45 protein-coding genes and 1 pseudogene (1 of these 46 running past the window's edge) are annotated in these 57,671 nt (G+C 67.1%); 15 read left to right on the forward strand and 31 right to left on the reverse strand.

The genetic code is table 11. The features are described from left to right. Positions 1-94: 94 nt before the first annotated feature. The 7 genes and pseudogenes from AC0Z6F_RS00005 to AC0Z6F_RS00035 all read right to left on the reverse strand — a co-directional run. A pseudogene (locus tag AC0Z6F_RS00005) lies at positions 95-256 on the reverse strand (response regulator); the annotation flags it as partial. Between the two features lie 112 nt (positions 257-368). Next, a complete protein-coding gene (locus AC0Z6F_RS00010; RefSeq protein ID WP_012511230.1) occupies positions 369-1,823 on the reverse strand; it encodes a surface lipoprotein assembly modifier in 1,455 nt (484 codons plus the stop codon). Between the two features lie 91 nt (positions 1,824-1,914). After that, entirely contained in the window at positions 1,915-2,679 is a 765-nt protein-coding gene (locus tag AC0Z6F_RS00015) for a Slam-dependent surface lipoprotein (protein ID WP_012511231.1), read from the reverse strand. Between the two features lie 54 nt (positions 2,680-2,733). Then, positions 2,734-5,856, reverse strand: a complete 3,123-nt coding sequence (locus AC0Z6F_RS00020) for a TonB-dependent receptor (RefSeq protein ID WP_006370404.1) — start codon at positions 5,854-5,856, stop codon at positions 2,734-2,736. Positions 5,857-6,038: 182 nt separating this feature from the next. Beyond that, positions 6,039-6,995, reverse strand: a complete 957-nt coding sequence (locus tag AC0Z6F_RS00025) for a FecR family protein (protein ID WP_006370406.1) — start codon at positions 6,993-6,995, stop codon at positions 6,039-6,041. A gap of 82 nt (positions 6,996-7,077) precedes the next feature. Further along, the gene (locus AC0Z6F_RS00030) at positions 7,078-7,581 is read right to left on the reverse strand and encodes an RNA polymerase sigma factor (protein WP_012511233.1); all 504 of its coding nucleotides are present in this window, start codon (positions 7,579-7,581) and stop codon (positions 7,078-7,080) included. Between the two features lie 140 nt (positions 7,582-7,721). Next, positions 7,722-8,648 carry a LysR family transcriptional regulator gene (locus AC0Z6F_RS00035; RefSeq protein ID WP_012511234.1) on the reverse strand — a complete coding sequence of 309 codons (927 nt, stop codon included), beginning with the start codon at positions 8,646-8,648 and terminating at the stop codon, positions 7,722-7,724. Positions 8,649-8,799: 151 nt separating this feature from the next. Between AC0Z6F_RS00035 and AC0Z6F_RS00040 the strand changes: the two genes are divergently transcribed. The 5 genes from AC0Z6F_RS00040 (at position 8,800) to AC0Z6F_RS00060 (ending at position 13,110) form a co-directional block, all read left to right on the forward strand. Then, positions 8,800-9,666, forward strand: a complete 867-nt coding sequence (locus tag AC0Z6F_RS00040; RefSeq protein ID WP_012511235.1) for a pirin family protein — start codon at positions 8,800-8,802, stop codon at positions 9,664-9,666. Between the two features lie 71 nt (positions 9,667-9,737). Further along, the gene (locus AC0Z6F_RS00045; protein WP_012511236.1) at positions 9,738-10,418 is read left to right on the forward strand and encodes a hydrolase; all 681 of its coding nucleotides are present in this window, start codon (positions 9,738-9,740) and stop codon (positions 10,416-10,418) included. A gap of 54 nt (positions 10,419-10,472) precedes the next feature. Further along, positions 10,473-11,114, forward strand: coding sequence for a hydrolase (locus AC0Z6F_RS00050; protein ID WP_012511237.1), 642 nt, complete (start codon positions 10,473-10,475; stop codon positions 11,112-11,114). A gap of 85 nt (positions 11,115-11,199) precedes the next feature. After that, positions 11,200-11,589 (forward strand): OsmC family protein, encoded by a 390-nt coding sequence (locus AC0Z6F_RS00055; protein WP_012511238.1) that lies wholly within the window; start codon positions 11,200-11,202, stop codon positions 11,587-11,589. Between the two features lie 126 nt (positions 11,590-11,715). After that, on the forward strand, positions 11,716-13,110 hold the full coding sequence (locus AC0Z6F_RS00060; RefSeq protein ID WP_012511239.1) for an ABC-F family ATP-binding cassette domain-containing protein: 1,395 nt from the start codon (positions 11,716-11,718) through the stop codon (positions 13,108-13,110). Between the two features lie 131 nt (positions 13,111-13,241). Here the strand turns inward: AC0Z6F_RS00060 and AC0Z6F_RS00065 are convergent, their stop codons facing one another. From AC0Z6F_RS00065 to AC0Z6F_RS00090, 6 genes are all read right to left on the reverse strand, one after another. Further along, a complete protein-coding gene (locus AC0Z6F_RS00065) occupies positions 13,242-13,571 on the reverse strand; it encodes a hypothetical protein (protein WP_012511240.1) in 330 nt (109 codons plus the stop codon). A gap of 97 nt (positions 13,572-13,668) precedes the next feature. Then, positions 13,669-15,414, reverse strand: coding sequence for a putative porin (locus AC0Z6F_RS00070; RefSeq protein ID WP_012511241.1), 1,746 nt, complete (start codon positions 15,412-15,414; stop codon positions 13,669-13,671). Between the two features lie 42 nt (positions 15,415-15,456). Beyond that, on the reverse strand, positions 15,457-16,122 hold the full coding sequence (locus AC0Z6F_RS00075) for a TonB family protein (protein ID WP_041864528.1): 666 nt from the start codon (positions 16,120-16,122) through the stop codon (positions 15,457-15,459). 39 nt (positions 16,123-16,161) lie between these two features. Continuing rightward, positions 16,162-16,575, reverse strand: a complete 414-nt coding sequence (locus AC0Z6F_RS00080; protein ID WP_012511243.1) for an ExbD/TolR family protein — start codon at positions 16,573-16,575, stop codon at positions 16,162-16,164. Between the two features lie 10 nt (positions 16,576-16,585). Beyond that, positions 16,586-18,370, reverse strand: coding sequence for a DUF2341 domain-containing protein (locus AC0Z6F_RS00085; RefSeq protein ID WP_485616556.1), 1,785 nt, complete (start codon positions 18,368-18,370; stop codon positions 16,586-16,588). A gap of 38 nt (positions 18,371-18,408) precedes the next feature. Further along, positions 18,409-20,025, reverse strand: coding sequence for a ShlB/FhaC/HecB family hemolysin secretion/activation protein (locus tag AC0Z6F_RS00090; RefSeq protein ID WP_485616555.1), 1,617 nt, complete (start codon positions 20,023-20,025; stop codon positions 18,409-18,411). 201 nt (positions 20,026-20,226) lie between these two features. On the opposite strand from AC0Z6F_RS00090, the gene AC0Z6F_RS00095 reads away from it, so the two are divergent. Beyond that, positions 20,227-20,562: a hypothetical protein gene (locus AC0Z6F_RS00095; protein ID WP_006370651.1), complete on the forward strand. Its 336-nt coding sequence runs from the start codon at positions 20,227-20,229 to the stop codon at positions 20,560-20,562. 91 nt (positions 20,563-20,653) lie between these two features. Here AC0Z6F_RS00095 and AC0Z6F_RS00100 read toward each other — a convergent pair whose 3' ends face one another. Further along, a complete protein-coding gene (locus tag AC0Z6F_RS00100; RefSeq protein WP_485616554.1) occupies positions 20,654-21,106 on the reverse strand; it encodes a hypothetical protein in 453 nt (150 codons plus the stop codon). 115 nt (positions 21,107-21,221) lie between these two features. On the opposite strand from AC0Z6F_RS00100, the gene gspH reads away from it, so the two are divergent. The 3 genes from gspH to AC0Z6F_RS00115 are packed head-to-tail and all read left to right on the forward strand — an operon-like array spanning position 21,222 to position 22,638. Beyond that, positions 21,222-21,668, forward strand: a complete 447-nt coding sequence (gspH, locus tag AC0Z6F_RS00105; RefSeq protein WP_006370653.1) for a type II secretion system minor pseudopilin GspH — start codon at positions 21,222-21,224, stop codon at positions 21,666-21,668. A gap of 8 nt (positions 21,669-21,676) precedes the next feature. Further along, positions 21,677-22,027: a type II secretion system minor pseudopilin GspI gene (gene gspI, locus AC0Z6F_RS00110; RefSeq protein WP_012511249.1), complete on the forward strand. Its 351-nt coding sequence runs from the start codon at positions 21,677-21,679 to the stop codon at positions 22,025-22,027. Continuing rightward, the gene (locus tag AC0Z6F_RS00115) at positions 22,024-22,638 is read left to right on the forward strand and encodes a prepilin-type N-terminal cleavage/methylation domain-containing protein (protein ID WP_448123086.1); all 615 of its coding nucleotides are present in this window, start codon (positions 22,024-22,026) and stop codon (positions 22,636-22,638) included. The genes gspI and AC0Z6F_RS00115 overlap by 4 nt, the downstream gene beginning before the upstream one ends. Positions 22,639-23,018: 380 nt before the next feature. On the opposite strand, the gene AC0Z6F_RS00120 is transcribed toward AC0Z6F_RS00115, so the two are convergent. From AC0Z6F_RS00120 to AC0Z6F_RS00195, 16 genes are all read right to left on the reverse strand, one after another. Then, the gene (locus AC0Z6F_RS00120; RefSeq protein ID WP_485616553.1) at positions 23,019-35,417 is read right to left on the reverse strand and encodes a filamentous haemagglutinin family protein; all 12,399 of its coding nucleotides are present in this window, start codon (positions 35,415-35,417) and stop codon (positions 23,019-23,021) included. A gap of 206 nt (positions 35,418-35,623) precedes the next feature. Beyond that, positions 35,624-36,811 (reverse strand): substrate-binding domain-containing protein, encoded by a 1,188-nt coding sequence (locus tag AC0Z6F_RS00125; RefSeq protein ID WP_485616565.1) that lies wholly within the window; start codon positions 36,809-36,811, stop codon positions 35,624-35,626. A gap of 98 nt (positions 36,812-36,909) precedes the next feature. Further along, positions 36,910-38,103, reverse strand: a complete 1,194-nt coding sequence (locus AC0Z6F_RS00130) for a substrate-binding domain-containing protein (RefSeq protein WP_006370827.1) — start codon at positions 38,101-38,103, stop codon at positions 36,910-36,912. Between the two features lie 255 nt (positions 38,104-38,358). Then, positions 38,359-39,558 carry a type II secretion system inner membrane protein GspF gene (gene gspF / locus AC0Z6F_RS00135; RefSeq protein ID WP_485616552.1) on the reverse strand — a complete coding sequence of 400 codons (1,200 nt, stop codon included), beginning with the start codon at positions 39,556-39,558 and terminating at the stop codon, positions 38,359-38,361. 7 nt (positions 39,559-39,565) lie between these two features. Beyond that, entirely contained in the window at positions 39,566-40,999 is a 1,434-nt protein-coding gene (gene gspE, locus AC0Z6F_RS00140) for a type II secretion system ATPase GspE (RefSeq protein WP_485616551.1), read from the reverse strand. Beyond that, positions 40,996-43,377 (reverse strand): type II secretion system secretin GspD, encoded by a 2,382-nt coding sequence (gspD, locus tag AC0Z6F_RS00145; RefSeq protein ID WP_485616550.1) that lies wholly within the window; start codon positions 43,375-43,377, stop codon positions 40,996-40,998. Before gspD ends, gspE begins: the two co-directional genes overlap by 4 nt. Continuing rightward, positions 43,374-43,901 (reverse strand): type II secretion system protein GspM, encoded by a 528-nt coding sequence (gspM, locus tag AC0Z6F_RS00150; protein ID WP_485616549.1) that lies wholly within the window; start codon positions 43,899-43,901, stop codon positions 43,374-43,376. Before gspM ends, gspD begins: the two co-directional genes overlap by 4 nt. Next, positions 43,898-45,061, reverse strand: a complete 1,164-nt coding sequence (gspL, locus tag AC0Z6F_RS00155; RefSeq protein ID WP_485616548.1) for a type II secretion system protein GspL — start codon at positions 45,059-45,061, stop codon at positions 43,898-43,900. Before gspL ends, gspM begins: the two co-directional genes overlap by 4 nt. Then, positions 45,058-45,963, reverse strand: a complete 906-nt coding sequence (gspK, locus tag AC0Z6F_RS00160; RefSeq protein WP_485616547.1) for a type II secretion system minor pseudopilin GspK — start codon at positions 45,961-45,963, stop codon at positions 45,058-45,060. The genes gspL and gspK overlap by 4 nt, the downstream gene beginning before the upstream one ends. 9 nt (positions 45,964-45,972) lie before the next feature. After that, positions 45,973-46,410 carry a type II secretion system major pseudopilin GspG gene (gene gspG, locus AC0Z6F_RS00165; protein ID WP_430766054.1) on the reverse strand — a complete coding sequence of 146 codons (438 nt, stop codon included), beginning with the start codon at positions 46,408-46,410 and terminating at the stop codon, positions 45,973-45,975. Positions 46,411-46,467: 57 nt separating this feature from the next. Next, a complete protein-coding gene (locus AC0Z6F_RS00170; RefSeq protein ID WP_153675811.1) occupies positions 46,468-47,052 on the reverse strand; it encodes a hypothetical protein in 585 nt (194 codons plus the stop codon). A 120-nt stretch (positions 47,053-47,172) separates the two neighbouring features. Then, complete coding sequence (locus tag AC0Z6F_RS00175) at positions 47,173-47,724, reverse strand: hypothetical protein (protein WP_485616544.1); 552 nt, start codon at positions 47,722-47,724, stop codon at positions 47,173-47,175. Between the two features lie 58 nt (positions 47,725-47,782). Further along, positions 47,783-48,763 carry a FecR family protein gene (locus tag AC0Z6F_RS00180; protein WP_485616543.1) on the reverse strand — a complete coding sequence of 327 codons (981 nt, stop codon included), beginning with the start codon at positions 48,761-48,763 and terminating at the stop codon, positions 47,783-47,785. 69 nt (positions 48,764-48,832) lie between these two features. Beyond that, on the reverse strand, positions 48,833-49,363 hold the full coding sequence (locus AC0Z6F_RS00185) for an RNA polymerase sigma factor (RefSeq protein ID WP_006370838.1): 531 nt from the start codon (positions 49,361-49,363) through the stop codon (positions 48,833-48,835). Between the two features lie 16 nt (positions 49,364-49,379). Further along, positions 49,380-50,060, reverse strand: a complete 681-nt coding sequence (locus AC0Z6F_RS00190; RefSeq protein ID WP_485616542.1) for a TonB-dependent receptor — start codon at positions 50,058-50,060, stop codon at positions 49,380-49,382. A gap of 471 nt (positions 50,061-50,531) precedes the next feature. Beyond that, positions 50,532-50,996 carry an Lrp/AsnC family transcriptional regulator gene (locus tag AC0Z6F_RS00195; protein WP_005409896.1) on the reverse strand — a complete coding sequence of 155 codons (465 nt, stop codon included), beginning with the start codon at positions 50,994-50,996 and terminating at the stop codon, positions 50,532-50,534. Positions 50,997-51,123: 127 nt separating this feature from the next. Here AC0Z6F_RS00195 and AC0Z6F_RS00200 point away from each other — a divergent pair, with 127 nt between their 5' ends. The 4 genes from AC0Z6F_RS00200 (at position 51,124) to AC0Z6F_RS00215 (ending at position 54,328) form a co-directional block, all read left to right on the forward strand. Next, positions 51,124-51,855, forward strand: a complete 732-nt coding sequence (locus tag AC0Z6F_RS00200; protein WP_485616541.1) for an AzlC family ABC transporter permease — start codon at positions 51,124-51,126, stop codon at positions 51,853-51,855. After that, on the forward strand, positions 51,852-52,166 hold the full coding sequence (locus AC0Z6F_RS00205; RefSeq protein ID WP_065723444.1) for an AzlD family protein: 315 nt from the start codon (positions 51,852-51,854) through the stop codon (positions 52,164-52,166). The genes AC0Z6F_RS00200 and AC0Z6F_RS00205 overlap by 4 nt, the downstream gene beginning before the upstream one ends. A gap of 207 nt (positions 52,167-52,373) precedes the next feature. Continuing rightward, complete coding sequence (locus AC0Z6F_RS00210; protein WP_005409905.1) at positions 52,374-52,802, forward strand: PAS domain-containing protein; 429 nt, start codon at positions 52,374-52,376, stop codon at positions 52,800-52,802. Beyond that, positions 52,799-54,328 carry a diflavin oxidoreductase gene (locus AC0Z6F_RS00215; protein ID WP_485616538.1) on the forward strand — a complete coding sequence of 510 codons (1,530 nt, stop codon included), beginning with the start codon at positions 52,799-52,801 and terminating at the stop codon, positions 54,326-54,328. Before AC0Z6F_RS00210 ends, AC0Z6F_RS00215 begins: the two co-directional genes overlap by 4 nt. A 94-nt stretch (positions 54,329-54,422) precedes the next feature. Here the strand turns inward: AC0Z6F_RS00215 and AC0Z6F_RS00220 are convergent, their stop codons facing one another. After that, positions 54,423-55,229 (reverse strand): TOBE domain-containing protein, encoded by an 807-nt coding sequence (locus AC0Z6F_RS00220; protein ID WP_485616537.1) that lies wholly within the window; start codon positions 55,227-55,229, stop codon positions 54,423-54,425. Between the two features lie 183 nt (positions 55,230-55,412). Between AC0Z6F_RS00220 and AC0Z6F_RS00225 the strand changes: the two genes are divergently transcribed. Together AC0Z6F_RS00225 and AC0Z6F_RS00230 are read left to right on the forward strand one after the other, a co-directional pair. Then, complete coding sequence (locus AC0Z6F_RS00225) at positions 55,413-57,398, forward strand: TonB-dependent receptor plug domain-containing protein (protein ID WP_485616536.1); 1,986 nt, start codon at positions 55,413-55,415, stop codon at positions 57,396-57,398. A 2-nt stretch (positions 57,399-57,400) separates the two neighbouring features. Beyond that, on the forward strand, positions 57,401-57,671 hold the 5' end (the start) of the coding sequence (locus tag AC0Z6F_RS00230) for a DUF2478 domain-containing protein (protein WP_485616535.1). 272 nt of this gene lie beyond the right edge of the window; the window shows 271 of its 543 coding nt (coding positions 1-271); its start codon is at positions 57,401-57,403; the stop codon falls past the right edge of the window.

The following is a 57,671-nucleotide window of genomic DNA, read 5'->3' on the forward strand; positions in this document are numbered from 1 at the left end:
ATGATTGTTCATCCGGGCTCTTTGGGGACTGGAACGGTGTGGTAACCACCATTTTCCAAAGATGTCCCGGATGAACAACCTACAGAGAGATCACAACTAGCTGCCCCAACGCCTGCAGGTTTCCCGCCGGCCCCACCACCTGTGCGCCTTTCAGCTCCAGATAGTCGACCAGGAACATCGCGATGGCGAATTCATCTTCCGCCACCAGTACCCGCAGCCCCTTCAGGCCCTCCGGTTTGCTGCCCGCTTCCAGCACGTTCCTCGCTCCTCGATGCACGCGACCCGCCTGCGGTCGCAACGAGGGCAGGATGCGCGATCCGGCCTACAAGAGCGCGTGACGATCGATGAAGGCCGCGGGCACGGCGCGTTCAGAAGGCCCGCTCCCACTTCAGGCTGAGCAGATTGCGATCATGGCTGTACAGCCAGCCAACGTTGCTGTCGATGCGGGCATAACGCAGGCTCAGGCTGGGCACCAGCCCGGCCACGGCCAGGCGCTCGCTGCGGACGATGGCGATCAGGTTCTGTTCGCTGTCCTCACGCCGTGCTTCCAGCAACGGGCTCCATGCGTCGTAGTCACGCTCGCGCAGCGATACGAACACGGTGGCCGTGGTGCCGCTCCATTGCCGCGCCGCGCCCAGCCGCAGGCCGCGCTGGCGGAAGCCGTTGGCCGAGTCTGCTGCGCTGCTGTCGGTGACATCCAGCCCGGCGAAGACCGTCCAGCGCGGATTGAGCGCGCGGAACCAGGTGGCATACAACGATGCCAGCTCGCCGTCGTAGTTGCTGGCCAGGCCCTGCTGGCGATACCGCTGGCGCTTCCAGTCAGCCTCCAGCTTGAGCAGGCTGCGTGCATCCAGGGCGTACTGCCATTCCCCGTGCACGCCACTGCCGCCTTGCAGCGCATGGTTGCCCAGGCCCTGATAGTCATAGCTGGGGGCAAGCAGCACGGTCTGCCGTGCACTACGCCAGCTATAACCCGCCTGCACGTTGGCATTGAGCTCGTTGTACTCACTGTGCCCGCGCCATGTCTGACCGAAGGCCAGACCGCGCACGTACAGCCCATGATGCCCGCCGAGCACCCAGCGCCGCTCCAGGCTGGCGTCGAAGTCGAGGCCCGCCGCGCGCTGGGCGTCGGGCAGTTTCCGTTCGATGATGCACGCGTCGCCCACGCCGAACAGGCAGGTGCGGCTGGCGGAACTGCGGTTGATGTTGTCGCTCCATGCCGGGCCGGCGGACAGCGCGCCTTTCCAGCGCTGACGGGCCTGCAGGGCACTCAGGTAGCCGTCCACGCGCGCGCGGACGCCGGCCGTGGCCGGATCATCGGCATTGATGCCTGCAGCGATGGCCGTGAACAGCGCAACCGCATCGCGATCGCGCTGGTCTTCCGCATAGACACGCGCCAACTCAAGGCGGGCTGGCAAGAAATCCGGCTGCGCCGCCAACAGCGCTTCGTACTCCTTCACCGCGCGACGATGGTCGCCGGCCACCCGCGCCAGCGCCCCCTGCGCATAGTGGCGCAGCAGGGGATCATGCCCCGGCAGTTCGATGTACTCCTCGAGGAACGCAGCGGCGGCCTGCCATTGCTGATGCTGCAGCGACAGGTACAGCGCCTGGCCGAGATCATCGACGGTGCGCTCCACGCGCAGCGTCTGGCCGTCGATGGTGATGGTCGGCCGCTCCGACTCGGCCTGCTGCAGCCGCTGCTGGTCCTGCTGCTGGTGGCGCAGTTCGCTGCCCTGCTCGAGCACGCGGCGCAGATCGTCCTGCTGGGCGCGTACATCGGCGGCGATCAACAGCAGGAACACAAGAAGAATGGGGTGGCGCATGGGCGATCCGTGGTGATGCAATGCAGCGGGCCGAAGCAGGGACTGGCGGATCGCGGCTTGTCCCTGCCCTGCCCCGTCAGGGGCGTGGCAATCAGTTCTTGCTGCCGCCGAAGGCGGTGTCGTACTGGCTGTTGCCGCTGAAGGTGGCGATACCGGCCAGGGTGGCCGCGTTGGCGCCGAAGAACTGGCCCTGGGTGGTGCCGGCAACGGTGCCATTGGCGGTGGCCGAACCGGCGAACGACGCGTTGGCGCTGTTGATCGAGGCGCTGACGTTGACCGACAGGCCGCCGCCGGCCAGGCCGCCCTGCAGCGTGCCGCTGCCGAAGTTGGCGCGGAAGGTGCCCGACAACAGGTTGCTGCCATTGAACTTGTTCAGGCCCGCCACGCTGTAGGTGGCCACACCGGCCGGGAGGGTGGTGCCGGTACGATCACCGACGAAATACACCTGGCGGTTGTTGAAGCCACCGGCGGCGCCATCCTTGGACCATTCGCCGAACCACACGTCACCGCTGCCGACCTTGACGAAGTTGAAGTGGCCCATGCCGGCGTGGCTGCCCGGGGCGCCGGTGATCGGCATGGCCAGCGTGCGCACGTTGGTGCCATTGACGGTGGTGGTGCCCGAGTACAGGCTCAGGCCCTGGAAATCCACCGGCTTGGCATTGGAGACGGTACCGACACCGATGCCGGCCTTGCCCGCCGAGTGCGGACCACCATTGACCTGCGATTCGCCGACGGCGACGTACAGCTCGGCATCGGTTGCCGGGCTGGCCGCACCGACGATGTCGGCTGCATGGGCGGCACCGGCCAGGGCGAAGGTGGCGGCGACGGCGAGAACCGAACGGGAGATCATCTTCATGGTATTACTCCTTGGGTTATGGGAACTACAGGTACAACGCTTGAAAGCGGGAGGTCAGAAGCGTGCGGTGATGCCGAGCTTGAAGGTGCGGCCCGGTGCCGGCAGCGTTGAGCGCGTCGCCGGATCGACGTAGTAGCGGTTGCCCAGGTTGCTGCCCACCAGCTCGACGCTGGCGTGGTCGTTGACGCGCCAGCGCGCGTAGGCATCGACAGTGGTGATGTTTCCCCAGGTGAACGGCACGTTCTGCCAGAGCAGGCTGCTGCCACCGGCCAGCAGGCGGTCGCGGTAGGCCTGCAGATCGGGGTTGTCATGGCGCTGGTAGTGGACGATGCGGCTGCCCAGTTCCAGCCGCTCGTCGAACAGGCGCGTGCCCAGCGACCAGTTCACCGACAGCTTCGGGATCGCCTGGGTCAGCAGGTAGCCACTGACGAAGCCATCCTGCACGCAGTTGGGAACCAGGCCGCGATTGGCATCGAGCAGAACGGCGCTGCTTTCGTCGCAGACTTCGTTCTCCAGCGTGCGCGAGATGCCCAGGTCGGTGAAGAAGCGCCGGTTGTCGAAACGCGCCTGCAGCTCGATGCCACGGATGGTCTGCTTGTCGATGTTGTCGAACAGGAAGTAGGCATCGCGCTCGATCACGTTGCGGGTCTTGTGCACGTAGTAGGCCAGCTTGACGTCGGCATCGGCGGTGTTGCCGAATAGCCCCGACAGGTTGTGCACGTAGCCAAATTCGTAGTTGTAGGCATGCTCGGGCTTGAGCGTGTACAGCGGATTGAGGCTGCTGGAGAACGCAATGGTGCTTTCGAACATGCTCGGGAAGCGCACCGCTTCGCTGTAGCGCAGGTAGACGCGCGCGGCCTTGGACAGGTTCACCGTGGCCGAGAAGGTGGGCAGCCACGCGTGATCGCGCTGACGATCGTTGCGCCCGTCGACCGGCCTGGACTGCATGGTGTTGCCGATGTTGCAGACCCGGTCGCTGCCGGCATAGAGCGGCAGCACCCCGGGAATGGCCGCCACCTCGCCGTTGAGGCAGGGGTTGGTCGCGCGGGCATAGTTGCCGTTGGCATCGGGCAACCAGGGCACCCTGTGCTCCACCGCCTGCGGCGTTTCGTAATAGGCCAGCAGGCCGCGCAGTGCGTCATCGACGACCGAGCCCATGCCGATGCTCTCCCAGAATTCGCGGTCGGCCTCCAGCGCATCGATCTGCGCCTGCAGGCTGGCCGGACGCTCAGGCAGTTCATTGACCCGGTAGGTGGCCTCCTTGCTTCCCACGCCCTTGGTCAGCAGTTCCGGATGCGCCTGCAGGAAGTCGTCGAAGGCCCAGTAGCGGCTGTAACGCACGCCGGCATTGAGGGTAAGGAACTCGACCGGGCGCCATTCAAGGTTGAGATAGCCTTCGCCCTCCTGGCGGCGGCCGGTACGCGGGAACATGCGCCACCCATCGGTGGTACCAAAATACGGATCGCGCGAACCCAGCTTCTCGTACTGCCAGTTGCCGCCCACGGTCAGATCCAGGGTGGAATGCAGCGCGAAGCGGTTGCTCAGGGTCAGGCCGGTACGGTCGTTGCGTGCATTGGCCAGTGCGGTGTTGCGCAGGATCGGGCTGACCCCGGGGTTCCATGCCGGATTGCCCGGTGCAAAGTTGGGGAAGCCACCGGCGGTGTAGGTGTCACTTTCCGTTTCGGTGCGCCACAGATTGGCGTACACGTCCAGCCATCGGCTACCGGCCGGCTGGAAGCGGTACTCCAGGTTCCAGGCATCGGACGCAACCCGACTGAGCGGCCACTGGATGCGACCGTAGTCCGGCGCGGACAGGATGCGCGACGGCATGATCTCGCCGTAGTGCGACAGCGTGCGCCGCCAGGTGGCCTTCAGCTGCTGGTCGTCATTGATCTGCCAGGTTCCCTTGACCAGCCACGACTCCTGTTCGCTGGAGGTGTTGGGCACTTCATCGCCCGGCTTGAAGTAGCGCGCCAGCGTGGTGATGTAGTCGATGCCCTGGTACTCGTACTGCTCGCGCCGGTCCTGGTCGTAGTACGCGCTTCCCTTGCTGCCGGAGAAATAATTGCCACGCTTGCGCCAGGCGTAGGCGGCCATCAGGTCGACGTTGTCACCGCGCACACCCAGTGCCAATCGCCAGGCCTGGTCCTCACCATCGAAGGGATTGTTGCCACTACGCGACTTCACCGGCACCACCAGGGTGCGGTCGTCATAGGGTGAGTTCGGCGAGCCCTGCGGGAAGCCTGGCACGGTGCGGTAATCCTCGCCGGTGTGCAGCCTCGGCAGGCGCGGTGCCACTGCATTGCTGCTGCCTTCGATCTTCAGCTCCCCGCCGAAGCGCTCGCCGGCAGCAACAATGTCGTCAACGTCGATGGTCTTGATCACCAGCGCACCACCGATCCCGCTGTGCACATCGCGCACCAGCCCTGGCCCCTTGATGACCTGGATGCCACCAATCAGGTTGGGATCGATGTAGTTGCGGTTGCTGACGCCGTTGTAGCCGCGCCAGACCGTGAGCGCCTGTTCGCCACCGTCGATGCTGACCGGCACCCGCCCGGGCCCCTGGATGCCACGGATGTTGACGTCCAGCGCGCCGCTGTTGCGCGCATCGCCGCTGAACACTCCGACCAGATCCTTGACCACGTCGGCCGGATTGGAACCGCGATAGCGCTCCACCCGGTCGCGCCCCGAATACGCCGTGGTCAGATCCAGCGCGAACACATCATCGTAGCCGCGCCGATCGCGCGCCTCACCCCCTTCCGAGTGAAGGCGACCGGCCACGTCCAGTGTTTCGGTCACCCGCACCCCTTCCCCTTCACCCGCCTCCGCTGCGGCCCGCAGGCTCCAGGTGCCGTCCATGCCGCGCTGTGCGCGCACGCCGCTGCCGCGCAACAGCTGCTGCAGCGCCTGCATCTGGCTGTACTCGCCTTTGACTGCACTGGAGCGCCGGCCTTCCACCAGATCGCTGCGGAACACCACCTGCACATCGGCCTGGCGGCCAAAGGCGCGCACGGCGTCGGCCAAGGGTTGTTCCGGAATGGTGTACGGGCGCAGCGGCGCGACGACCGCCGGTTGCGCCTGCACGACCGGCACCCAGGCCAGCGGCAGCAATGCAGTAGAGATGGCCAGGGCCAGGACGGTGGCGCGGCGATGACAGGCAGATGCCGTGGACGGCATGGACAGGAACTCCTCAAGCGTGGCTGGACCACGGGCACATCCGGTGCCGGTGGTGTGTCTGGCTTGAGAAGAAACGGTGTTTCGCTCTGGCTATACCTCTATAGACAGCCGCGTGTGGCGACTGCCCACGGTTTTTTCATGTTTTTTTCATGCCGCGTATTCCGCCATGAACCGGCGGCACCTCACCACAGCACCAACGCGCCACCGGGCAAGCGCTGCACGCGCAGTCCTGCCTGTGCGGCCACCGCATCAATGGCGGTCTCCGGCTGCTGCAGGTGGAACAGGCCACTGACCCGCACGTTCGCGCCCTGCCCGCCCAGTACCCAGACCGGTGCACGCCGATAGCGCGCCAGATCGGCGATGGCCTGCGCGGCCGGCAGATTGTCGATCGCGACCTCACCACGCCGCCACGGCGCCATGGCCTCGGGATCTTCCAGCTGCACCGGCTGCAGCCAGCGACCGTCACGGAACGCCCGTGACTGCCCGGCATGCAGGCGCTGCACGCTGCCGTCGCCCGGACGCACGTCGACCACACCCTCGCTGACCTGGGTGGTGACCGTGGTGTCCTGTATCGACACGCTGAAGGCGGTGCCGATATCACGGACCCGGCCGCCCGCGGCCTCGACCTGGAACGGACGAGCCTCGTGCGCCACCTGGAACCAGGCCTGCCCGCGCAGCAGGTGCAGGCGACGCTGCTGGCCGTCGAACTCGAGCGCCAGCGCGGTGCCCGCATCGAGCACGGCGGTGCTGCCGTCTTCCAGCTGCACCACGCGTGGTGCATCGCTGCTGCGCAGGTCACTGCGTGCCAGCAGCAGCGCGTGCGGTGCCGCCGTCACCATCAGTACGACGGCGGCGGCACTGGCCAGCAGCCATGGCAGGCGGCGGCGCGGCGCGATCGGGCGCAGCCCCTCGCGATCGGTCGTGAGCTCGGGCAGCGCCGCCAGCACCTCGGGCCCGGCGGCATCCAGCCCCTGCCAGAAGGCCTGCTGCTGGCGCCAGGCCAGCGCATGACGTGGATCGGCCTGCAGCCAGCGCTGCAGGGTTCGTTGCTGGCGTTCCGGCAGCGGGCCTGCACTGCACCGGATCACCCAGCGCAACGCCTGCCTGGCCTGACGCGGCGAGGGTTCGGACGTGGTCATGGTTGTGGCCTGCCGCACCGCGAACGGGTGCGCTTTCCTGTTGTGACAATGGCGGGTGCGATCTGCCCACGGCAATCGCCGGTCATCGGCGCGCTCCCTGTTGATGCTGCTGGATCAGCAGCGCCGCGCGCAGCACATGCTTGCCGACCAGGCTCTTGGAAATGCCGAGCCGAGTGGCGATTTCACGCTCGCTCAGGCCCAGGTAGCGGTTCAGCACAAAGCACTCACGCACCTGCGCCGGCAGCGCGAGGATGGTCTGGGTGATCTCGCGCAGTTGTGCCTGGTCCAACGCCTGCGCCTCGCCATCGTGGCCGGCCTCGGCCATGTCGGCGGCGTACTCGGCCATCGCGCGCCGCTCGCGGGCGTCAGCCTGGCTGCGGTTGAGCGCGTGGTGGTAGGCCATCCGGTACAGATAACCACGCGGTTCCAGGATCGGCGGATCGCCGGGCACGCTGCTGGCCTTCAGGTACAGGTTCTGCAGGGTGTCCTCGGTACTGGCCGGGTCGAGATAGCGCGCGATGAAGCGCGACAACGCACGGCGCTCGCGGATCAGCAGCTCGACCAGCGCCAGGGCATTGGGAGACATAGGTGCCAAGGCCGGACCGGGGAATGATGGGCGTGATGGCGACGGTCCGGACGTGGATTGTGGGCTGCACGGCCGCAGGCGGCAAGCGAAGGCCCGTCGCGCGGCACCAGGATCATCCACGCATGGCGTGGATGCGGAGCCTACGGTTCATCCAACGCCTCGAAACGCTCGGCGAGGTAATCGATCAACGCGCGTACCGCCGGCAGCAGCCCACGCCGCGACGGGAACACCGCATGCACGATGCCGTGTTTCGGCACCCACTCGGGCAGCACCGGCAGCAGCGCCCCGCTCTCCAGCTCATCGGTGATCATCATCCGCGGCAGCATCAACAGCCCGACCCCGGCCACCGCCGCCGCACGCAGCGCGATCATGTCATCGCTGACCAGGCGCGGACGGTGATGCACACTGGCCTGTACGTCGTCCGGCCCGCTGTACTCCCAGACGTGCTGCTGGCTGGCCGAAGCGAGGTCCACCGTCGGCATCACCGCAAGATCGGCCGGCACCTGCGGCGTGCCCAGCCGCTGCAGCAGCGCCGGACTGGCACTGGTGCACCACACTCGGCGCGCCAGCACGCGTACCACAAGGTCACTGTCCTCCAGCGGCGGCGGCCGTACCCGGATCGCCACATCCACGCCCTCGCCCACCACGTCCACGCGGCGGTTGGTGGCGTCCAGCTGCACCGACACCTGCGGGTGCAGGGCCAGGAAGTCGGCCAGCATCGGACCGATGCGCGCGTGCAGGATCGCGATCGGGCACGCAAGGCGGATGGTGCCGCGCGGCTCGGCGCGTGACATCGCGATGGCTTCTTCTGCGGCCTCGGCCTCGACCAGCATCGCCTTGCAGTGGCGGTAGTAGTCCTGGCCGACCTCGGTGACCGAGAAACGCCGCGTCGAGCGCTGGATCAGGCGCACGCCCAACCGTTCCTCCAGCAGCGCGATGCGCCGGCTCAGTTTCGACTTCGGCATGGCCAGCGCCCGGCCTGCCTGCGAGAAGCCGCCGTGCTCGACCACCATGGCGAAATAGAACAGGTCGTTGAGGTCACAACGGCGGATATCTGCGATGAACACGGGGCGATCTCCTGCGGCCCACGGCCTGCGACCATTGTTCACCATATAGGACTATGACGGCAAATATTGGCGTCTACCGGCCCAATTGTCGCGGCGATATCGTCTCCTGCAACGAAGAACAGCGGCCGACAGCCCCGGCCAGGAGATCGCCATGAAGCGTGTCACCGGTACCTACAGCGCCCCCCGCCCGCACTGGGTGGGCGACGGATTCCCCGCCCGCTCGATGTTTTCCTACAACACCCACGGCCAGCACCTGAGCCCGTTCCTGCTGCTGGACTATGCCGGCCCCTACCGCTTCGCGCCCAGCGAAACGCCGCGTGGCGTCGGCCAGCATCCGCATCGCGGTTTCGAGACCGTCACCATCGTCTATGACGGCGAGGTCGCACATCGCGATTCGACCGGTGCCGGCGGCACCATCGGCCCGGGTGACGTGCAGTGGATGACTGCTGCCTCCGGCATTCTCCACGAGGAATTCCACACACCGGAATTCAGCAAGCGCGGCGGCACGCTGGACATGGTGCAGCTGTGGGTGAACCTGCCGGCCCGCGACAAGATGGGCGCACCGGGCTACCAGACCCTGCTCGATGCGCAGATCCCTTCGGTGGAGCTGCCCGATGGCGCCGGCCGCGTCCGTGTCATCGCCGGCCGCTTCGACGGCCACGCCGGTCCGGCACGTACCCACACGCCGATGGATGTCTGGGACATCCGCCTGCAGCAGGGCCACCACGCCGAACTGGCGGTGGCCGATGGCCGCACGCTGGCACTGGTGGTGCTGAAGGGCACGGTCCGCGTCAATGGCGGCCAGCCGGTCGGTGAGGCGCAGCTGGTCACCTTCGACCGAAGTGGTGAAGACGTGTTCGTCGACGCCGACAGTGACGCCACCCTGCTGCTGCTCAGCGGCGAGCCGATCGACGAGCCGGTGGTGGGCTACGGCCCGTTCGTGATGAACAGCCAGGCCGAGATCAGCCAGGCGGTCAACGATTTCAACAGCGGCCGCTTCGGCCAGATCGCGCACTGAGCGCTTCCGCGCGGCGGGTGATGACCCGTCGCGCCAACGGGCCATCGCCCACCTTCCCCAGGAGACTGACCATGAGTACCCCCGCCAACTTCAACGGTGCCCGCCCGGTGATCGATCCGGACAACGCCGCGATGCTGCTGATCGACCACCAGAGCGGCCTGTTCCAGACCATCGGTGACATGCCATTCACCAGCGTGCGCGCCCACGCCACTGCGCTGGCGAAGATGGCCACGCTGGCGAAGATGCCGGTGATCACCACCGCCTCCGTTCCTCAGGGCCCGAACGGCCCGCTGATCCCGGAGATCCACAACGCGGCCCCGCATGCCCAGTACGTGGCGCGCAAGGGCGAGATCAACGCTTGGGACAACCCGGAATTCGTTGCTGCGGTCAAGGCCACCGGCCGCAAGCAGCTGATCATCGCCGGCACCATCACCAGCGTGTGCATGGCCTTCCCGTCGATCTCCGCCGTGGCCGATGGCTACCAGGTGTTCGCGGTGATCGATGCCTCGGGCACCTATTCGAAGATGGCTGAAGAGATCACCCTGGCCCGCGTGGCGCAGGCCGGCGTGGTGCCGATGGACACCGCCGCGGTGGCCTCGGAGATCCAGCGCACCTGGAACCGCGACGACGCCCAGCAGTGGGCCGAGGTCTACACGAAGATCTTCCCGAACTACCAGCTGCTGATCGAAAGCTACCTGAAGGCTCAGGACGTGCAGAAGAATCACGAGCAGCTGGATTCGCAGCGCAGCTGAGCTGCCCCCGGGGTGCCCGCCAGCCGCCGGCCCCCTCCCAACCGGAGACCCACCATGTCCAGTGAACCGATCCGCGACCCGGCCAGCGACCACCTGCTGACCCCGCAGAATTCCGCCTTCATCATCATCGACTACCAGCCGGTGCAGGTGAACTCCATCGCCTCGATGGACCGCCAGCTGCTGGTCAACAACATCGTCGGCACCGCCAAGGCCGCAGTGGCCTACGGGCTGCCGATCGTGCATTCGACGGTCAACGTCAAGACCGGCCTGAACAAGCCGCCGATTCCGCAGCTGCGCAAGGTGCTGGCCGACCACCCCACCTACGACCGCACCACCATCAATTCCTGGGAGGACGTCGAGTTCCGCCAAGCGGTGGAAGCCACCGGCCGTCGCAAGCTGATCATGACCGCGCTGTGGACCGAAGCCTGCCTGACTTTCCCGGCCCTGGATGCGTTGAAGGAAGGCTATGAGGTGTATGTGGTGGTCGACGCCGTCGGTGGCACTTCGCTGGCGGCACACGAAGCCGCACTGCGCCGCATCGAACAGGCAGGTGGCCAGCTGATCAGCGTGCCGCAGCTGTTCTGCGAGCTGCAGCGCGACTGGGCCCGTTCGGAAACGGTGCCGGCGTTCATGAACCTCTTCATCGAAACCGGTGGTACGGCGGGTATCCAGTTCTCGTACGATCGTACCGAGTGATTTCGTGGCGGCGCTGGCCTTGGCTGGCGCCGCCTTTATGGAGCAGTCGAGCACGGCTCGACGCTATAGACAGATGGAGACTCCGATGGCCTACGCACGCATTGTTTCGACCGGCGACAACTACCTGCACCACATCAGCAATGGCAGCTTTGATGTGGACGCGGACGAGCCGGCATCGCTCGGCGGCCAGGGCAAGGGCTTCGCGCCGTTCGATCTGTACCTGGCCTCACTGGCGGCCTGCACCGCCATTACCCTGCGCATGTATGCGCAACGCAAGGGCTGGGAGCTGGGCGAGTTCCATGCCGAGCTGCGTTCGGAACGCGATGCGGATGGACGCCTCCATGTACATCGCGTGCTGCACGCCAGCGCTGAGCTGAGCGATGCACAGTGGCAGCGTCTGCTGGAAGTGGTGGAGAAGACCCCGGTGACCCTGGTGATGCGCGAGGGCGCACGGATCACCAGCGAACGCGGCTGAAGCAGGTCTGGCCCACCTGCGGCGGATCTTGGCCGGTTCCTCGCTTGTTCCGGCCTCGCCCCTGTTCCAAGCTGCGCGTCCGCGTTCGGATGCAGTGAGCGCGCAGCAACAGGAGGACCGCACGCGATGTTACGTGCCCATGCTTTGGATCTGGATTTCAACGGCCGCGCCCTGCTGGCCGACGTCAACCTGCACCTGCCCTCAGGCGCCCGCATCGCCCTGATCGGCGACAACGGCAGCGGCAAGAGCTGCCTGTTGCAGATGTTGGCCGGTACTCTGGTGCCCAGTGGCGGGACCATCATCCGGCGCGATGGCGCACGCATCGCCTACGTGCCGCAGCACGTGCTCGATGACTCCTCTCGTAGCGGCGGCGAGCAGATGCGCCATGCGCTCGCCCGCGCGCTTGATGCCGACCCCGACGTACTGCTACTGGATGAACCCAGCAATCACCTGGACCGCAGTGCACGCCGCTCGTTGATCGCGCGCCTGCGCCAGTTCCATGGCGCGCTGCTGGTGGCCACCCACGATGAAGCCCTGATCGATGCGCTCTGTAATGAGCTCTGGCACATACGTGGCGGGCGCGTGAGCCACTTCGGCGGCCGCTACCGCGACTATCAGGCGGACCTGCAGCAGCGACGCGAGGCCAGCGACCGGCAGCTGCGCCAGCTGGATCAGGAGCGCGGCCAGGCCCATGAGGCGTTGATGCGCGAACAGCAGCGCGCCGCCAGCTCGCGGGAACGCGGTGTGCGCAAGGTGGAACAGCGCAAGTGGGGCGGCGTGCGTTCAGCCACCAAGCTCGGCCGTGGCAATACCACCGCCGGCAGCAAGCAACTGCTGATCCGTGAGCAGCAGGAAGACATCGAGGCTCGTCGCAATGACCTGCAGCGGGAGACCATCATCGAGCCTACCTTCGCGTTGCCGGCCGGCTGGCGACGTGAGGGAGTGGTGGTGCAGCTGACCGACGCCAGCGTGGCGCATGCCACGGAAACGGTGCTGGGTGGACTGCATCTGCGCCTGGATGTCGGTGATCGCCTGGCGATCACCGGTGACAACGGCAGCGGCAAGTCCACGCTGGCACGCGCGCTGTGCGGCGACCCAAGCATCCACCGTGATGGTGACTGGTTGCTGCCGCCAGCTGATCAGATCGCCCTGCTCGACCAGCACTACCGGGACCTGCCGATGCAGGCCACGCCTCTCCAGGCGCTGTCTGCCCAGATGCCGGACTGGAGCCAGACCCAGTGCCGGCTGCACCTGGCCGACTTCCTGTTCCGCGGCGATGCCACGGCGCAGACGCCCGTGTCCGCATTGTCCGGTGGCGAACGGGCGCGGCTTTCATTGGCATTGATGGCGGCCAAGCCCCCAGCGCTGCTGGTTCTGGACGAACCAACCAACAACCTGGACATGACGCTGCGGATGCACCTGCTGCAGGTGCTGCGGGTGTTCCCGGGCACGTTGGTGGTGGTGTCGCATGACGACGCGTTTCTGCAGGCGCTGGAACCGGGACAGGTGCTGGCGTTGTAGCTGCGGCCGGGTGTGGCCTATCCACATACCGCGTGGATCTACGGTAGAGCCGAAGGCAACGGCAGGGGCTGTTGCCAACCTCGCGTGCAACTGCCCGAAAAGCCGAGCATGGGCTCGGCTCTACGGAAGGCTCAGCGCCGCGAATGCAACACGGTGCGCTGGCGCATGGCGTTGAACTCCTGTTCCACCTGCTGGATGTCCTCGGCCTGGAAACCGGCCGCATCCAGCAGCTGCTCGGCGGCAGCCGCCGCCAGCGGGTCATCGTCGCGCTGACGCCAGCAGCGCGCCGGCAGGAAGTAGCCCACTTCGCTGCGCCCGCGCATGATCACCACCGGCCGGCCTGCGTACAGCAGGAACTCGGCCAGGTGTTGGCGCAGGCCCTCCACTGAAACATAGGCCGGTCCAACACCCAGCATCTGGCTGGACGGTTCGGGACTTTCGAACAGCTTGCGACGGCTCATCCATTCCTCCTTTGTGCAACGCGTGGTCTCCTTTCCTTAGACGGGTGCATCGCTGCGCCCCCGCCACGCTTCGCGTGATGCCCATCACGCCATCCGCTTAGAAGCCGGTGTTGAACTCCAGCTGGAACACGTCGATCGACAGCGGCGCACCGGACACTTCCTTTGCCGCCATCCACTTGCCGCTGATCCAACTGCGCGCGTCGAGCGCGTAGGCACCGCCCACGTAGTAGCCGCGGGCATTGGTGCCGCCCAGGTGGAAGTTCGGATCGTTGTAGGCGTCGGGCAGCGCGTCGGCCTCAATGTGCTTGTAGCCCAGCAGCGCCTGCCACTGGCCCTTCTCCTTCAGCTCGGTGGCACCGAAGGTGGCCTGCACCATCCATGCGGTGTCGCCACTGCGGAAGGTATCGATGCCGACAGTATCGCCGGCGCCGTAGTTGTTGACGATGCCGTTCTGGGCGCGACTGAACATGGCCTGCTTGTCATAGGCCAGGTTGCGGATGTAATCGCCATCCAGGCGCAGACCGATGCCCTGCGCCAGCTGTGTATCCCAGCGCAGGTTCAGCGTGGCCAGACGGAACGCCGAGGCCAGGCCGACATACTGCGGGGTCGGCGTACCGGCCGGATCCACCGGATTGCGCGCGATGTTGCGGATCAGCATCAGGGTGTTGCCCTTCTGCATGAACGCCGGGCGCGACCAGTCGGTGTCGCAGCCTACCGCGCCCGAATACAGCGAGCACGTTGAGGACAGGCGACCGCTGATGTTCTTGAAGTCGTAGTAGCCCAGCGCAGCACGCAGCGCGTTGTCATCGTTGAAGCGCCAGTTCACGCCCACCTGGGCACCGGACAGCCACTTGTTCTCGTTCGGAGTCTTGACCTTGCTCTGGCTCGGCGAGCTGTCGGAGGTGTACTCCAGCGGTACCACCGCGAGGTTGCCGAACAGGTCGAGGTCGCCACCATCGAAGTCATACTTCAGGTTGGCGGCCAGGCCATCGAAGTTGAGATCGTTGGAGAACAGCGTGTCGCTGGTCCAGAACGGATTACCGAAGCGGCCGCCACGCACCGTCACCCAGTCCGCCGGGCTGTAGGCCAGCCAGGCCTGGTCCAGCCACACGTCCTTCTTGCTCAGGCCGCCACCCAGCTGCTCGGTGGTCGACACCGGGCCATTGCTGCTGCCGCTGGCCAGGCGCACGCCGGCCGTGGTGTGCTGGCCAATGGTTGCCTCGATGCCCAGGCGGGCACGGATGCGCCACAGGTTGCGGCGGTCCTGGCGGGTGTTCAGCAGCGGCGGCAGCTGCAGGTTGGTATTGGTATTGGTGTCGAAGCCGTTGCCGGAGTTGATCGACGACCAGTTGCTCACGATGTCGCTGTTGCGCTCGGAGTAGAAGCGCGACTCGCTGCGCACACGCATGTCACCGGTGACCTTGATGCGCTTGGTCCACTCGGCCACTTCGTTGGGTGCCGCCCAGCCTTCCGATTTCGCCTGCGCCATCACGTCCTGGCGCACTTCGTCACGGATACCGTCGCGCACGCTCTGAGGTACGTACGGCACGCGCACGTCACCGGCCTCCAGTGCCACGCCACCGCTCGCCGCGGTGCTGCCCGTGGCTGCAGTGCGCTGTGCGGCCGCCGCTTCGGCCTCGGCCTGCACCAGCAACGCCTGGCCGTCTTCGGGTTTCAGTGCACCGCTGGCGATCAGACCCTTGATCAGCTTGACCATGGTCGTTTCGGCAGCCATCGCACCGGCCGGGGCGGCCAGGCTGAGCAGCACGGCGCAGCACAGCAGCGCCCGTCGGGCCGGCCGCGGGCGGCGGGAGTCGGTTCGTGCGCGGACGTGGTCGTTCATCACGGTTCTCATCGAAAGAAGGGAAATCATGGAAGTCGGGAATCAGGCCCCGGGCCGGCGGCCCTGGATCAGGACGCGGGCGGGGAAATCGAGTGACGGCGGCGGTGCCTGGTCGACCTTGCCGATGCGTCGCAGCGCGTCGAGCACGGCCGCGTCGGCCTCCTCGTTGCCACTGCCACGCACCAGCTCGACTTTCTCCAGCCGACCATCCGTGGCCAGCCAGACGTTCACCTGCAGCTGGAACGCGAGGCGCTTGACCTTGTCGTCACGCGAGATCGCCTGCTGCATCAGGTAGCCGAGATAGCGACCGTAGGTGGCATTGCCGGCGCCGCCACGGCCGACGCCGGACGAACCGCCGCCACTGCCGGACTGGATGCCGAAGTTGTCACCGCCAGCCTGCGCATCGGCATTCATCGTCACCGGATCGGCATTGTCCGGGGTCGGCGTCGGCTCTTCAGCGGGCGTCGGCTGATCCAGCGGCTCCGGCTCGGGCATCGTCTCTTCCGGCGGCGTTTCCGGCTCTGGCGGCTTTTCCGGCGGCGGGGGTGGCGGCGGAGGCGGCGGTGGCAGTGCCAGCATCGGCGGCTGCACCACCGGCCGACGGGTGCTGGCGGTGTCCTTGAACAGCAGCCACCACACCGCGATGCCGAGTACCAGCACGGCGGCCAGCACCAGCACGACGGTCACCAGCAACTGGCGACCGCGCATGCCGGGCTCTGGCCGAGGGGGTTGATGGGCCGTCATGCCTCAGCCCTGCGCCTTGCCGGTGACCAGGCCGACCTGGGCCAGCTCCAGCCGCCGCAGCAGGTCCAGTACCTCGACCACGCGGGCGTACTGCACCTGCGCATCACCGCGCACGATCACCGGGAAGTCCGGTGTGGTCGCGCGCTCGGTACGCAGGCGGTCTTCCAGCTCAGCCATGGTCACCGGGTAGGCATCCAGGAACACCTGGCCGCTGGGGTCGATGGTGATCGCCTTGGTCTTCGGCTTCTCCAACGCCGTGCTGTTGCTGGCCTTCGGCAGGTTGACCTCGATGCCGGGAATGGAGGCGTTGCTGGTCAGGATGAAGATCACCAGCACCACCAGCAGCACGTCCACGAAGGGCGTCACGTTGATGCCCTTCTCGCGCTTCTTGATGCCGAACTTCGCCTTCTGGCCCATGGCGCGCCCCTCAGCCCTGGACCGCGGCCGGGCCGCGCCGGTCCTGCTCTTCGGCCAGGCGCGCGGCGAACTCGTCGATGAACACCGCCATGTCGGCGCCGATCGCCTCGGCGCGTGCGCCCAGGTAGTTGTAGCCGAACAGCGCCGGGATCGCGACGCCGAGGCCGGCTGCGGTACACAGCAGCGCTGCAGCCATGCCCGGCGCCACCGAGTTGATGTCCACCGCGCCGGCCATCGCCGCCACCACGAACACCAGCATGATGCCGATCACGGTGCCGAACAGGCCCACGTAGGGCGCACCTTCGATGGTGGTCGACAGCCAGTTCATGCGCCGTGCCATCGCTTCCTGCTCGCGCACCATCACCGCATCCATCGAGGCACGGATCGCGGCGATGGTGGCGCCGCTCAGGTAGCCACTGTTGCCATCGCGCTGGTGGCGCTGCTGCATTTCATCGATGGCCACCTGGTAGATGCGCCACAGCGAGCCGTCGTGCATCGCGGTCGGCGCCTTGCCCTGGCGGTCCATCTCGGACAGAGTGCGCAGCGGCACACCGGACAACTTGCCGAAGCTTTCGGTGAATACCGCGTTGGCCTTGCTGGTGCGGCCGAAGTGGCGGCTCTTGGCAATCATGATCGCCCATGACATCAGCATCATCAGGCCGAGGATGGCGACCACCACCCAGGCATCGAACGGCATCGCCTTGAGAATGAAGCCGAAGTGGCTCTGCCCGGCGGATTGCTCGTCGGCGCCGTAGCTGATCAGGCGCGAATCGGCGCCCTGCGCGGTGGCATCCGCCAGCAGCAGCGCGGCCGGACGTGCCACCCGCGAGACGCGCAACTCATCCAGCGCACCTTCGAAGTTGGCCAGCGGCTGCGCCGCGCCCGGCGCATCGGCGCCCACCACCGGCGCGGTGGCCAGCGCCGGCAGCTCGCCGCTCAGCTGGGCAACTACGCGACCATTGAGGTACAGCTGCAGCGCGCCCTTCTCCGCGGTCAGTGCCACGTGCACCCACTGCCCTTCCGGAATCGGCTGTGCCGGCGTGCTGCGCTGGCCATTGAGCTGCACGAACGGCACGCGGTTCTCGATACCGACCACCAGCTCGGAGGCGCCATCGCGACGGGCGTAGATCGCCTGCGCCGCATTGTTGCTGCCCGGCTTGATCCAGGCCGAGATGGTTAACGGCGTACCCGCTTCCTGTGCCAGCGAGGCGCTGGCCGGCAACGGCAGCGGGCCTGCGCCCAGCTGCACGCCACGGCCGATCACCGAACCTTCGGACGGCGGTACCACAGCACCGGCATTGTTGCCGTAGGCGGTGGTGTCGCGTGCCGGCGCATTGGCTTCGGCGAAGTGGTAGACCAGCGTGTAGTCAGGGTCGAATACCTGCTGGCCGTTGCCGCTGGCCGGGGCCTTCTCGTTGCCGTAGTACATCCAGATCGTCTGCGGCGCCGCGGCGCTGACCGCCGGCACGTCCACCCAGACCAGGGCCAGGCCCAGCTTGGGATCGAACTGCTCGATCTGGTGGGCCAGCACGGTGCGGCCATCACCCGAGACGAAGCGCAGGTCATTGCCCGCATCCTGGGTGCCGTCAAAACCGAAGTTGCCGGTATGCAGGCGCAGCAGCAGCGGCGTACGGCCCGGGTCACCGGCCAGGCCCGCACCCTGCGGGCCGGCATCGACGGTAATCGGCTTGCGGTACTTCCATTCGGCCTGCCACCAATTGGCATCGGCCGCAGCGGCGGGCAACGCAACCAGCGCGGCCAGCAGCAGCAACACTCGGGAAAGCAAACGGTCCATGCGAAGGGTCTCCGGAGAACGCATGTTCAAGGAAAGGATCAGTAACTGGTGCTGATGTTGAAATGCAGGCGCGGGTCGTCCTTGCGCGTGACCGGGCCATCGGCATAGGGCCAGGCGTAGTCAAGGCGCAGTTGCAGGTGTTCGCCCAGGCGCAGCTGCGCACCCAGGCCGACCGACGCCAGGTTGTACTTGTCACGCTGCTCGGGCAGCGGCTGGCGCAGGCGCAGGTAGGCGGCGTCGGCAAAGCTGTAGACGCGCAGATCGGTGCCGCTCCACAGCGACCATGCTGGGGTACGCCACTCCAGGCTGGCCAGGCCGCCGTAGTCGCCGATCGCCTCGGCCGAGAGATAGCCGCGCACGGTGTACATGCCACCGGCGGCGAACTGCTCGGCCGACACCAGCGGCGCATCGGTTACCTGCAGCGAGCCGCGCGCGTACCACTGCCAATCGCTGCCGAAGGCGTGGGTGTTGGCCACATCGGCCTTGAAGGCCACGAAACTTGGATCGGCCCAGTAGCGCTTCTGCCCGAAGCCGATGGCATCGCTGCCATAGCCGAACAGGCGACGGGTGCCGGCGACCAGCTGGGTATTGATGCTCAGCTGGTCCTGCTCACCCTGACGCACTCCGACGAATGCCAGGGTGATCGGCGCGTACTTCAGCGGCGTTTTCAGGCTCTCCTTGCCCATCTGCGTGTCTTCCTCGGTGTCCTTGAAGTCCACACCGAGGCTGAGCTGGCGCCACCACTGGCTGCTGCCGGTCAGTCGATAGTTGAGCTTGACGCCGATCGAATGGCCGTTGCCGATCACGTTTGTACCGGTGCCGGTACCGACCTGTCCGCCTGCGTTCAGTACGCGGCTGTCGGACTTGTAGCCGGATGCTTCCAGGCTCCACGGCGTGCCTTCGAACGGCATCATGTATGAGGCCGAAAACACCTTGGCCTGCTTGGCATCTTCCGGAGCCAGATACACGCCGATGTTGGCGCTGTGCCCGCGCTGCCACAGATTGTCGTAGGCCAGTGATGCACTCAGGCGCAGCTTCTCGGTGTCGGCGCTGTGGTCGTTGTTGAGCGCCACGCTGGCACGCCACGGCGACTTCTCCTCGACCTGCAGGTCCACATCCATCGTGCCCGGCACCTGGCCTTCGCGCACCAGTGGCATCACCTGGCGACGGCCACCTTCGTTGAGCGCGGTCAATTCCTTCTGTGCCTGGTCGAAATCAGGCACCTTGCCCTCGGCCAGTGCCGGCACGCGCTCACGGATGCGTTCGGGCGATTCGTTCTTCGTGCCTACGACCCGCAGCTGGCCGATCGGCGTCTGCTGCACTTTCAGCAGTACCACGCCGCCACTGACCTGCTGCTCGGGCAGCTCGACGTAGACCGACTGGTAGCCTGCCTGTTGGTACAGCGCATTGACGGCATCGCGCGCCTTCTCGACATCGGCCAGGGTCTTGCCCGGGCCGAGGAACGGCTCCACCGCACGTTCGATCTGGCGCGGATCGAGCACGGTGTTGCCACGCACGATGTACTCATTGATGTTCACGCTGGGCGCAGGCGCCGCCTCCTGCGCAAACAGCGGCAGCGGCAGGATTGCCAGGGCCAGCACCAGCGGATGCAGGCGCAGCGGAAGTCGGACGGCTCGGTACGGAACAGGAGTCATCGAAAGCATCGCGTCGTATCGAAGGAAGTGGCCATGGAGCGGCGCGTGGGTCTACCAACAGGACGTGTAGGTCGCGTCAAAGCCGCCAACAGTTTTGTGACAGCACTGTCATCTTTTGACGGTCCGCCAACGCGCGCAGGCGGACTCTGCACACGCCATACGTCTGCATTGCAGAGCCCTTGCTGCTGCGGGAGATCGGAAATGAGCGGACTGTTGATCACATGGCGTCGTCCGGCGCTCGCCTTCGTCGTGTTGCTGGTGTTGCCCTCGGTGCAGGCCGGCGAACAAAAAACACAGGAGGACGCTGCACCGTGTATTGAAGTACAGGTCAACGGCGAACGGATTCCCGCCTGGGAGTGCCTGCAGCGCAAGCTGGCGCCGCCGGCGAAATCTGCGAAGTCACCGGCATTGCCCGAAGCCGAACGGCTGATGCGGCAGCCCGGCAACCAGCTGATGCAGTACAACCGGGAAGGCACGCGACAGCGCATGGGCGATGCCCTTGGTCGTTCGGTGATACCGCAGCGTCCGGCGCGCTGATCCTGCGCATCTGTAGATGCCGAGCCCACGCTCGGCTGCTTCTGTGTGGCATCGCCGATGAATGCGAAGACAGCCGAGCGTGGGCTCGGCTCTACAGGGGGCTGGCGGGCACGATGCCATCGGTCGGCACCGGTGGCAGCTCCGGCACCGGCAGGCTGCGCGACTGGCCTGCCTGCTGCAGCTCCACCGCGCTGGCACTGATGCCGGCCAGTACCGTGGATGGACCCAGCCGCTGACCGGGGGCATAGGCTTCCGCCGGGCGGCCATCCACCGAGAGCAGGGCCAGTGGCGCGTGGTCACCGGCCATCACGCCCAGCACGACCACTTCTGTGTGCACCGCACCGGGTGAAAGCAGCCGCACCAGCGGCAGGCTCGCCGCTGCGTCGAACACGGGCCGCACAGGCACATTCGGCTGTGCCTCACTGGCGGCCACCGAGGTTATTGGGCCGACAAGGGTCACGCCCCAATAGGCCACCACCGCCAGCAGCAGCGTCGCCGCCAGCAGGGTCAACACCCGATTGCGATCCCAGCGCCTGCCATCCATGTTCCGCACCATTGCCACGTTCGTGTCCGACCACGCTAGCAGCCGTCGCTGACGCTTTTGTTTCATCATCCGCGCGTACGCTGGCAGGCATCGGCAAGGACAGGAGGCGATGTCGATGCAACGCATTCCGCACGGCTTCACCCTGATCGAACTGATGGTGGTGCTGGTGATCATCGGCATCTGCACGGCCGGGATCGGCCTGGGCCTGGGTAGCCTGCTCGACCCCGGCCGGCAGCTGCGGCAGGAAGCCGAGCGGCTGGCGCAGCGCCTGCAGGTGGCACGCGACGAGGCCCGCATCGACGGCCGCAGCATCCGCTGGCAGGCCGACGCCAGCGGCTATCGCTTCAGCCGCCGTGAGGGCAACCAATGGGTGACCGTGCAGCGCGACGACCTGTTGCGGCCGCAGCGGTGGCAGGCTGCCGGCATTGCGGTGCAGCCCACCAACGCCATCGAACTGAGCCCGGAGTGGATCGGTACCGCCTGGGAGCTGGGGCTGTCGCTGGAGGGCCGCACACTGCGCCTTCGTGATGATGGCAGCGGACAATTGCAGGTCGTGCAGTGAAGCGGAACATGCACGGATTCACCTTGATCGAAGTGCTGATCGCACTGGCGATCGTTTCGATTGCGCTGGCGGCGGTGATGCGCTCGGTGGCGGTGGCCACCGACGATCAGTCACGGCTACGTGATCGCCGCTTGGCACTGATGTGCGCGCAGGACCGCTGGCAGGAGCTTCGTTTGGCCGGGCAGGCACCCCAGGATGCGCGGCAACGCTGCGTGCAGGGACGCGGAACCTTCCTGGTGCTGCAGCACCTGGGCACGGGCAGCGACGGCCAGCCGCAGCTGGAACTGAGCGTGGTCGCCGAGGATGCACCGCGGCAGTCGCTGGCGCGGATGCAGCTGCCGTGGACGGCCGCGCCATGAAGCGCGCCGTGGGCGGTTTCACCCTGATCGAGGTGATGATCGCGATCACCATCATGGGCGTGCTGGCGCTGATCTGCTGGCGTGCGCTCGACAGCGTGGCCAGCAGCGACCAGCGCCTGCGCCAGGCCGATGCCGAGACCACCACCGCACTGCGCGTGCTGCAGCAGTTCCAGCGGGATATCGAGATGCGTGCGGATGATGCGCTGATGAATGGCGCGGTGCGTCCGGCTGATCGTCCGCAGCGATTGCTGCCTCCGTCGCTGGTGAGTGAACGGCACCCGGATGGAAGCTTCGCGCTGGAGATCACCCGCAGCGTGGGCAGCGATGGGCTGCACTGGCAGCGGGTGCGCTGGTGGCATCAGGGCAGCACACTGTGGCGGGCCAGTGGTGCGGCTACGGACCGGTATCCCCTGCCCGCACCGGATCCGTCGAAGGGCATTGCGGTGGCGCGCGATGTGCAGCGGTTCGAGGTGCGGGCGTGGCAGCCTGGAACGGGATGGGCCGTGTTGCCGAGCGAGGGCGAGGTATTGCCGGCCACCGGACTTGAACTGCGGTTGGGCCTGCGCGATGGGCGTGGGCCGTTGAGTTACCGGCGGGTGCTGGAGCTTTAGGACTCGTTCGTGGCACCGCATCCACGCATGGCGTGGATCTACGGCCGAGCGGCTCCTGCTGCCACGCCTGCTCTGGTGGGTGCCGACCGTTGGTCGGCACTGAGGCTGTCCGGGCATCCACGCATGGCGAGGATCTACTGCCGACCAAGGTCGGCATCTACCGTGACACATGCGCGCGTCCCTCCTGCCGCCGGGTGCTCTCCTGCACCCGGCGGCGCTGTGTCGGTGGTCCTCACCGCTGATGGCCGCTCCCTGCCCTCCGTGCCGTCCTGGCTGGGGCCGCCACCGTTCCCTGGCGGCTGGCCCGATGCTGCAGCCCGATGCGGTGCATCGGGCAATGCGTACCGACCAAGGTCGGCACCTACCGGGGCGTGCTATGCCTATCGGCGCTGCGTGCCTTCGTCGCGGCTTGCCTGCGGGAACTGGAAGGCGCTGTTGGCGTCGTAGCCGCTGTTGGCGGTCGTGCCGCGCGCCGGCGGCGCAATGCTGCTGGTGCCGCTGCCGAAGCCGAGAATCTGCACGCTGATCACTGACGGCTGGTTGCGCCGTGCGTCGTCCTGGCTCTTGCGCATCACGTCCTGTGCGGCCTGGCTGGCACTGTTCGCTGCCGCACTGGCCGACGCCAGCGCATTGACGTTCACCGTGGCCAACACCGGCAGGCCCTTGCTCTCGCCCTGCACCTGGATGTTGGCGGCGTTGAGCACCTGCAGCGCTGCCAGGTTGATGTTGCCCGAGACTCGTATGCCTGCTTCGCCCGCGTCGATGGTGCCCAGCGGCGCGATCAGGTCGACGTCGCCCGGCGGCACTTCGGCGATGGGGTTCAAGGTGGCGATGCCTGCGCCACTGGCGGGAGCCTGCGGCGACAGGATCACATTGCCCCAGCCGTCATAGACGCGACGCGGTGGCGTGTACAACAAGGTGGTCTGCGAACCGCGACCGGCATTGATGTCGCCCTGCTCCGACCAGGCGAGGATGTCACCGCCGAACGTCGTCATCACCCGCGACAGGCCCAGCAGCACGCTGTCCTGGCTGAACAGCCGGATGTCACCCTGCCCCTGGGTCACCAACCCGGCACTGGCCGGTGGCACCACGCCCTGCACGCCCACCACGATCTGTCCGCCCGGTGCCATCAGCTCGATATTGCCACCGGCTTCGGTACGTACGCCGGCGCCGCCATACATCAGGATATCGCCGGTGCGTTGGATCGTCGCACCTGCTGCATCCTTGTCCGGCATCAGCGTGGCGATGGCCTCACGGCCCCGCAGGTAAGAACCAACACGTGGTCCATTCCGATCGTTGTACTCGCGGCCACCTTCGCGCAGTTCGGCGTAGTAGACCTGGCGCAGGAATATCCGTTGCTGTTCGCTCGGCAACCGGTCGAACGCAGCCAGCGCCTCGGCGCCGTCGACGGCCAGGCCGAAGCGCTGCTGCAGCCACTGCTTCAACTCCTTGTCATAGATCTTCACCGCCTTGCCGGGCTGCGATGCCAGCGACTGCGCCGGATCGGCCAGGTTGGCCGGGTCCAGGTAGCGCGTGCGCAGTGCATCGAAGTCAATGCCCTGATTGCCGGCAGTCACTGCGATGCTGGCACCGGGACGGGCATCGCCCTGGACGACGCCACCCAGGCTCACGATGCTTCCGGCCTCTTCCTGGCGCAGCTGCCGGCCCGCACTCACTTCAACGTTGCCAGGGCCGGCCACCGTCAGGTTGCTGCGGATGATGTCCCGGCCCGCCCCGATCCCGCTGATATCGGTACCGCTGGTGTTGAGCGCTGTGACGTTCGCATTGATCACGTCGCGACCGGCGCGCAGCTGTACGGCCGAGCCCGCTTCGTACCAGTCGAACAGTGTCCGGCTCTCCTCGCCGATGTTCCGCCTCAATTGCCTGCGCCCGCCGCTGCCCAACCCGATGATGTCACCGGCAACGGCATAGAAGCGGCTGGGCGACGTGGGCCGGGACGTCAGCGCACCCGTGGTCGGAGTATTGGGGCCGAACGCGAACAAGGGCAGGTTCGCCGACGGATCCGCTCCCTGCACCCCATCGTCGGAGAGATTGTGGCCGACCCGGGTCAGGCTGGCGCCCCGCTGGGCCATGAATGCAGGATCAAACGGGCCAGGCAGGCGGGCGTCGCTACCGGAACGTGCAATGCCGGTGGCGTTGATCGCGGCATGGATCGAGCCTCCGGCCAGAACATCGAGCTGGCCGCTGGCCGAAGGCGCGAGCAGGATCACATCGCCCGTAGTCGCCCCTGGTCCGAGACCTCGAAGCGGGGCGCTGATGATGTCACCACTCGCTGCCACCGCGCTGAACCTGGACGGATACAGCCAGTAATTGATGCTGGCGGGAACGGATTGCTCGCGCAGCGCGATGCCTTCAGCGAACATGTTGCTACCGGTTGCATGCAGACTTCCGGCCAGGCTGGGTGCGAGATTTCCGCCTGCCGAGAACAGGTCCAGTGCCGTGCCTCGGGTCCAGAGCGAGAACCACGTCGTGCCAGCTGCATGCTGGCCATCGCCCAGAACCACGTCGTTGTAGTTGGCCGTCGGTACACGCCCTGCATCTGCGGCGCCACCGAGAACAATGTCACCACGGGCCTGCAGGCGGGCAGTGGAATCACCCAGAGTGAGCAGGGGCCCCGCCATCGCCACCGGGGCGTCCGCCACGAACGGATCCATCAGGCCCAGCGTTCCGTAGCTGCTCTGTATCGCGCTGAGGCCACCGATGCGTGCCGCCTGCAGCAGGGTGCTGCCGCGCAGGTTGGTCACCGCGCCATTGAGATCCAGATCCTGCAGGAAACTCTCCGGCTGCTGCGCGCTGGCGCGCAGGCCAGGATTCAACGCACCGCCACTGCGCAGGGTCAGGTCGCCGCCACCGGTCAGATGCAGCTCACCATTGCTGACGCGCCCGGTCGACCCGACCGCAGCAACAATCGCGCTGGAATGAGGCGCGGTCAACAGACCCAGGGCATTGCCCATCGGGTCGAGCACGCCCGCGTGGCGGCCCGCTTCCAGTGACAGATTGCCGCCTCCCAGCGTGCCGAAGCCGGTGAACCCGACCATGCGGGGAGCTGCGTCCGCTTCGGCGCCCACGGTGCTGTACGTGCCGAAGTTGATCCACCAGCTCGTCGGTGTTGCCTGGACGCCTTCGGTGGTGCCCGTACCCTGCCGCCACAACCAGCCGCCCACGGCTGCGCTTGAATGCCCAGCCTGGTCGCGCTGCGCCGTACCGGATTCGGACCGGGCGGTCCAGGCGTCGCCGATGATGTCGCGTCCAGCTTCAACCCTGACATCGCCGCCATGGTCGGGATACCACGCACGGTAACTGGCCAGCGCCGCATCATAGTTGCCCGAGACCTGGTTCCTGCCCAGCAGCGAGGTGTGCCAGGGCGCAGCCGTACGCACCGGATTGAACTGGGGGTCGCTGCCATCGCCCAGCAGCGTCGGCGCACCTGCGGTGTACACGCCGAAGCCGGACTTCATGCGCACGTCCTGCGCGGCCAGCAGTGCCAGATCACCCTTGCCGGTACGCAGCACGCTCCAAGCCGGCGAGCCCAGGCGCTTGCCGTAGGTGGTGACTTCGGTAAGCGTACCGCCGCCGTAGCAGTAGCCCATTGCCGCGCAGATCTCTTCCTCCGACATGCCCATCTCGGCACCCAGCTCCGTAGCCGGGCGGCCGACCCAGGATTCATCGCCCCACCATGCCAGCGAGCCTTCCTTGTCCACCAGGCGCGGGGCCGGGCCGCAGAAGGCGCCTGCGCCACAGATCTCCGCCTCGGTGGTCCCGATGATCTCGGCCACCTCGGCAGGTGACTTTCCGGCCAGACTCTCATCGCCCCACCAGTACAGAGAACCTTCCAAATTGACGATTCGATCACCCTTCCATTCCGTCGTCTTGGTCACCGTCCCGATGGTGCTGTAGTGGCTGTCGGCCAGCACGATGCTGCCGTCGCTTCCCCAGCTGCGGGTACGCGGATCGGCAGCGGTCGTATCGGCACCGGCCACTGCAGTCAGATCCCACGAGGTGGTGCCTTCGGGCAGCATCGCCGCCAGCGCCCAGTTGCGTCCCTGGCGCCCGCTGGCGTCGGCAGGCCGCAGTTTCACCGGCGCATCGCCGGCCAGCTCCACCTTGGTCATCGACGGGATGATCGCGCCGGCATGCAGGTCCACCGCGTCTGACAGCTTCATCGCCATCGGCAGCGCGACGCCGGCCGGCCACACCTGTGCGGCCACCGGCGCCGGCGCGCGCAGCCGGAAGCCGGCCCCCAGGCGCGCACCCGCCTGCAACGTCAATGCCTGGGCCAGCACGGTTCCAGCCGCTACCACCTCGCCACCCGCCGTCGTCACTGCCGCGCCCAGCACAGTGCCGGCCGGCAGCAGCAGCGGTCCCGACAACCGCATTTCCGCGGGCAGCACGGTTCCGGCCGGCAGGGTCACGGCCTCGAAGGGCAGTGCATAGTTCAGCGTCGCGCCAGCACGGAATTCGGTGCCGCGCTGCAGCTGTACACCTTCGCCGGGCACGATCAGATCGCCACCGAACGCCGTGTTGGGCGTACCGGCACTGCGCCCCTCCAGCAGCACCCAGCCGTCCTCATCGGGATTGGCAGGCGGCGGCGCGAATCCATCGTTGATGCTGCCGTAGACGTTGATATCGCCTTCGGCGCGCAGCACCAGCGCTGCCGATTCACCGAAGCCTCGGCGCGCTGGATCGGTCCGGTTCGACTGCGGTCCGTAGCGGTAGCCGGACAGATCGATATCGCCGGCCACGACCAGATCGCCACGCGGGTTGTCACTGCTGGTCCGCGCCACGATCTGCACGCCGGGACGCAGGCGATAGCTGCCCAGTGCGGCAGTGCGCTGCTGCAATCCCGCATTGGCCAGTGCGGCATTCATCCACTGGCTGTTGTCCGGGTCCACAACCGTGTCCAGCCAATGCTGGTTGATCACCTGCGGACGATGGCCATGCACGTCCGGAGCGCTTGCCAACGGCGCCGAATCATAGCTGCGGAAGGCGTTGACCTGGAGATCGGCGGCACCGGCGATGCGGAGTCCGCTGGCCACGTCAATCGCAGCGTCGTTGCTGCCCACGCGTGGCACGTTGAGCTTGACGCTGCCGCGTGCGCGGCCATCGTTCTGGCCAGGGCTGCTACCCGTGGCCACCGAGGTGCCGGCGCGCAGGTCCATCGATGAGGTCGCGCCCAGCTGCAGGCTGCCACTGGCCGAGGTCAGTTCGATCATCGCGCGGTTCGGGCTGTCGATGATCTTGCCGTAACTATCGACGCGCAAGGCGCTGCCATGCGCGTCCAATGTGCCGTCGATACGCAACACATCGCGGGCGGACAGGCGGATGCTGCCGACCTGTTCGCCACTGGCATCAATGCGGCCATTGACGAGCAGGCTGCCGCCATCGACGCTGATATCCACGTTGCGTGCCTTCACTTCATCGCCGATCACCAGGTCGCCTTCGCTCAACTGGAACGTCCGGCCACCGGTAATGCCACCGGCGGTAAGCCGGGTGTTCAGGCCGGAGAAGTCCTGCAACTGGCGTGCACGCACTACCAGCTCGCCGCCGTCGTAGGGCACTTCAGTGCCACCGGCGTCGTAGCGGCCGCTGGCTCCGCCAAGCAACGTGCCTGCCAGATCCACACGGCCGCCCTGCGCGCCCAGCGCAGCGACCGTCAAGCGGCCGCCGCGGTTGTTGCGGGCGGAAAGATCGATGCGCGACGCCGCGTCGGCAACGATGTCACCGTCACGGCTCGACAGCGCTACGTCGCCGCCCCAACTGTACTTGTCCACGTCGAACAGGCTGACCTTCCGCCCCGCCATGTCCAGCACTGCATTGCTGCCAAGCGCCACGCCCTGGCGGGCATTGGCTTCGAACCGGCCGGACGCCAGCGCCACCCGGCTGTCGATCACAACGCGTTCGGCCGTGATGGACAACTCCGCACCCAACGCATCGCTGCCCGCGGTTGCCGCGGCACCGCGCACCTGCACCGTACCGCCATTGCGGATTGCCAGCTGCGCGCCCGCACTGCCGGTCAGCAGCGGGGTAACGATATCCAGCGCGCCGCCGCTGAACTGCCAGCCGCTGCCTGCCACGTAATCGCCCTGCCGCTGGAAGACATCCAGACTGCCCTTGCCGGAGAACAACATGCGATCCGATGCTGCCAGGGTAACGCCGGCGAAGCCGAGCACCTGGCGATCCGCGGCCACCGACGAACTGGGCCGGGTAAAGGGCGCACGCCCCAGCTCCAGCACCCGTGCATTGATTTCCAGCTGCCCTTGGCCAAGCCGGCCCACCATCGCCTCGCCGGCCGGCTGGGTCTGCTCACCGCCGGGCAACGTGGTGCCGGCCAGCGTACCGTCCCAGACCAGCGTATCGGCGAAGATGCGTGCGCGATCGGTAGCGGTGCCGTAACCGTGAATGGCCGGTGCGCCCAGCACCAGGCTGCGCAGGCTGCTGCGTCCGGTTGCGCCCTCACGGGTGTCCAGGTCCACGCTGCCGAAGACATTGATGGCATCGCGCGCGGTCAGGCTGAGGGCCTCCAGCGCCGGCGCGCCGGTGGCGGTGTTTCCCCGCAGCAATCGCTGCAACACCTCCTGGTTCATGGTCATGCCCGCCGGCAGGGCGCCGGCCGCCGCTGCCGCCGCAATGGCCTCGGCGCTGCCGAGATTGAGCGCCGACATGCCCAGGCCGAGCTGGCGCGTGCCGTAGCTCACCGAATCACCAATGTTCAAGGCACCGTCGGTGACCACATTGATGCTGCCTGCCGACAGCAACCGGGTCTGGCCATTGCAGTCCACCACGCATCCGCCGATGTCGATCGCCACCGGACCGGCGGCACTGCCGCCCTGCGCAGTGAGCGCTGTCAAGCGCTGGTTGGACACGGCAAGCAGGCCGCCCGACACCAGATAGGGCGCCGTGGGCTGTGCCACGCGCGAGGTATTTGCCCCGGTCAAGGTATCGATCGAAGCGCCCTGCTCCACCAGGATTCCCTTGCCTCCGAACGCGGCCGACAGCAGCACTTCCTGCGCCGTCAGGTTGACGCCGTTGCGCACCACGATGTGCTGCGCCCTGCCCTCCAGCGAATGGGTCGTCGCGTCACGCCGCAGCACGCCGCCGATCAGCATCGTATCCGGGCGGAACGCATTGAGCGCCGAGTCGAAGACGGTGGCGCCGCTACCGCTGCCGGCGCTGCCGCCTTCGGTGACAATCTCCAACATCGCGTCATTGGAGGTGAGCAGATTGACCGAAAGCGTGCCCCCGCGTCCGTCATTGCTGCCGGCGTTGAAGCGCGACACGCCTTGGAAGATCGCCGCTGGCACACTCGAACGTCCGGCGCCCTCACCCAGTGCCAGGTTGAGGTTGCCGGCGTCCGTAGGCCGCCAGCGCAGCGCTTCGCCACGCCGTTCGGCCACGCCCTGTACGAACGTGCTGTAGGACGTTTCGTTGTAGTTGGCATGGCGGCGCACCGCTTCCGCGGGCGTCAGCACCAGATCGGTGAGCAGCGGCGACACTGCCCCGCCCAGGCTTTGCGCCCGGTGCCCGCTGACACGCCATGAGCCTGTGCCGGTCGCCACTGCCTGCCTGCTGCCGACGGCGCGTTCGGCGCCGACTTCGACGCGGAATGCGCCCTTCTGCAGTGCGTAGCTGGCCGGCAGCAGCGTGTAGGTTCCGGCCGGGAGGCCGGGGACCCCCGCAGGTATGACGATCTGCTGGCCGATGCGCGGATCGGCGCTGCCATCAGCAACCGCCTGTGGCGCCTGGGTGCCAGAGCGTCCCGGCATGATCGCGTAGACCGCATTGTCACTGCCGCTGAAGCGGTAGCGCGGGTTCGCATCCGCCAGCGCATGCCGCAGGATGTCCACCGAGCCACCGCGCCCGGCCACGAATGCAGCGCCGGACAGCTCGCCTCCGCCGGACACGTCCAGCACGCTGCCCACCACGCCATCGACGGCGTTGGCGACGATGTCGATACCGATCGGGATGTTGGTCGAGCCGGGGCCCAGCACATCGAAGTCGGCACCGTTGCGGCGCCAGCCCACACCATCCACGGTACCGCCAAACGGCAGCTGCAGGCCGGCACCGCTCACCGACGTCACGCTGCCTGCAAGCAGGTCGACGCGGCTGGCCGCATCAGCGTTGAATTCCCTGCCACCCAGCTGCACATGGCCCCAAGGCGCCTGCACATTGCCGCCCTGCACCACCGTCGCTGCCACCAGCTCCAGGCTTCCGAACGCAGAGTCCGGTGCCGGTTGCGCGCCGCCTGCAATGCCATGGATGCGCAGTACGGCGTCGGGGTTCTGCCAGAACGGCAGGCCTGAAGGACCGATGTCGGGGACGCCCGCCACGATGCGTCCCTTGGCCCGGGCCGCCGGATACATGCGTGCGGCGCTGATATCGATCGAACCCGGGCTTGCAAGCGTGGATTCCCGTGAACTACTGGCGACCGCGGCCAGCATGCGAATGTCACCGCGGCTGCGCAGCGCGACCTGATCAAATCCCGCCAGCCAGGTGACGTCGCGCAGGTCAATCAGATCGGCGCTCACGTCCAGGCGATGCTGGCGGCCGCTGTCGAACCCCGCTTCCTGCGGGCGCAACGTGCCTTCCCCGGCCGGCTGCCACCAGCGCCCCTGCGCAAGGCGGACATACGGCGCGTCCAGTTGCAGACGGTTGCCCTCGCTGTTGCCCGGGACGAAGCCGAGGTAACGCTCGTTCAAGCCCTGGAGGCGCAGGCTCTGGTCCATGCGCAGAGTGACATCTCCCTGGGCGCGGATATCGCCGAACAAGGCCAGATGATCGAAACCACCGGCCTCGATCTGCTCCACCGACAGTGCCGCATGGCCGTACTCAAGGCGTGCAGGCAGGTCGGTCGTCTGCGCGGCGTGCTGGGTCAGCGAGATCACCCTCGGCGCCAGCACTTCCTTGTTCATTGCCGTTCTGCCGTAGGTTCCGCCACCGAAGGCAACGCCGAGGGTGCCACCGCGCGCGCCGTCGCCGCCCGCTGCTGCGTCCAGGTCGCCCTGCAGGTACAGCGCATTGCCGGCGCGCAGCACGATGCTGCCGCCGTCGCTGTCCACCCGGGTGCGCCCGCTGCCATCAATGTCCAGCAGCGCCGAAGCACCGGACGCGTCCAGCCGCGCACCGCGCTCCACCACCACGAAGGTATCGGGCGGCAAGTGGCGTACGTTGTCCTGGTCTTCCCAGTCCAACGCCCCCCCGATCTCGATCGTTCCGCCCTTGCGCACCTGTCCGCGCAATGTCCCGCGCGCGTCGGGCAGGGAAACGCTATCGCCGCTCACGTCCAGCAGGGCGCCCTCGGCAATCGTCCAGCGACGTTCGCGGCGTTGATCGCCACGCACACCGGTCGGATCGAATGCCTCGTCCAGGCGGATACGGCCGCCGGCCGCCTTCAGACTGCCAGCCACGTCCAGGTTGCCGGCGCTGAACAGTTCGATCGTCTGGCCGGCATCGACCTCGATCCTTGCGCCCTTGCCAACGCGCAGATCGGCCGTGGACAGCGGATGCCCTGCGCGCAGTGCCAGGCTCGCGCCGCCGCGCTGCGATACACGCCCGCTGGCCGGATCCGCCTCATACAGCGACGGCGTCCAGGCCTGAACGCCCTGCTCGCGGGCCAGTGCCTGCTGTGCGCCCTCAGCCAGGCGCAGCGCCGGTCGTTCCACCGGCAGCTGGGTACCTTCTTCAACCGTCAAACCGTTGTGCCCGGCGATGTCATAGCCGGCGAAGCCACTCCTGAACAGTGCTGGCTGCAGTTGCAACGACGCCGCCGATGCATCCGTGCCAGGCGCGCCGATAGACACCGCACCGCCTGTTGCCAACGTGAAGTTGCCGCTGCCATTGCCGAGCGCGCTGAAGCGTGCGCCATCGCCGATACGGATCCGCCCGCTGCCGTCGGTGGCAACCTCGGTGCTGGCCGCGAGCAGGCTGACACTGCCGCCCTTGCCTACGCGCCCTTTGCCACTGGCATCGATCGCGCCGCCGGCATCGACCAGAATCGTCGCTCCCTCGCCCACAGCGATGTCGTGGCTGCTGTTGAAGCGCACCTGCCCGCCGTCGATCCACGCCTGTGCCGGACCGCCCTCCGGCGCTGCAAGCGCGTTGCTCCAGCCACCGCCAAGATCGATCCGCGCGCCCGCCGCAACATCCACCGCGCCGCGTCCGGACCTCAGCAGGGCCGAGGGCCCGCCGAGCGCCGGAAGCAGGTTGCCGGCCTCCACCTGCCCGCCGGCAATCTGCACCGTTCCGCCGAAGCCGACGCGGCTTGCAGTGAGCCCAAGCCGACCGCCCTCCTGCAACCTGAGCGTGCCATCCAGGTCGATACGGCCCGCAGAAGCGAGGTCCACCTGCCCCCAACGCTGAGCGCTCAGGACCTCACTGTCCAACCACACGGTATTGCGCTGTGTTTCCCCGATCGGCGCCTGCAACGTCCATGACCGGGTGTCGGCCTGGAGCGCTCCGATGCGGATCTGCGAATCGAACACTGCACTTCGGCCGTTGTTGTCGAAACGCCCCAGCCAGAGCTGGGCATTGCGGGCCGCCGCCGTCTGTGCCTGCGCGTATCCGTCCTGCCCCTGGTCGGGGCGGCGCGTCTGCTGCAGGCCCTGGAAGGCCACCGTATCCACCTGGCCCTGCAGGACAGCCGTGGGCGCCGAGATCAGCAGACGGCCAGCATCGCGTCCCACGGTATAGCCATTGTCGAAACGCTGGGTGGGTGCCACCAGCGGATTGCGGAACGATTCGGTCACCCCCCACCGTTCCTGCTTCACTTCATAGCCCTGGTACAGACCGTCGTACAGCATCTCGGCCGGTGCATCATCAAGCCGGTACAACTGCCCGTCGCGGCCACGCAGCCAGCTCTGCTGCACCACGCCGGACTGCACATCCAGGCTGCCACCGGCCAGATTGATGCGCGAACCGGCGTGGCTGACGACTTCCTTGCCTGCCAGCTGGACGGTTCCACCCTGTGCTGCCCATTCGCTGATCGAATGCCCCTGATTGTCCAGGTAGCCCCCCACTTCCAGCAGGCCGCCGCCGGCATACCAGCGCGTACCTTCATAGCCGCCGGTACCGGCGGCGACTTCGGTCAACTGGCGGCGGTCGATCCACACCTCGCTGCTGATCAGCTTGCCGCTGTCACGGTTGTCTGGCGAATCGCGCAACTCATTGCCCTGCACCTTCACCTTGACGTTGTTGCTTTCCATCGCCACCTGCACGCCCACCGCACCGGAGACGTCCACGCGCGCGCCATCATCCAGATAGCTGCGCCGGCTGGCGTCGGCGATCACCTGGCCGCCGGTGGCCACTGCCAGTGCGCCGGCCTGGAAGTTCACATCGCCGCCGGAGACGACTTCGATGCGCGATTGCTCGCGGCGGTCCTGCAGGCGCGAAAGATTGTCGAAGGTGCCGCTGCTGCTGGAACCGCGCAGCTTGTCCTGCTCGGTGGATTCCTTGATGAGCGCGTCGCGCTGGCTGTCCAGCGCCGTGCTCTTGCCATCGTCTTCCAGCAGTACTGCAGTGGTCGAGCCGGAGGCCAGGGTCACACTGCCCGCCGCATCGGACGCCGAGTTCAACAGGTGTACCGTACCGCGTTGATTCAGCGTGGTGGACGCGACTGCAACGCCAGCCTGTTCGACCCGGCGTCCAGCCAGGGTGATGTCACCTTCGCGCGCCTGGATCAGGCCACTGTTGCGAACGCCGCCCGCCGTACTGTCAGCGATGAAGCGCGGGGCAATCTCATTGCCTCGGGTGGTGGACGCGGTGTTCTGGGCGGTGCCCATGCCGCGGCGGATCACGAAACTGTCACCGGCGGCGAGCTGGGCCTGGCCTTTTCGAGTCTCGATCTGTCCGGCGTTCTCCACACTGTGGCCGGCCAGCAGTACATAGCCACCGCCGCGGGTGGCCGTGTTCGGTTCGTGCGTGGTGATGCGTGCACCGCGCTCGACCATGACCTTGCCCACGGCGTCGGTCAGCGCCGAGGTGTTCGCGTCGGCACTGTACAGGCCGTGCTCACGGAACTGCGCATCGCTGATGCGTGCGGCCGCTGCCACCAGATTGCGGACATTGACCTGGCTGTTGTTGCCGAACACCACACCGTTGCGGTTGGCCACGAACACCGTGCCATTGGCCTTCAGCTGGCCAAGGATCTGGCTGGGCCTTGCGGCGGGATCGTTGACCCGGTTCAACACGGCCCAGTCGGGGTTCTGCAGGAAATTCAGTGTGGTGTTGCCACCAATGTTGAAGGTTTCCCAGTTCAGGATCGCTTGGTCGGCTGTCTGCTCAATGTTGACCAGCACCCGCCCGTCGGCGGCCTGCGACTGTATCGCCTCGCGGGCGTTGATCCAGCCGCGGGTCAGCGGATTCTCGTCGACCTTCAGGCCATCCTTGCCCAGGCCATCGGCGACCACGAAGCCCGCCTCGCGGCGCGCCTGCCGTGCCTGTTCCTGCAGGCGCTGCTGCAGGGCGATGGCCTGCGCGGCCGTACCAAGGTTGTCGATCGACTGCTGCAGCTTCTGCCGTGCCGCATCCTGCTGCTGCGCGGGTAGCTGGAACTGGATCGGCACGCCATTGGGCATGCGCCCGCTCTGTGCCGCCGCGCCCTGCGCCGCACCGCGCTCGGCGAACCAGCCGGGGCTGAACGCCTGTTGGGCCTGAGTGGCCGGAGCCACCACGCTGCCCAGGGCCACTGCGACGGCCCAGGCCATCGGATGGCTACGCCACAAGGCAGCAGGGAAACGGGCGGTGGGCGAATGCGGGTGCGACATCGGGGACCTCGTCAACCTGATGGGCCGCGTCGGCGGCGGCGTGTGTACGGATGGGCCTGCTCGAGGCACGCCCTGCACCTCATAGACGGTGGCGACGGCGTGAAGGCGACAGGCGCATCACTGTCATGCAGCGGACATACGCGGAAGGCGCCGGCATTGCTGCCGGCGCCCTTGTGCGTCTCCTGAAACTACAGAAGCAATTGCAGTTACAGCGGACGGCCGATTCCCGAGCAGGTGCTCGGATTGTTCAATGCTCCAGCGTTGCTGGCGTTGACAAAGCGGGAACGGACCGCATCGCGCCAGGCTTTATTCAGCGGAATGAACCTGTGCGCAACGATGGCGGGATCCTGCGGGCCCTGTTCGACACCGTTGACCACGGTGCTGCCATAGATTCGAAGAAGCCCGCCGCGAATTCTTGCAGCCACCAGTACATCCTTGTAGCACTGCCCAAACAGGAGATTGGTGGTACCCACGATTGGATATCCTGAGCTCGGGTTGCCGAACCACGGCACCCAGTTCGCTGGGTTCTCGGCAGCGGCACCGGCCGGCGGTGGCACGTTATCCAGTGTCGCCTGAGTACTCACGTCCTTTGGAGAGAAGCCCTTGACCTGTGCAACTCGAGTAGCATCCGAGAGATCAAGAGACAGGTCTGGACCTGTGTATCCCATTGTTCCGACGGTCGCAAAAATGGCGGCGTACACCGCCGCGTCACCGGACGCCGGAGCTGCAACAAAGTTCTCGGGAACACTAGTGAAAAAATTGGCGAAGGTCGACTGCACCGAAAACGCCGGCACGCCGTTGGTCAGCTTCAGCGTGGTGCCTGAGACATCGGCCGGCTGGCAGGCGCTGGTCAGGAAACGGGCCAGAAATTCAGTGGCGCCGCTGCTCTCGCCACGGTAGACAACCCGAATGGTGCCGGTGCGGGCGCTGTCGATGCTCGACCAGTTGGTGATCTTGCCGGAGAATATCCCGCAGATCCGGGTGACCGACAGGTCAATTGCTGAACCAGGCTTGTTGAAGGGAATAATCACCGGAGCCAGCGCAACGGGAATCTGGATCAATGCCCCATAACGGGTGGGATCACCAGCCCGGTTGAAGGTGCTGTTGTAGCTGTACAACTCGGTGCTGCTCAGTACCGCATCGCTGCCAGCAAAGTGGACAGTCCCCGTCGTCGAAAACAGTGATGGGTCATTGCTCAGGAATGCCCGCTTGCCGACGCCCGAGCCCCTGGGAGCATAGCTGAACGACGTCGGAAGAATGCTGTCCGGACTCCCTTGGTACAGGGCCGCGGGCATTGTCGCACCGCCGCCCTGGACAAGAATCTGGGCATTTGCTTCTAGAGTTCCGACCAGCGCGCAGCTGGCCAGCCAGAATGCGTTCAATGGCGGCTTCATGAAATTGGCAACTCCCTGCCTTCTCTGGATACGGTCGTTCATACCGCAGTGCGCCGGCCTGACGGCCGGCGCACCTGGAGAACACTTCTATGTCGCAGTTACAGCGGACGGCCGATGCCCGAGCAGGTGCTCGGATTGTTAACCGCACCGGCGTTGGTGGCGGTGGCGAAGCGAGCACGGACCGCATCACGCCAGGCCTTGGTCAGCGGGATGAACTTGTGCGCGCGGATGGCGTCGTCGTTCGGGCCCTGCTCCACACCGTTGACCACGGTGCTGCCGTAATGGCGGGTCAGGAAGCCGCGCACATTGGCGCCCACGGTGGCGTTCTTGTAGCACTGGCCGAACACGAAGTTGGTGTAGCCAGCGATCGGATAGCCCGCGCTCGGGTTGCCGAACACCGGCACCCAGTTGGCGGGGTTCTCAGCAGCAGCGCCGGTCGGCGGAGCAGCGGTCTCCAGAGTCGCCTGCACGCTCACTTCATCCGGCGAGAAGCTCTTGACCTTGGCGACCTTGGTGGCATCGGTCAAGCTCGGGATGACGTCCGGGCCGACGTAGCCGACGCGGCCGTCAACGGCATAGACAGCGTTGTACAGCGCGGAGCCACCGGTGGCCGGGGCAGCGACGAAGTTCGACGGCACGGTGGTGAACAGGTTGGCGAAGGTCGACTGCACCGAGAACGCCGGCACGCCGTTGGCCAGCTTCAGGTTGGTGCCCGACACGTCAGCCGGCTGGCAGGCGCTGGTCAGGAAGCGGGTCAGCAGTTCGCTGGTGCCGCTGCTCTCGCCGCGGTAGACAACCTGGATGGCACCGGTACGGCCCAGGCCCGCCAGCTGGCTCCAGTTGTTGATCTTGCCGGAGAAGATGCCGCAGATCTGGGTCACCGACAGGTCAACGGCCGAACCGGCCTTGTTGAACGGAATCGTGACCGAGGTGGCCACCGACGGGATCTGCACCAGGGCGCCGTAGCGGTTGGCATCGCCGGACACGTTGTAGGTGCTGTTGTAGGTGTTCAGCTCGGTGCTGCTCAGCACCGAATCGCTACCGGCGAAGTGCACGGTACCGGTGGTGGAGAACAGCGCCGAGTTGTTTTCCAGGAAGGCCTTCTTGCCGGTACCCGAGCCGGTCACGGCGTAGCTGAAGTTGGCCGGCAGGATGCTGTCAGCCGAACCCTTGTAGAGGTCGGCTGGCAGCGAGGCGCCGCCACCGGTGACGGCAGTCTGCGCCGAAGCGGCACCGGCGGTGGCGAGCAGCGCGGTGGCAACCAGCGCGGCCAGGGTCTTGTACTTGTTCATGATCTTCTCCTGAAGGGTTTACTGCGAAGGGAAACGCCAAGGGAGGAACGGTCACTACACGCCTGCTGCCGCCGAGGGCCTCCCAGCCCACTCTGCGGCGACGTGTCCATGCTGGTCTGCGCCGATGACAGGCCGCTTAAGAAACCTGTGGAAGATCGAAAAAAGGTGTGGAGGATTGTGTGGAGAATCGAATGCGTGCCGCGCTGCGCGCTCGCCGGGCATGGCCCGGCGCTACCCAGTGATGCGCAATGCGCATCACTGCACCAATTGATTCATTTCCATGATCGGCATCAGCACGGCCAGCACGATCGTCAGCACCACGCCGCCCATCACCAGGATCATGGTCGGTTCCAGCAGTGCGGTCAGTGCCATTGCACGACGTTCAATCTCACGCGAGATCGTCTGCGCGGCGCGATCCAGCAGCGGCGCCAGCGAACCGGTCTTCTCACCGCTGGCCACCAGGTGCACCAGGATCGGTGGATACACCTTCTGCACCTTCAACGCAGCACCCAACGCCGCACCTTCGCGCACGCGCGCGGACACATCATCGGCACAGCGCGCCAGCAGCGCGTTTCCCAAGGTCTGCCGCGCCGCCTCCAATGCACGCAGCAGCGGCACACCGGCATCCAGCAGGATCGCCAGCGTCGAGGCGAAGCGCGCACTGTTCACACCCAGCACGAAACGCCCGACCATCGGCACCCGCAGCAGCATCGCGTCCCAGCGCAGGCGCAGCTCGGGCCGACGCAAGGCCAGTCGCCATGCCACCACCAGCGCACCTATTCCCAGCCCTGCCCACACGCCCCAGCTGCGTACGAACGCGCTGGCCGCCAGCATCACCTGGGTCAGCATCGGCAGCGTCTGCCGTGCCTGCACGAACGCGGTCACCACCTGCGGCACCACGTAGCTGAGCAGGAAGATCACGATCGCCACCGACACCAGGCTGATCGCTGCCGGGTAGATGAAGGCGGTCAGTACTTTGGCCTGCAGCGCATTGCGCTCTTCGATGTAGTCGGCCAAGCGCTCCATCACCCGCGCAAGATCACCGGAGTCTTCGCCCGCGCCCACGAGTGCCCGGTAGATCGGCGGAAAATCGCGTGGCCGCGCTGCCAGTGCAACAGTCAGGCGCTGGCCAGCGCGTACATCGGCACGAACGGCAGTAAGCGCCTGCGCGACATGGGGGCGCTCGGCCTGCTCGATCACCGCGCTCAAAGCGCCTTCCAGCGGCAGGCTGGCGGCCAGCAGGCTGGCCAGCTGTCGCGTGGCCCACGCCAGCTCGCTTGCCGAAAGCCTCCGCGCGCCCCAGCCACTGCCCGCAGTGCGCGCCGGACTTACCTGCACAGGGGTCAAGCCACGCCCGCGCAGCAGCTGGCGCACGCCACGCGGGCTGTCGGCGTCCAGCTGGCCCTTCTCGATGCGGCCCTGCGCGTTGGCGGCCTGGTAGTCGAACAGTGCCATGCAGGCCTCAATCGTCGCCGGTAACGCGCAGGATCTCCTCCAGCGTGGTCACCCCGCTGTCGACCCAGCGCTGGCCGTCCTGCCGCAAGGTCCGCATGCCGGCACGCCGTGCGGCCTCGCGTAGCGCAGGCTCGCCCTGCCCTTCATGGATCAGTGCACGCACGCGGTCATCGACCACGAACAGTTCGTGGATACCGGTTCGCCCGCGATAGCCGCTGTTGGCGCAGGCCGCGCAGCCAACTGCACGCCACACGGTGTGGCCTTCGCCATCCACCTCGGCACGCCGGCACTGCGTGCACAGGCGCCGCACCAGCCGCTGCGCCAGCACCCCGCGCAGCGACGAGGCCAGCAGGAACGGCTCCACGCCCATGTCGGCCAGACGGGTCACCGCCGAGATGGCGTCGTTGGTGTGCAGCGAGGCCAGCACGCCATGCCCGGTCAACGATGACTGCACCGCAATCTGCGCGGTCTCCAGGTCGCGGATCTCACCGATCATGATGGTGTCCGGGTCCTGGCGCAGGATGGCGCGCAGCGCGGTGCCGAAGCTCATGCCGATGCGTGCGTTTACCTGGATCTGGCCGATGCCGGCGAAGTCATACTCCACCGGATCTTCCACGGTGAGGATGTTGCTGGTGCTGCTGTCGAGCTGGCCCAGCGCCGCGTACAGCGAGGTGGTCTTGCCGCTGCCGGTCGGCCCGGTGACAAGCACGATGCCATGCGGCTGCCGGATCAGGCCGGTGAACGTGGCCAGGGTGTCATCGGCCATGCCCAGCCGCTGCAGCTGCAGGCGGCCGGCATCCTTCTCCAGCAGTCGCAGCACGGCGCGCTCGCCATGCCCGGTCGGCACCGTGGAGACGCGGATGTCCAGCGGACGACCGCCCACGCGGATCGCGATGCGCCCATCCTGTGGCAGGCGCTTCTCGGCAATATCCAGGTGCGCCATGATCTTGATGCGCGACACCAGCGCCGCATGCAATGCGCGCCGTGGCTGCACCATGTCGCGCAGGGTGCCGTCCACCCGGTAGCGCACCACCGAGTGGGTCTCGAATGGTTCGATGTGCAGGTCGCTGGCGCCATCACGTGCGGCCTGTGCCAGCAGCGCATTGATCATGCGGATCACCGGCGCATCGTCCTGCGCATCCAGCAGATCGGTGACCTCCGGCATGTCCTGCATCAGCCGGTCCAGATCCACTTCGCTTTCAGCGGCACCGACCACCGCGGCGGCATCGCCACCGTCACGGTACTGCTCACCCAGCCGCTGCTGCCATGCTGCCGTGTCCAGCGTCTGGAATGGCAACGGTCCATGCCGGCGGCGCAGTTCGGCCACCGCCCAGGCAGCGGTCTCTGTGGTACCGAGCAGCACGGCTTCGCCGCCAGCCTCGGACAACATCACGCCGTGGCTGCGCACCCAAGCGTACGGCAGCGGTGCGGCGGCGCTCACGGCCCGATCACCAGTTCCGGCGTGTAGCCGAGTCCGCGCAGCTGCTGCAGTGCCGGGTCCAGCGTCGCCGGATCGCGTGGCAATCGCACGCGCAGGCGTTGCCCGCTCTCGCCGGGCGTCGCTTCGGCATACGCCTGCAGGCCCAGTGCCCGCACCTGCGCCACGCCCTGGCTGGCACGCGCCGGGTCCAGCCCCTGTGCGAACTGCACCAGCTGGGCATCGCCCTCACCGGCCGGGTACAACGCCGCCAGGCTGGTGTTCTGCAGCGGCTGGCCCTGTCCATCGCGCGCATTGCCCTGGCCGAGCACAGACAAGTCCTGCGGTGGCAGCTGCGGCGCCGACAAGGCGGGCAGTGCCCAGCTCTGTACCGGCTGCGCGCCGGCCTGTGCATTGCGCATGTAGTCGTAGCGGTCGCGGGTCAAGCGCTGCCCGGCGGCAGGGTCACGCACCACGTGCGGGCGCAGGAACACCATCAGGTTGGTCTTGGCGCGCTTGCGCGTGTCGCTGCGGAACAAGGCGCCCAGCACCGGGATCTTTCCCAGCCCCGGCACCGCATCACGGCCATGACTGACGCTGTCCTCCAGCAGCCCACCGAGCACCATGATCTGGCCATCGTCCAGCAGCACGCTGGTATCCAGGGCGCGTTTGTTGGTGATGATGCCGGCCGTGCTGTTCGCGCTCTGCGCGTCGATGCTGCTGACTTCCTGGTAGATGTCCAGCTTTACCGTGCCACCCTCGGAGATCTGCGGGCGCACCCGCAGCTTCAGGCCCACGTCCTCGCGCACGATGGTCTGGAACGGGTTGTTGCTGCCACCACCACCGTCGGTCACGTAGCGGCCGCTGACAAACGGTACGGTCTGGCCGACCATGATGCTGGCCGCTTCGTTGTCCAACGTCATCAGGTTCGGCGTGGACAGGATGTTGGCACCGCCCTTGCTCTGCAGCGCGTTGGCCAGCGCCTTCATGTTGAGGATCTGGCCGACACCGGGCAGGTTGATGGTGCCGTCGATCACGCCGATCTTCAGGCCATCCTTGGGCAGCACGTCCAGCGTGGTGCGCGCGGTGGTGTTCAGGCCGCTGCCGCCGGTGGTACCACCGAAATGGGTGCCGCCGAAGGTGCGGCCATTACCCAGCATCCACTGCACGCCCAGCTCGGCCGCGTCGGTCTGGTTGACTTCCACGATCAGGCTTTCCACCAGCACCTGTGCACGGCGCTGGTCAAGCTGGTCGATCACCCGCCGCAGGTTGCGGTACACGGGCTCGGGGGCCGAGATCAGCAGCGTGTTGGTCGCCACGTCGGCCTGCACCGAGATGCCGTTCTGGCTGAAACCGGTACTGCCGGCGTCGATCGGATCACGGCGATTCGGATCCAGCCGTTGTGATTCCAGCGCGTTGCCGCCGGTCTTGGCCTGCTGTGGCTGCGATGCCTGCGCCGGCGTGGCGCGGTTGACGTCGCCGGGCAGCGGCGTGACGCCTTCGTTGCTGCCCATTGCCGGTGCATCGCTCTGCCCGGCCACCACACCGCGCAGCACACCGGCCAGCTGGTTGGCCTGGGCATTGCGCAGGTAGACCACATGCAGATTGCCGGACTCGTCCTGTGCCTTGTCCAGCTTCTCCACCAGTTGCCGCGCCAGGCGGGTACGGCCGGGGCTGTTGGAGCGCAGAAGCACGCTATTGCTGCGCGGGTCGGCCATCACCACCACCTTCTGGGTGGGTTCGGCACCCTGCGCATCCAGCAGCGGCGCGACCATCGCCGCCACGTCGACGGCGATGCCCTGCTGCAGCTTGACCACATCGGTGTCCATGCCGGCCGGCGTATCGACGCTGGCGATCACCCGCGCGATGCGCTCCAGGTTGTCGGCGTAGTCGGTGATCACCAGGGTGTTGTTGCCCGAATTGGCGGTGATCGGATTGTCCGGACTGATCATCGGCCGCAGCACTGCTACCAGCGCGGCCGCGTTCTCGTAGCGCAGCGCGAAGGTGCGCGTGGCCACCTCGCCGCCGGCACCGCCGGCGCCCACACGGCCACCGAGCAGCTTGGCGTCGGCCTGCGGCACCACCCGGCTGACACCGCCGTTCTCGACCACGGCAAAGCCACGCATGCGCAGTGCGCCCAGCAGCAACTGGTAGGCCTGGGCACGGCTGACCGGGCCATCAGAGACCACGGTCATCTTGCCGGTCACCCGCGGGTCGACCAGAAACTGGCGACCGGTGAAGCGCGCCGCCATGCGCAGTACACCGCCGATATCGGTCTCCACCAGGTTCAACTGCACCGGCTCATCGCGGGCGTCCTGCGCCAGCACCGGTGCCGGAACGTGGGCCATGCCCACCACCAGGGCCAGCGCGGTGCTGCAGGCAAGGCTGCGCATCACCCTCATGGACGGCCACCCACGGTGGGTGCCATCACGATGTTTCCGGAAATCCGTGCCGCCGGCATGTTCGCGTCCCCTGTGCGTGTCAATTGCAGCTGCTGCAGTTCGATGGCCGGATCGGCCAGCACGGGCAGCAGCCAGTTCCACAGCGCGTCAGCGGGCACCGCCTGCACCTGCAGGTGCCAGCGCCCGTCGCGTGCGTTGATATGCAGTCCGTCGGCAAGGCCGGCGGTCTTGATCTGTCCGCGCAGCCCAGCCAGCGTCGGCTGATGCCCCTGCGCCAGTTGCTGGCGTTCGCGGGCGCGCAGCAGCGGCGCCAGTACGCGCGCCTGCGCCTGCAGCCGTGGCAGTTCGGCCTGCCAGTGCGTGCGCTGCTTCAGCAGTGGCTCCAGCCACAACATCCACAGACCCGCCGCCAGCAGCGCCACCACCATCACCCACAGCATCAGCCGGTCGCGCGGCGGCAGGCGCTGCCAGCGCTGCTGCAGGCCGGCCAGACCTTCGCCCAGGCGCAGCGTCCTGGCAGTCACTGCCCGCCCCCGCTCACGCGCAGGCGGCCACCGGCCTCGCGCGCCAGCTGCAGGCCCTGCGCCTGCGCCGCCTGCTGCCACTGCTCCAGCCGCTGCGCGTCATCGGCTACCGCCTGCGCATCGGCGTCCAGCTCCAGTTCCAGCTGGCCGGGTTGATAGCGCAGGCCGCGCACCTGGCCGCCCAACTCCGGAATCGCCTGCAGCGTCGTTGCGACCTGCCGCTGCACCGGTGGCAACGGCGGCGCCGGCAACGGCACCGCCAGCGCGCGCCGCGCCTGCAGCACCGGGTCCACCACATCGGTGACCTCTGGAAAGTGCGAGCTGAACTGCCGCGCCATGTCCTGCTGCAGCGCCTCGCCCTCGCTGCGCCAGCGCGAGACCTGCAGCTGCAGGCCCAGCGCCGCCAGCACCAGCGCCGCAACTGCCAGGCCGATTGCCAACCGCGGTGCCTGCCTGCTTCGGCCCGGCAGTGGCAACGACCACGCTGGCAGGGGGCCGCACGCCTGCAGTTCATGCGCGACCACGGTTGCCGGCAGACTCTCCGGCCACACCGACGGCACGCTGTCGATCCATTGCACGGCCTGCACCCCGGATTGCTGAAGACGCGTCGCGAGCGACTGCAGCACCGCCGCCGTGTCGCGCCCACCGCACCACTGCACAAAACCACGATCGCGCCCGCAGCGCACCAGCAGATGCTCACCGTCAGCCTGCAGCGTTGCCTGGCCGTTCTGCCACGGCAGCAGCAGCGGCGTCGGATACAGCGCCTGCAGCTGCAGGCCGCACGACGCCAGCAGATGCTGCGCCTGCATGATCGCCTGCTGCCCGAGCCAGGCCACCGGCACGCTGCCATCGGCCGCCTGGGCACCATGCGCCAGCGCGACCTCCTGCAGGTCATCCAGCAGCATCGCCTCCACTTCACCCTGCAACGCGGCCTGCAGCCTGCGGCCCGACAGCGGCGGCAGCTGCAGCTCCAGCAGGATCAGATCCTGCGGGTCGAGGCAGGCCAGCACCCCTGCCTGCGGATGACGCTGACCCAGCACGGCCAATGCGTCGCGGCCCTTGGCCAGCTCCACACCCTTGTGCAACTGCGCCCACTCAACCGCACTGTCGGCGCGCAGGCGTTCCAGCGCCGGCAGGCGCACCCTCAGCTGCACGCTCATGCACCGATCCTCGTCCACACACGCTGCACGCGCACACTGTCGTCGCGGTACTCGCGCCAGATCAGCGCGCGGAAGTCGACCACACTGCCATCGGCCTGCACCTGGCCGACGGCGAGGAACCACTCGCTATGGATGCCAAGCGGTACCACCGCCATCTGCGCGTTGCTCAGTTGAAGCCGATTGGCGATGTCGCCGCGGTTGAGCAGCCAATGGCCACCATCGCGCTCACCGAGCAGCGCCTGCAGGCGCCCGGGTTCGACACTGGGTACGACCGCCTGCAGGACGCTGAGATCGCTGGTGTTGGCGTTGACCAGGGTCTGCGCAGGCAGCACCACGGTGCGCCGTGCCAACGCCTGCACGGCCAATGGATCGGAACCCGCGAAGGCCTGCTCGATCAGTGATTCACGCGGCAGCGGGGCCTGCGCCTGGACATCGCCATCGCGTAGGCGCGCCTGGATGTGATCCGCCGCAGACGCACAGGCACCCTGCCCCAGACCCTGCCCGGAGCACAACGCGATGAACGCGCGCCGCGCTTCCGGGTCCGGCTTGCCGTAGGCCAGCAGGTTGCGCAGGTTGAACATGGACTGTGCATCGACCAGCTGCAGCTGCACTGGCAACGGCGCCTGCAGCTGCAATGGCCGCGCCCAGCGCCCGTTGCTGACCGTGGTCAACTGTTCCCGCACGTCCTCACGCAGCTGCTGCGCGGCACGCTCCAGCGTGGCATCCACGGCCATGCGCACCTGTGCGCGCAGCTGGTCGCCACGCAGCGCGCGCAGCTGCGCCGACTGCCGGGTCAGCAGCGCGGTGGCGATCACGGCCACCAACGCCACCACCAGCATCGCCACGATCACCGCCATGCCGCGCTGGCGGGCGCACGAAACCGAACACTTCCGGGCTGCCATCGGCGCGCCTCAGAGCTGCCAGGAACCGATGTCCGCGTTCCCGGCGTCACCGCCGGGCTTGCTGTCCGCGCCCAGCGAGAACACATCGATGTCGCCATGGGTGCCGGGAATCTGGTACTGGTACGGGTGACCCCACGGATCATTCGGCAGCCGGTCCAGGTACGGCGTGACCGGCATGGTGCCGCTGCCCTGTGGCGGCTTCACCAGTGCCTGCAGGCCCTGCTCGGCACTGGGGTAGCGGCCATTGTCCAGCTTGAACAGCTTCAAGGCCTGCATCAGCGCGGCAATATCCTGGCGCGCAGCAACCACCCGCGCCTGGTCCGGGCGATCCATCAAACGCGGCACGATCAATGCGGCAAGGATGCCGATGATCACTACCACCACCATGATCTCGATCAGGCTGAAACCCTGCTGCCGAGCCCTGCGACCACCCACCTGCCTTGCCATTGTTCCGCCCTCATCATCCTGGAAGAGACCGCTGCGCCATGGTCAGCGGTGCATGTGTCAGTACGATAAACATCCGCCCGCTATTCGCTGCGGCTGTGCCTGCAGCGGTGCAGCACGTACCGCTGGCGCACACGCCGCTTCAAGCAACGGAGATGGAAGGCTGCCCAGTGTGTCGTCGATACAGGCCCGCAGCAGTGGATGTGCGCAGGCCTGCAACAGGCGTACGCACTGCATCGGCGACCAGGCCGTGCCGTGGTCGAGGCCGATGAACTGCCGGTAGGCCTGGTGGTAGCGCAGATCGTCGTACACGCGCTGCGCGCTGTTCAGGCCGCGCATCACCACCAGCAATGCCGCGCGTTGCAGCACGCGTACATCACCGGCCTCAAGCGGCAGCAGCGCCGCCGTACATTCGGGCCAGGGCCGCAGTTGCGGGTCGAGCGCCCTGCGCAATGCCAGCAGCGGATGCGACGAACTGTCCAGTGCAGCCCAGCGCGCGGCGTCGGCCCAGGCGTCGCTGGACAGCACCCAGACCCATGAATGCCCGTAGCGCTGCACGTTCAAGGGTGCATGCCGCGCCTGTTCCAGCGACTGGCTCAGGTGGCGATCCAGTTCCAGCATGTTGATCCTGCGACTGTCTGCCATCAGCGCCGCCTGTGCTCCGCGACGCGTGGTGCGCCGTACTCTGGAGAAGACGTCGACAAGGCAGGTGAAGCGACAACGCGAATGCATCTCTGTGCACTGGGTGGCGCTTCATCCGCAGCGTCACAGCAACGTCATCCGCCTGCAGGTTTCGCGGTCCAGCCGTGGTGCGTCGCCACCGCATCGCCGCGCCAGCACCGCCACGTCGCTGCGTTGCGCGAACGCCGCCAGCACATCGGTCATGCCTGCGTCATCCAGCCATGACGCCATCGCGACACGCAGCGCTGGCAGCTGCCAGCCGTCCATCACGCCATGGCCGCCGGCCACAAACCAGTGCCACAGGCGCTGCTGCTGAACCTGCTCGTGCAGCTGCGGAAGATCATCGATGCCATGCATGTCCGCCAGCAGCAGCGCACGGGCGATCGCCGCCGGCGGCAACACGCCACTTTCGGGCAACGGCACAGCCTGCTGTTGCAGGCGTAGCAGCATCGCCAACGGGTGTGACTGCGGATCGAACTCCAGCAGCACTGCTTGTTGCTGCCAGTACGCATCGGACACCACGCACACCCAGGGCGATCCATAGCGATGCACCATCAACGGCCGCCGCTGCGTGGTTTCCAGCAACGCCGACAGGTTGCGACGCAGATCCAGCACACCGATGGTCTCGTTGCGCATCCTTGGCTTCTCCTTGCTTGCAACAGCTCCGCGCGGCGCGCACGGGCAGCGTCTTCATCTAACCAAGGACGGCAATGCCACCCGGAAAGCGACGCAGATCCAGTGACATCGTCAGTCGCAGCTGCTCCAGCGCTGCATCGGGATCATCGATGCGGAAGCGGCCGCTGACCGGCGCGCGGGCCAATGCCGATTCGCCCAGTATTACCTTGCCACGGCGATAGCGGTTGATCTCGTCCACCACCTCGTGCAGCGGCGCGCGGCGAAACACCAGCATGCCTTCGGTCCAGGCGCTCACGTCCGAGGCCACGGCCTCGGCCACCACGCCACTGAGGCGCTCGTCGTACTGGGTCTGCTGGCCCGCCTGCAGCTGCAGCCGGCCCTGCGGATGCTCGATGCGGGCGCTGCCATGCAGGCAGGTCACCCGCACCTGGCCATGGGTGTTGCGTACGTCGAGGCGCACCGCACCTTCATCAGCGATCACGCAGCCCGGTCCAGCGAACAATGCCAGGCGCAGGCCAGGCTGGGTCTCGATCGCGGCCTGGCCCTGTACGAGTTCGAAGCCTTCGCCCTGCGCGTCCGCACGGCGGCGCAGGCTGCTCTGGGTGTCCAGCTCGATCTTCAGCTGTGGCGAAGGCGCGATCTGAAGCCGCTCACCGGTGCCGGTATGGAAGTCGGCCGCCATCGCCGTCACCGATGGCCACAGCCCCAGCGGTGGGCGGATCGCCGCCACCACTACCAGACTGGCCGGGGCGGCAATCGCTGCACCGAGGAAGGCACGACGGCTCCAGCGCTGCGCCGGACTCGCTGCAATTGGCTGGCGCGCAGCGGCGGGCAGCTGCTCGCCGGCCAAGCGCACCTGCTCCCATTGCCGACGCGCACGGCCGAATGCTTCACGATGGAGAGGATCGGCCTCGCACCACGCCCGGAACTTCCGCCCTTCAGCGGCGGTGGCTTCGCCCGAGGTCAGGCGCACCACCCACGCGTGGGCCTGACGCTCGACGGCATCCAGCGGGCGTTGCGGGCGATCGTCAGGATCCATGGGGACTCTTGCCGGACCCGCACGCTGCGGGGTTCTGCTCGGCGTCAAAGTGTAGACGGATGCCGCCGCTCAGAACCGCACCTGGCGCCCCTGCCCGCTGCGCTCGGCCAGGTAGTCCTGGGCCGCTTTCAGCTCACGCTGCACCAGCCGCAGCGACACGCCGAGGTGATCGGCCACATCACGCTGCTGCAGGCCATCGACGCGGATCGCCAGCAGGATGCGACGGCGGCGCTCGGGCATGCGCTGCAGCAGGCCAACCATGTCCTCCAGCGCGAATTCGAGCTCGGCGGCCTGTGCCGGGCCCGGACCCGGGTCGGCCATGTCCATCAGCGTATCCACTTCTTCCAGGCTCAGCAGGCGATGATCGGCCCGCTGGCGGTCGATCACCGTGTTCATCGCCATGCGCAACAAGTAGGCCGCCGGGTTCTGCACCGCGTCCAGGCGGTCACGGCGCGCACTCAGGCGCATCCAGGTGTCCTGCAGCGCATCACCGGCCAGTTCTTCCGAGCCGAGCTTGCGCACCAGACGGCGCTTCAGCTCGTCGTAGGCCCCCAGAAGGTGGTCCATCAGGTCAACTGCCCCAGCCGTACCGTTGCTCATGTTCGAATCCTTGAAGTCATGGAAGGGGCGAGCGCCGGCCACAGTCATGGTCGGTGCCGGAAGGTCGGATCTGCAGCGTCACCGGCTGCGGCAGCGCGGCGGCCTCGGGCGCCAGCACCAGGCCCTGCAACGCCTGCAACAGACGTGCATCGCGGCGGGCGCTGCCACTGCCTGAGAGAAGCTCGGGCGCATGCACCTGGCCTTCGCTGTCGACGTGGAAGCGCAGCGTCGCGGCATAGCGGCCGGGCGCAAGATCGGGGTCGTCACAGAACGCCGCACGCAGGCGCTGCTGCAGCCCGCCGTAGCGACGCCGGCGCTCGGCCTCGGGAAGGTCACTGGCAGCACCTGCTTCGGCCGCGGACTGCACACCCCGGCGCAGCACCACGCGCTGCTCACCGATCATCTCGGCCTCGATGCCGGTGTCCTGCAGCAGCGCCTGCAACGCGGGGAGTGGCGGCAAGCTGGCCCTCAACGCGTGACTGCTGCGCCCAGCAGCGAGGTCGCCCGGGTACATCACCGACCACCCGCTGATGACACTGAAGCGCTCGACCGCCTGTTCCAGCGGCTGCGCAGGGATGTCGTAGGCATGAACACCGTCCTGTGCGGCAGCGGCAAAGGACAGCAGCAGCCATGCGGCGATGGCCACCTTCCAAGTTCTGACCGCATGGTGTCCATTCAGCCCCCTGACGTAGAACACATGACCCTCGGCAGCGACAGCAGCTGCAGTGGACGCGCGCCACGACCGGCGACCCGGCCCGCGCGCGACCAGCAAGCGGGCTCAAACCGTACCGGTGCCAGATGTCATTGCGATGACCGCTGCCTACGGCCTGGTATCGAGGCAGGCTCCGTGACGCCCCCCACGAATCAGCAATCAATCAATAGAGCGAACAGACATCTTCATCTGCTCCTGGGGTCAGAGCCCGTTGCGCAGCAACGGGATCCGACCCCGACAGCTCGCGGGGAACTGTCAGGCAGCGGGGCGGTGTGGCCAGGCAGGACCGTTGGCGCCATGGATGGCGCCACCGAGCCCCCAAGGAAGGGTTTACGGCGTGTCCTGCCTGGCCACACCGCCCCGCCGCCCCAGGGAACATCGCTGTTGCCGTTGCGGTTGCTCCGGCTGTTGCCTCTGCGGGTGCCGGGTGCAACCCGGCCAGAAATCACCCATCCCTCAAAGCGGCAGCTGGGTCGTCTGCTTGATCCGCTGCATCGGGATCTCGGTCTTGGTGTTCTGCACCCCGGCAATCCGGTTCAGGTGCTGCATCTGGAACTGCCGGTAGGCATCAAGATCGGCCACCGCCACCCGCAGCAGGAAGTCGCAGTCACCGGCCATCAGATGGCATTCAAGCACTTCCGGGAAAGACTTGATGCTGTTGATGAAGTGATTGGTGGTGTCCTCGTCCTGTCCGCGCAGCCACACCCGCACGAACACCGTGAAGCCGCGGCCCACCTTGGCCTCGTTCAACAAGGCCACGTAGCGGTCGATGTAGCCGCCCTCCTCCAGCAATCGCACCCGGCGCAGGCAGGCCGAGGGCGAAAGGCCCACCTGCCGGGCCAGCTCCAGGTTCTGCAGGCGGCCGTCACGCTGCAAGGCGTCGAGGATGCGGCGATCAAGGTTGTCGAGCTGGTACTGCATTGGATTTCACCTTTGGCGACCCTGGCCGCATGGAATCTCAATATTCTCGAATCGAATGGCATCAACGCAACCCGATTTCGCGATCGGACCGCTAGTATGGGCCACCCCTACCTCGTTGTGCCGTTCCATGGACGCCCGTACCACCCGCCCCCTGCCCGACACCTGCGATACCGCGCCGCGTGCCGAATTCCTGCGCGGCCTTCGCGCTGCCGTGCCGGTGATGATCGGCTTCATTCCGTTCGCCCTGGTACTCGGCGCCCAGGCGGCACAGAAGGGCCTGAGCGCACTGGAAGTGCCGCTGATGACCGGCCTCAACTTCGCCGGTGGCTCGGAATTCGCCGCCGTCGAACTGTGGAGCTCGCCGCCGCATATCGCGCTGATCGTTGCGATCACCGCGCTGGTCAACAGCCGCCACCTGCTGATGGGCGCCAGCCTGGCCCCGTTGGTGCAGCACCTGCCGCGCCGCCGCGTGCTGCCGGCCCTGTTCTTCATGTGCGACGAAAGCTGGGCGATGGGCGTGGCCGATGCGCGCCGCCGTGCGCTCGGCTTCAGCCTTTCCTACTACCTGGGCGTCTCGGCCGGCCTGTACACGGTCTGGGTGGCCTGTACCGCGCTGGGCGCGATCGTCGGCCCGATGCTGGGCGACATCCACGCCTATGGTTTTGACATGGCCTTCCCGGCCGTGTTCCTGGTCCTGCTGCGCGGCATGTGGCAGGGCATGAAGGCAGCGCGGCCGTGGCTGGTCAGCCTGGTGGTGGCCGCCGCCACTTACCTGCTGGTGCCGGGTGCGTGGTACGTGGCCAGCGGCGCATTGGCCGGCCTGGCCGCGGCCTGGCTGCTGGCGGAGGACGCGGCATGATCTTCAACGGACTGATCCACTGGACCTCGGTGCTGACCATCGTGCTGATGGCCGCCGCCACCTACCTGACCCGCATCATCGGCTTCCTCGCGCTGCGCAACCGCACACTGAGCAAGCGCGCAGTGACGGTGATGGAAGCCGCACCCGGCTGCGTGCTGATCTCGGTGATCGCGCCCGACTTCGTTGCCGACAAGCCGGCTGATCTGGCCGCGCTGGCCATCACGCTACTGGTCGCCACGCGCTTTTCAATGCTGCCCACGGTGTTGATCGGCGTGGTGTCGGCCGGCGTGCTGCGTTACCTGATGGGCTGATGCCTCTTCGCCGGGCATGGCCCGGCGCTACCCTTGCACCGCCCCCCTGGTAGCGCCGGGCCATGCCCGGCGGAACACCCCTGCGACCCCCGGTCGCAGCCGATCCAGCCACCCGCTTGATCAATGTCAATCCGCCCGCCGCTGCGCGGGCGTATCTCTATGCAGGAACCCAATACGCCGGCGTCACCGGCATCCAAAGGACCTGCGATGAGCTACACCCCCGACAACGCCCAGCTGCTGAATGCCATGCAGAACGTCATGGTGATCTCCACCACCGACCTGCAGGGCAACATCACCTACGCCAACGACCTGTTCTGCACGCTCACCGGGTTCGCGCGCGAGGAGCTGATCGGTCAGCCGCACAGCATCGTGCGCCATCCGGATGTGCCCAAGGCGGTCTACAAGGACATGTGGGACACCATCAAGGCCGGCAAGACCTGGACCGGCATCGTGCCCAACCTCGGCAAGGGCGGCGTGCTCTACGTGGTCGACACCACCGTGCAGCCGCTGTTCGACGCCGACGGCAACATCACCTCGTACATCAGCATCCGCCGCGTGGTGAACGACCTGATGCAGAACTACGACCTGGTCGAGTTCAGCAAGGAAAAGTTCGACGACTTCTACGAGGCCGCGTGAACGCTCTCCCGACCAGTACGCCCTTCAGCCGCCTGCTGGTGGGTTTCGCGTCCGAGTCGGGCAATGCCCGCGCCCTGGCCCAGCGCCTGGGCGCGGACCTGCAGCCGCACGGTCCGCAGGTGCTTCCGTTCAATGACATCGACGTGGCCAGCCTCGGCCACGGCGATGTGCTGCTGGCGATCTCCAGCTCGTTCGGCGATGGCGAACCGCCGGCCAACGGCGAACAGTTCTTTGAAACCCTGCGCCAGACTCCGACACTGAGCGGCCTGCGCTATGCAGTGTTCGGCCTCGGCGACACCGGCTACCCCAGCTTCTGCGGCTTCACCAAGGCGCTGGATGCCGCGCTGAGCGATCGCCAGGCGCAGCCGCTGCTGCAGCGCGTCGATGCCGACCTGGGCTACGAGCAGTTCTTCCAGCAATGGCAGCCGGTGCTCGGCCAGGTGCTGGATGGCGACGTGGACGCTGGCCAGGACCTGCACCTGCAGGTCACCGCCTATGGCGAAGACAATGCCTTTGCAGCCCCCATTCTCGAACGCCGCCGCTTGAACAGCAGCGACCCGGCCGCCTGGCACCTGCAACTGGACATTGCCGGCAGTGGCATGGCGTACCGCGCCGGCGACACCCTGCACGTGGTACCGGAGAACGACCCTGCCCTGCTGCAGGCATTGGCCACCTGGTACGGCGACACCGCCGCTGTGGCCGCGCTGCATGACCGCGAGCTGCGCCTGCTGAGCAAGGGTGTGCTGCGCGAACTGGCCAAGCTCGGTGGCAGCGACGTACTGAAGGGCCTGTTGAAGGTCAGCCAGAAGCGCGAGCTGGAAGCCTACCTGCACGGCCTGGACCTGCTGGACATACTGCAGGACCACGCCACCCCGGACAGCATTCCGCTGGCCCGCCTTCGCGAGCTGCTGTCACCACGCCTGCCGCGTGCCTATTCGATCGCCTCGCACCCCTGCGACGACCAGCTGAGCCTGTGCGTGCGCGAAGTGCGCTACACCCTGCGCGGCCGCGAGCGCTTCGGCACTGCCACCGGCAGCCTGCTGCATGGCGGCGACCATGCCCGTGTGTACTGCCGTTCCAATCCCGGCTTCCATCTGCCCGATACCGGCGAAGCGCCATTGCTGCTGGTTGGCACCGGCACCGGCATCGCGCCGTTGATGGGCCTGATGCAGGAGCTGCAGGCCAACGCCTGCGAACGCGAAGTGCGCCTGGTGTTCGGCGAGAAGCACAGCCAGCATGACTACCTGTATCGCGAGCAGCTGCAGGACTGGCACGCGCGAGGCGTGCTGGCCGGCCTGCATACCGCGTTCTCGCGCGATGGCGCCGAAAAGGTCTATGTGCAGCATGTGCTGCAGCAGCGCGGCGATGAAGTGCGCGATGTGCTGGCCCGCGGCGGGCATCTCTACCTGTGCGGCAACAAGAGCCACCTGGAAGGCGCGGTGCGCGAGGCCATCGATGCCATCGGTGGCGAAGGGCACTGGGACGCGCTGCGGGGTGAAGGCCGCATCCACTGTGAGCTGTATTGAATACCGGATCGATTCCGCCGGGCATGGCCCGGCGCTACCGTTGCAGGAACCGTGCAGCGCCGAGGTAGCGCCGGGCCATGCCCGGCGGAACGCCTTACATCGGCACGCCCACGATTACGCTCGACGCCTTGAACAGCACTGTTGCCGTGCTGCCTTCACGCAATTCCAGCGCTGCGGTACTGGCGCGGGTGATCATGGCCACCACGCTGCAGCCATGGCCGATGTCCACCACCACCTCGTCATTCACCGCGCCCTCGGTGATCCGCTCCACCGTGCCGGCGAACTGGTTGCGCGCCGAATATCGCGCGCCATCACCCTGCGCCACGATCACCGACGAGGCCTTGACCAGCGCATAGGCCGGCACCCCCACCGCCAGCCCCAGCGATTCCACGCTGCCATGGGTGATGGTAGCTACCAGCGCGAGGCCCGGCGCCACCTCAATTTGTACCTCATCGTTGACCGCACCGGCCGCCAGCGCACTGACCCGGCCATGGAACTGGTTGCGTGCACTGGTGATCATGCCGATTCTCCGGATCAGGGCCAGATCCTCGTCCAGCCCCGGGGTGGTCTGCAGCGACTGCAGGAAGGTGCTGTGTGCCCGCTCAACGTCCTCGAACCGGGTGATCAGTTGGCGGCCACGCTCGGTCAACTGCGCGCCGCCACCGCCACGGCCACCCACGCTGCGCGCCACCAACGGTTCACCGGCCGCCGTGTTCATCGCATCCACTGCATCCCAGGCATTCTTGTAGGTCATGCCCATGCGCTTGGCGGCCTGGCTGATCGAGCCACACGCATCGATCAGGCCCAGAAGCGCGAAGCGTCCGCGACCGCCCACGCTCTGCCCGGCGATGCTCAGCCACAGGTTGCCCTGCAGTTCCAACGGCGGCTCGGCCTCGCTCATCGTGCTCGTTTCCCTGCGTTTTGCGCGAGCGGCCAGTGTACGGCGTTGCCCCCCTGCACCGGGCTTGATATGGATCAAGGTGGCCGTGCCGGCCAGCGCCGAGAATCCCCGGGTCGGTCATCAAGTTGACCCCTGCCAACCGTTATATCATCTTGGATATAACGAACCCGAGGACTCGCGAGGATGCGTACCTGTCGTTTCGTTCTACCCCTGTCGGCCCTGCTGCTGCCGCTGACCGCCGCCGCGGCCGACATCGCCTCGCCACCGCCGGTGTTCACCCTGGGCACGATCGACGTGCATGCCGCGCGCGGCACCTCACCCACCGTGGCCGAACGCAGCCTCGACGCCGAACGCATCCAGCAGCTCGACCGCAATACGGTCGGTGATGCGGTCAGCGTATTGCCGGGCGTGAGCCTGGCGCGCAATTCGCGCAACGAGGACATGGTCTACCTGCGCGGCTTCGACGCACGCCAGGTACCGGTGTTCCTCGATGGCATTCCGCTGTACGTGCCCTATGACGGCTACGTGGACTTCGGCCGTTTCACCACCTTCGATCTGGCCGAGATCCAGGTCGCCAGCGGTGGTGCGTCGCTACTGTATGGGCCGAACATCCTCGGCGGTGCGATCAACCTGGTCAGCCGCCGCCCGGAGCGTCCGATGGAAGGCGACGTGCGGCTGGGAATCGCCGATGGCGGCGAGCGCAAGGCGGCGGTCAACCTCGGCGGGCGTCGTGGCGACTGGTACTTCCAGCTCGGCGCATCGATCCTGAAGGCCGATGAGTTCCCGCTGCCGGATGGCTTCGTCGACTACAAGCGCGTACCCACCGATACCGGCAAGGACCGCCGCAACGCCTCGCGCGACGACCGCCGCCTGTCGTTCAAGCTGGGCTACACCCCGCGCGAGGGCGACGAGTACGCGATCGGCTACGCGCGCCAGGACGGCGAGAAGGACAACCCGGTCTACACCGGCACTGCGCGCAGCGGCATCCGCTACTGGCGCTGGCCGTGGTGGGACAAGGACAGCCTGTACTTCATCGGCAACACCCGCCTGGGCGAGCACACCACGCTGCGCACCCGCGTCTACCGCGACACCTATGGTAATGGTCTGGATGCCTACACCGACGGCACCTACCAGGTGGCGATGGACAACAGCAGCTTCCCCAGCATCTACGACGACCGCACCGTGGGCGGCTCGGTGACCCTGGCCACGACGGCGCTGCCGCGTCAGGAACTGCAGTTCGCGATCCACTACAAGGAAGACCAGCACAGCGAGCGCAACCCGCACTCGCCCACCAAGGATTTCCGAGATGTGACCACTTCGGTGGCGATCGAGGACCGCATCGCACTGACCGACACCTCACACCTGCGCGTGGGCATCGGCCACGACCGTCGCGACGCCAAGCGCGTGTACTTCTGGCCGACCGGCAGCACCGATGCCACCAATGCGGTCCTGGAGTACGTGCAGCAGCTGGCGCCGGACCAGCAGTGGTATGCAAGCGCAGCGCGGCGCACGCGTTTTCCGACCATCAAGGACCGCTATTCCGCGCGCATGGGTTCAGCCCTGCCCAACCCGGACCTGAAGGCCGAGCACGCCACCCACTTCGAAGTGGGCCTGCGTGGCCGCTGGTGGGAAGGTGGCCAGCTGCAGGCGGCGCTGTTCCAGAGCCGTATCGATGACCTGATCCAGAACGCGGTGGTGGCCTCGCGCGAGTGCGGCGGCAGCACCTGCAACCAGGCGCAGAACGTTGGCAAGGCACGCCACCAGGGCGTGGAACTGGGCTTGCGCCAGCGCATCGGCGACGACTGGGATCTGCAGGCCAGCTATACCTGGCTGCGCCGTACCAACCTCGAAGACCGCAGCGTTGCCCTGCTCGACAGCCCGCGCCAACGGCTGTTCATGGCGGTGGGCTGGCAGCTACTGCCGCAGTTGAAGTTGCAAGCCACGCTGGAAGGCGAACAGGGCCGCAAGGTCAGCTACGCCGATGCCGCACGCCCGGTACGTGACCTGCCCGGCTATGGCATCACCGGCTTCAAGGCCAGCTGGAGCCCGCGCAAGGCCTGGGATTTCGACCTCGGCGTGCGCAACATCGGTGACAAATGGTACGAACTGGCCGACGGTTACCCGATGCCGGGCCGTACCTGGTTCGCCAACGCCAACTGGAGGTTCTGAGCATGAGCGCTATACAGCCGCCGCGCATCGCGGCCATCGTGCATGACCACAGCGGCGAACCCGATGGCCTGCTGGCCGCGTTCGCCGCACGCCAGCTGACCGCCGGCCACCGCGTGCGCGGGCTGGTGCATCTGCCACACGAACCCACTGCCAACGGCAAGAAGCGTATGGCACTGATGGACGTGACCGATCCCGGCTCGCGCTACCCGATCAGCCAGGCGCTGGGCCCGGCCTCCTGCGGCTGCAACCTGGACCCGGGCGGCATCGCCGACG

The sequence above is a fragment of the Stenotrophomonas sp. 1L-E-5-B-C3 genome (assembly GCF_057292075.1).

Coding starts and splice junctions, on each gene's coding strand:
- gspD (WP_485616550.1), bottom strand. CDS start 43,377: ATGAGGGTGATGCGCAGCCTTGCCTGCAGCACCGCGCTGGCCCTGGTG.
- AC0Z6F_RS00095 (WP_006370651.1), top strand. CDS start 20,227: ATGAGCGGACTGTTGATCACATGGCGTCGTCCGGCGCTCGCCTTCGTC.
- AC0Z6F_RS00050 (WP_012511237.1), top strand. CDS start 10,473: ATGTCCAGTGAACCGATCCGCGACCCGGCCAGCGACCACCTGCTGACC.
- AC0Z6F_RS00220 (WP_485616537.1), bottom strand. CDS start 55,229: ATGAGCGAGGCCGAGCCGCCGTTGGAACTGCAGGGCAACCTGTGGCTG.
- AC0Z6F_RS00060 (WP_012511239.1), top strand. CDS start 11,716: ATGTTACGTGCCCATGCTTTGGATCTGGATTTCAACGGCCGCGCCCTG.
- gspI (WP_012511249.1), top strand. CDS start 21,677: ATGCACGGATTCACCTTGATCGAAGTGCTGATCGCACTGGCGATCGTT.
- AC0Z6F_RS00120 (WP_485616553.1), bottom strand. CDS start 35,417: ATGTCGCACCCGCATTCGCCCACCGCCCGTTTCCCTGCTGCCTTGTGG.
- AC0Z6F_RS00080 (WP_012511243.1), bottom strand. CDS start 16,575: ATGGGCCAGAAGGCGAAGTTCGGCATCAAGAAGCGCGAGAAGGGCATC.
- AC0Z6F_RS00200 (WP_485616541.1), top strand. CDS start 51,124: ATGGACGCCCGTACCACCCGCCCCCTGCCCGACACCTGCGATACCGCG.
- AC0Z6F_RS00180 (WP_485616543.1), bottom strand. CDS start 48,763: ATGGATCCTGACGATCGCCCGCAACGCCCGCTGGATGCCGTCGAGCGT.
- gspL (WP_485616548.1), bottom strand. CDS start 45,061: ATGAGCGTGCAGCTGAGGGTGCGCCTGCCGGCGCTGGAACGCCTGCGC.
- AC0Z6F_RS00070 (WP_012511241.1), bottom strand. CDS start 15,414: ATGAACGACCACGTCCGCGCACGAACCGACTCCCGCCGCCCGCGGCCG.
- gspF (WP_485616552.1), bottom strand. CDS start 39,558: ATGGCACTGTTCGACTACCAGGCCGCCAACGCGCAGGGCCGCATCGAG.
- AC0Z6F_RS00055 (WP_012511238.1), top strand. CDS start 11,200: ATGGCCTACGCACGCATTGTTTCGACCGGCGACAACTACCTGCACCAC.
- gspK (WP_485616547.1), bottom strand. CDS start 45,963: ATGGCAGCCCGGAAGTGTTCGGTTTCGTGCGCCCGCCAGCGCGGCATG.
- AC0Z6F_RS00210 (WP_005409905.1), top strand. CDS start 52,374: ATGAGCTACACCCCCGACAACGCCCAGCTGCTGAATGCCATGCAGAAC.
- gspH (WP_006370653.1), top strand. CDS start 21,222: ATGCAACGCATTCCGCACGGCTTCACCCTGATCGAACTGATGGTGGTG.
- AC0Z6F_RS00065 (WP_012511240.1), bottom strand. CDS start 13,571: ATGAGCCGTCGCAAGCTGTTCGAAAGTCCCGAACCGTCCAGCCAGATG.
- AC0Z6F_RS00185 (WP_006370838.1), bottom strand. CDS start 49,363: ATGAGCAACGGTACGGCTGGGGCAGTTGACCTGATGGACCACCTTCTG.
- AC0Z6F_RS00020 (WP_006370404.1), bottom strand. CDS start 5,856: ATGCCGTCCACGGCATCTGCCTGTCATCGCCGCGCCACCGTCCTGGCC.
- AC0Z6F_RS00025 (WP_006370406.1), bottom strand. CDS start 6,995: ATGACCACGTCCGAACCCTCGCCGCGTCAGGCCAGGCAGGCGTTGCGC.
- AC0Z6F_RS00045 (WP_012511236.1), top strand. CDS start 9,738: ATGAGTACCCCCGCCAACTTCAACGGTGCCCGCCCGGTGATCGATCCG.
- AC0Z6F_RS00115 (WP_448123086.1), top strand. CDS start 22,024: ATGAAGCGCGCCGTGGGCGGTTTCACCCTGATCGAGGTGATGATCGCG.
- AC0Z6F_RS00130 (WP_006370827.1), bottom strand. CDS start 38,103: ATGAACAAGTACAAGACCCTGGCCGCGCTGGTTGCCACCGCGCTGCTC.
- AC0Z6F_RS00075 (WP_041864528.1), bottom strand. CDS start 16,122: ATGCGCGGTCGCCAGTTGCTGGTGACCGTCGTGCTGGTGCTGGCCGCC.
- AC0Z6F_RS00015 (WP_012511231.1), bottom strand. CDS start 2,679: ATGAAGATGATCTCCCGTTCGGTTCTCGCCGTCGCCGCCACCTTCGCC.
- AC0Z6F_RS00100 (WP_485616554.1), bottom strand. CDS start 21,106: ATGGATGGCAGGCGCTGGGATCGCAATCGGGTGTTGACCCTGCTGGCG.
- AC0Z6F_RS00170 (WP_153675811.1), bottom strand. CDS start 47,052: ATGGCAGACAGTCGCAGGATCAACATGCTGGAACTGGATCGCCACCTG.
- AC0Z6F_RS00030 (WP_012511233.1), bottom strand. CDS start 7,581: ATGTCTCCCAATGCCCTGGCGCTGGTCGAGCTGCTGATCCGCGAGCGC.
- AC0Z6F_RS00085 (WP_485616556.1), bottom strand. CDS start 18,370: ATGGACCGTTTGCTTTCCCGAGTGTTGCTGCTGCTGGCCGCGCTGGTT.
- AC0Z6F_RS00205 (WP_065723444.1), top strand. CDS start 51,852: ATGATCTTCAACGGACTGATCCACTGGACCTCGGTGCTGACCATCGTG.
- AC0Z6F_RS00225 (WP_485616536.1), top strand. CDS start 55,413: ATGCGTACCTGTCGTTTCGTTCTACCCCTGTCGGCCCTGCTGCTGCCG.
- AC0Z6F_RS00040 (WP_012511235.1), top strand. CDS start 8,800: ATGAAGCGTGTCACCGGTACCTACAGCGCCCCCCGCCCGCACTGGGTG.
- AC0Z6F_RS00125 (WP_485616565.1), bottom strand. CDS start 36,811: ATGAAGCCGCCATTGAACGCATTCTGGCTGGCCAGCTGCGCGCTGGTC.
- AC0Z6F_RS00090 (WP_485616555.1), bottom strand. CDS start 20,025: ATGACTCCTGTTCCGTACCGAGCCGTCCGACTTCCGCTGCGCCTGCAT.
- AC0Z6F_RS00195 (WP_005409896.1), bottom strand. CDS start 50,996: ATGCAGTACCAGCTCGACAACCTTGATCGCCGCATCCTCGACGCCTTG.
- gspG (WP_430766054.1), bottom strand. CDS start 46,410: ATGGCAAGGCAGGTGGGTGGTCGCAGGGCTCGGCAGCAGGGTTTCAGC.
- AC0Z6F_RS00010 (WP_012511230.1), bottom strand. CDS start 1,823: ATGCGCCACCCCATTCTTCTTGTGTTCCTGCTGTTGATCGCCGCCGAT.
- AC0Z6F_RS00175 (WP_485616544.1), bottom strand. CDS start 47,724: ATGCGCAACGAGACCATCGGTGTGCTGGATCTGCGTCGCAACCTGTCG.